This is a genomic window from Kitasatospora sp. NPDC094028 (assembly GCF_049543595.1).
Lineage (GTDB): Bacteria > Actinomycetota > Actinomycetes > Streptomycetales > Streptomycetaceae > Kitasatospora.
Genome location: NZ_JBMVFA010000013.1, coordinates 114,317 through 171,987 on the forward strand (window position 1 = coordinate 114,317; position 57,671 = coordinate 171,987).

General features: G+C 74.6%; 28 protein-coding genes and 1 pseudogene (1 of these 29 cut by a window edge). 21 read left to right on the plus strand and 8 right to left on the minus strand.

Translation table 11 applies throughout. The features are described from left to right. The first annotated feature begins 81 nt into the window (after nt 1-81). The 4 genes from ACPC54_RS21070 (at nt 82) to ACPC54_RS21085 (ending at nt 4,265) form a co-directional block, all read left to right on the plus strand. Nucleotides 82-1,611 (plus strand): MFS transporter, encoded by a 1,530-nt coding sequence (locus ACPC54_RS21070; RefSeq protein WP_498966696.1) that lies wholly within the window; start codon nt 82-84, stop codon nt 1,609-1,611. Nucleotides 1,612-1,780: 169 nt separating this feature from the next. Next, entirely contained in the window at nt 1,781-2,170 is a 390-nt protein-coding gene (locus ACPC54_RS21075) for an SCO5389 family protein (protein WP_498966698.1), read from the plus strand. A gap of 171 nt (nt 2,171-2,341) precedes the next feature. Beyond that, nucleotides 2,342-3,391 (plus strand): LLM class flavin-dependent oxidoreductase, encoded by a 1,050-nt coding sequence (locus ACPC54_RS21080; RefSeq protein ID WP_498966699.1) that lies wholly within the window; start codon nt 2,342-2,344, stop codon nt 3,389-3,391. 130 nt (nt 3,392-3,521) lie between these two features. Next, a complete protein-coding gene (locus ACPC54_RS21085; RefSeq protein ID WP_498966701.1) occupies nt 3,522-4,265 on the plus strand; it encodes a hypothetical protein in 744 nt (247 codons plus the stop codon). 60 nt (nt 4,266-4,325) lie between these two features. Here ACPC54_RS21085 and ACPC54_RS21090 read toward each other — a convergent pair whose 3' ends face one another. The 3 genes from ACPC54_RS21090 to ACPC54_RS21100 form a co-directional block, all read right to left on the minus strand. After that, nucleotides 4,326-5,075 carry an FAD:protein FMN transferase gene (locus tag ACPC54_RS21090; RefSeq protein ID WP_498966703.1) on the minus strand — a complete coding sequence of 250 codons (750 nt, stop codon included), beginning with the start codon at nt 5,073-5,075 and terminating at the stop codon, nt 4,326-4,328. Next, entirely contained in the window at nt 5,072-5,566 is a 495-nt protein-coding gene (locus ACPC54_RS21095) for an FMN-binding protein (protein WP_498966704.1), read from the minus strand. The genes ACPC54_RS21090 and ACPC54_RS21095 overlap by 4 nt, the downstream gene beginning before the upstream one ends. 90 nt (nt 5,567-5,656) lie before the next feature. After that, nucleotides 5,657-7,033 (minus strand): ferredoxin reductase family protein, encoded by a 1,377-nt coding sequence (locus ACPC54_RS21100; protein WP_498966706.1) that lies wholly within the window; start codon nt 7,031-7,033, stop codon nt 5,657-5,659. A gap of 218 nt (nt 7,034-7,251) precedes the next feature. Here ACPC54_RS21100 and ACPC54_RS21105 point away from each other — a divergent pair, with 218 nt between their 5' ends. The 4 genes from ACPC54_RS21105 to ACPC54_RS21120 all read left to right on the plus strand — a co-directional run bounded on the left by ACPC54_RS21105 (nt 7,252) and on the right by ACPC54_RS21120 (nt 13,530). Further along, on the plus strand, nt 7,252-7,965 hold the full coding sequence (locus tag ACPC54_RS21105; protein ID WP_498966708.1) for a response regulator transcription factor: 714 nt from the start codon (nt 7,252-7,254) through the stop codon (nt 7,963-7,965). Further along, nucleotides 7,962-9,494 carry a sensor histidine kinase gene (locus ACPC54_RS21110; RefSeq protein WP_498966710.1) on the plus strand — a complete coding sequence of 511 codons (1,533 nt, stop codon included), beginning with the start codon at nt 7,962-7,964 and terminating at the stop codon, nt 9,492-9,494. The genes ACPC54_RS21105 and ACPC54_RS21110 overlap by 4 nt, the downstream gene beginning before the upstream one ends. A 125-nt stretch (nt 9,495-9,619) precedes the next feature. Beyond that, complete coding sequence (locus ACPC54_RS21115) at nt 9,620-10,138, plus strand: hypothetical protein (RefSeq protein ID WP_498966712.1); 519 nt, start codon at nt 9,620-9,622, stop codon at nt 10,136-10,138. A 146-nt stretch (nt 10,139-10,284) separates the two neighbouring features. Continuing rightward, on the plus strand, nt 10,285-13,530 hold the full coding sequence (locus ACPC54_RS21120; protein WP_498966714.1) for a tetratricopeptide repeat protein: 3,246 nt from the start codon (nt 10,285-10,287) through the stop codon (nt 13,528-13,530). A 63-nt stretch (nt 13,531-13,593) separates the two neighbouring features. Here ACPC54_RS21120 and ACPC54_RS21125 read toward each other — a convergent pair whose 3' ends face one another. Together ACPC54_RS21125 and ACPC54_RS21130 are read right to left on the minus strand one after the other, a co-directional pair. Further along, nucleotides 13,594-14,133 carry a GNAT family N-acetyltransferase gene (locus ACPC54_RS21125; protein WP_498966715.1) on the minus strand — a complete coding sequence of 180 codons (540 nt, stop codon included), beginning with the start codon at nt 14,131-14,133 and terminating at the stop codon, nt 13,594-13,596. A gap of 146 nt (nt 14,134-14,279) precedes the next feature. Continuing rightward, a complete protein-coding gene (locus ACPC54_RS21130) occupies nt 14,280-15,542 on the minus strand; it encodes an alpha/beta hydrolase family protein (protein WP_498966717.1) in 1,263 nt (420 codons plus the stop codon). Between the two features lie 876 nt (nt 15,543-16,418). Between ACPC54_RS21130 and ACPC54_RS21135 the strand changes: the two genes are divergently transcribed. The 6 genes from ACPC54_RS21135 to mce all read left to right on the plus strand — a co-directional run bounded on the left by ACPC54_RS21135 (nt 16,419) and on the right by mce (nt 47,399). After that, nucleotides 16,419-25,199: an SDR family NAD(P)-dependent oxidoreductase gene (locus ACPC54_RS21135; RefSeq protein WP_498966719.1), complete on the plus strand. Its 8,781-nt coding sequence runs from the start codon at nt 16,419-16,421 to the stop codon at nt 25,197-25,199. Then, entirely contained in the window at nt 25,196-29,974 is a 4,779-nt protein-coding gene (locus tag ACPC54_RS21140) for a type I polyketide synthase (protein ID WP_498966721.1), read from the plus strand. The genes ACPC54_RS21135 and ACPC54_RS21140 overlap by 4 nt, the downstream gene beginning before the upstream one ends. Before the next feature lie 79 nt (nt 29,975-30,053). Continuing rightward, a complete protein-coding gene (locus ACPC54_RS21145) occupies nt 30,054-33,380 on the plus strand; it encodes an amino acid adenylation domain-containing protein (protein ID WP_498966723.1) in 3,327 nt (1,108 codons plus the stop codon). A gap of 5 nt (nt 33,381-33,385) precedes the next feature. Then, complete coding sequence (locus ACPC54_RS21150) at nt 33,386-39,019, plus strand: type I polyketide synthase (RefSeq protein WP_498966788.1); 5,634 nt, start codon at nt 33,386-33,388, stop codon at nt 39,017-39,019. Next, nucleotides 39,016-46,902, plus strand: a complete 7,887-nt coding sequence (locus ACPC54_RS21155; protein WP_498966725.1) for an amino acid adenylation domain-containing protein — start codon at nt 39,016-39,018, stop codon at nt 46,900-46,902. Before ACPC54_RS21150 ends, ACPC54_RS21155 begins: the two co-directional genes overlap by 4 nt. Continuing rightward, entirely contained in the window at nt 46,899-47,399 is a 501-nt protein-coding gene (gene mce / locus ACPC54_RS21160) for a methylmalonyl-CoA epimerase (RefSeq protein WP_498966727.1), read from the plus strand. The genes ACPC54_RS21155 and mce overlap by 4 nt, the downstream gene beginning before the upstream one ends. Here the strand turns inward: mce and ACPC54_RS21165 are convergent. Further along, complete coding sequence (locus ACPC54_RS21165) at nt 47,353-48,987, minus strand: serine/threonine protein kinase (RefSeq protein ID WP_498966729.1); 1,635 nt, start codon at nt 48,985-48,987, stop codon at nt 47,353-47,355. The genes mce and ACPC54_RS21165 overlap by 47 nt on opposite strands. A 145-nt stretch (nt 48,988-49,132) precedes the next feature. Between ACPC54_RS21165 and ACPC54_RS21170 the strand changes: the two genes are divergently transcribed. Together ACPC54_RS21170 and ACPC54_RS21175 are read left to right on the plus strand one after the other, a co-directional pair. After that, nucleotides 49,133-49,777, plus strand: a complete 645-nt coding sequence (locus ACPC54_RS21170) for a hypothetical protein (RefSeq protein ID WP_498966731.1) — start codon at nt 49,133-49,135, stop codon at nt 49,775-49,777. A gap of 109 nt (nt 49,778-49,886) precedes the next feature. Then, the gene (locus ACPC54_RS21175; RefSeq protein ID WP_498966733.1) at nt 49,887-50,894 is read left to right on the plus strand and encodes an NADP-dependent oxidoreductase; all 1,008 of its coding nucleotides are present in this window, start codon (nt 49,887-49,889) and stop codon (nt 50,892-50,894) included. A gap of 70 nt (nt 50,895-50,964) precedes the next feature. On the opposite strand, the gene ACPC54_RS21180 is transcribed toward ACPC54_RS21175, so the two are convergent. Then, nucleotides 50,965-53,085: a hypothetical protein gene (locus tag ACPC54_RS21180; RefSeq protein WP_498966735.1), complete on the minus strand. Its 2,121-nt coding sequence runs from the start codon at nt 53,083-53,085 to the stop codon at nt 50,965-50,967. Between the two features lie 34 nt (nt 53,086-53,119). Further along, nucleotides 53,120-53,350, minus strand: a pseudogene (locus ACPC54_RS21185) (AAA family ATPase); the annotation flags it as partial. 571 nt (nt 53,351-53,921) lie between these two features. On the opposite strand from ACPC54_RS21185, the gene ACPC54_RS21190 reads away from it, so the two are divergent. The 5 genes from ACPC54_RS21190 to ACPC54_RS21210 form a co-directional block, all read left to right on the plus strand. Further along, nucleotides 53,922-55,529 (plus strand): ATP-binding protein, encoded by a 1,608-nt coding sequence (locus tag ACPC54_RS21190; RefSeq protein WP_498966737.1) that lies wholly within the window; start codon nt 53,922-53,924, stop codon nt 55,527-55,529. A 17-nt stretch (nt 55,530-55,546) separates the two neighbouring features. Continuing rightward, nucleotides 55,547-55,933, plus strand: a complete 387-nt coding sequence (locus tag ACPC54_RS21195) for a roadblock/LC7 domain-containing protein (RefSeq protein WP_208615517.1) — start codon at nt 55,547-55,549, stop codon at nt 55,931-55,933. A gap of 71 nt (nt 55,934-56,004) precedes the next feature. Then, entirely contained in the window at nt 56,005-56,367 is a 363-nt protein-coding gene (locus ACPC54_RS21200) for a DUF742 domain-containing protein (RefSeq protein ID WP_498966739.1), read from the plus strand. Beyond that, nucleotides 56,348-56,965 carry a GTP-binding protein gene (locus ACPC54_RS21205; protein WP_498966741.1) on the plus strand — a complete coding sequence of 206 codons (618 nt, stop codon included), beginning with the start codon at nt 56,348-56,350 and terminating at the stop codon, nt 56,963-56,965. Before ACPC54_RS21200 ends, ACPC54_RS21205 begins: the two co-directional genes overlap by 20 nt. A gap of 28 nt (nt 56,966-56,993) precedes the next feature. Next, nucleotides 56,994-57,671 carry the 5' end (the start) of a cytochrome P450 gene (locus tag ACPC54_RS21210; protein WP_498966743.1) on the plus strand. 819 nt of this gene lie beyond the right edge of the window, so 678 of the gene's 1,497 nt are visible here — the first part of the coding sequence; it begins with the start codon at nt 56,994-56,996; its stop codon lies beyond the right edge, outside the window.

The window sequence follows — 57,671 nt, forward strand, 5'->3', positions numbered from 1 at the left end:
CTATTCCCCGGAGATACCGTCTGTAGTGGTGAACGAATCCCTCCCTCGTTCCCTTCAGCCCCGAACCATTGGGGACCTGCCATGGCCTCTTCGCGCGCCCTGGCCGAGGCTCCGCCCGCGACCGCACGTCGGGGCCAGCACCCGGGGATAGCACTCACAGTCATCGCGGCCACCCAGCTCATGATCGTCCTCGACATCACGATCGTGAACATCGCGCTGCCGCACATCCAGCAGGCGCTGAGTTTCTCGACGACCAACCTGTCCTGGGTCATCAACGCCTACACCCTGACCTTCGGCGGGCTGCTGCTGCTGGGCGGGCGCGCGGGCGACATCCTGGGCCGGCGGCGGGTGTTCATCGTCGGCGTGCTGGTCTTCAGCCTCGCCTCGCTGCTCGGCGGCGTCGCGCAGTCCTCGGCCTGGCTGCTGGCGGCCCGCGCCCTGCAGGGCCTCGGCGGGGCGATCGCCTCGCCGACCGCGCTGGCGCTGATCGCCACGAACTTCAAGGAGGGCCCGGAGCGCAACCGGGCCTTCGGCGTGTTCTCCGCCGTCGCCGGCGCGGGCGGCGCCATCGGGCTGCTGCTCGGCGGCATGCTCACCTCCTGGCTGTCCTGGCGGTGGGTGCTGTTCGTCAACGTGCCGATCGGCATCGCGATCGCGCTGCTGGCGCCGCTGTACATCAACGAGTCCGAGCGGCACCCCGGCCGGTTCGACCTCACCGGCGCGTTCGCCGCGACGGCGGGCATGGTCTCGCTGGTCTACGGCTTCATCCGGGCCTCCGAGCACGGCTGGTCGGACTCCGTCACCCTGCTCGCCTTCAGCCTCGCGACCGTCCTGCTGGCCGCGTTCCTCGTCAACGAGCGGCGGGTGGCGCAGCCGATCACGCCGCTGCACCTGTTCCGCGACCGCAACCGCTCCGGCGCGTACGCGCTGATGCTCTGCGTGGCCGCGGCGATGTTCAGCATCTTCTTCTTCATCACCCTGTTCGTGCAGGAGATCCTCGGCTTCAGCCCGCTGCGGGCCGGCTTCGCCTTCCTGCCGATCAGCGTCGCGATCATCGCCGCCGCGCAGTTCGCCGCCCGCAACCAACTGCGGTGGGGCCCGAAGCCGTTCCTGGTCACCGGCTCGCTGCTGGTGGCCGGCGGGGTGTTCTGGGCGACCCGGATCGACCTGGGCACCAGCTACGCCGGGGGGATCCTCGGCCCGACCCTGCTGTTCGGCTTCGGCATGGGCTCGATCTTCGTCCCGGTGATGCTCACCGCCGTCTCGCACGTCGCCCCGCACGAGACCGGCGCGGCCACCGGCATGCTCAACACCACCCAGCAGGTGGGCGGTTCGCTGGGCCTGTCGATCCTGGTCACGGTCTACGGCACGGCCAGCCGCGACGAGGCGCGCCGCCAGGTCGGCGCCTTCCTGCGCCAGGCGACGCCGCAGCAGGCCGCCGAGTTCAGGGCGAGCGGGAAGCTGCCGGCCCCGTACTCCTCCGAGGTCCTGGTGCACGGCATCGCCAGCGCCTTCCAGCTGGGCCTGGTGTTCGCGGCCCTGGCGGTGGTGATCGCGGTCTTCGTCATCAAGGTGAGGAAGGTGGCCGGCCTTCCGGAGCAGGCGGACTGACGGCCGGGGCGACGACCGGCACGACGACCGGCGCGGCGGCGGAGCTTGACAAGGGGTCAGGGGGTTGGGGAGAGTCTTTCTTGCAATGGTTTTCATCTTCGATAGCCGGGCGGCGCCGCGTGCGCCCCGGGATTCGACCGCGCTTCCGCACCCCCGAAAGAGGACACCCATGTCGCTCGACGTCTCCCCCGCCCTGCTCGCCCAGGCCGCCGAGGGGCAGGTCGACCAGGCCGACTTCGTCGGCACCGTCCGGGCCTCGCTCCCGTACGCCTACCGGGTCGTCGCCGGGCTCAGGACCGAACTGGACGCCACCGACGCCGAGTTCGTCACCGACAACACCACGCCCGACGACGAGCAGCGCGGCCAGCTGCTGCGGGCGCTGGCGAGCAACGCGATCCGGGGCAGCCTGGAGGAGCACTTCGACGTGAAGCTCGCCTTCGTCAACTGCCACCGGGTCGGTGCCTTCCGCCCGGGCACCGAGGACGGGGCGGCGTACCGCGAGTTCACCTCCCTGCACAACCAGATCCGCAACCAGAGCCCGGAGCTGCGCAGCTGCTGATCCGGCCGCCCGGTGCGGCGGTTTCGTGACGCCCAATTGCACCGTGTTGCGCGGGGGTGTCCGGATCGCGCGCCGATCTTGTGGCGGCGCCGTGCGGCTGCGTACGTTCGACGGGCACCCCCCGGCCCGGGCCGTCCGGGCCCGGGCCACACCCCTGCGGAGCCGCCCACCATGCCGCCTTCCCCCCGCCCGCTGCGCCAGCTGGGCTTCCTCACCATCGGGACCTTCGACCCGGCCGACCCGCGCCGGGGCCACGAGGCCACCCTCGACCTCATCGCGCTCGGCGAGCAGCTCGGCTTCGACAGCGCCTGGCTGCGCCACCGCCACCTGCAGCACGGCATCTCCTCCCCGGTCGCCGTCCTGGCCGCCGCCTCCCAGCGCACCAGCCGCATCCAGCTCGGCACCGCCGTCACCCCGCTCGGCTGGGAGAACCCGCTGCGGCTCGCCGAGGACCTCGCCACCGTCGACGTGCTCTCCGGCGGCCGGCTCGACCCCGGCTTCAGCGTCGGCCCGCCCGTGCACTGGGAGCAGGTGCGCGGCGCGCTCTACCCGGACAGCGCCGAGCGGGAGGACTTCGGCCAGACCCGGGCCGAGCGCTTCCTGGCGCTGGTGCGCGGCGAGGACGCCTCGTCCTTCGAGGGCACCGAGGGCATCGAGGTGTACTCGCGCCGCGTCCAGCCGCACTCCCCCGGGCTCGCCGACCGGCTCTGGTACGGCGCCGGCAGCCGGCGCTCCGCGACGTGGGCCGGCGCGCAGGGGCTGAACCTGCTCACCAGCAGTGTGATCAAGGCGGTGGAGGGCGAGCCGCTGGACTTCGCCGCGCTCCAGGCCGAGCTGATCCGCACCTTCCGCCGCCACCACCCGGACGGCGCGCGGGCCCGGGTCTCGCAGGGCCTGGTCGTCATCCCGACCGACAGCGCCACGCCCGAACAGCGCGCCCGCTACGAGGCGTACGCGCTCTCCCGCACCCCGCGCACCCTCGCCCCGCAGGGCCCCAACCGGCTGCTGTTCGCACCGGACCTGGTCGGCACCTCGGAGGAGCTGGCCGAGCGGCTGCGGGCGCACGCGGGCTTCCGGGAGGTGGACGAGGTGGCGATCGCGCTGCCGTTCACCTTCGAGCACCGGGACTACGTGCAGATCCTCACCGACCTGGCGACGCGGCTCGGGCCGGCGCTCGGCTGGGAGCCGAAGTCCGATCCGACCGGTTCTGACCAGGCTTGATCCGCCCGTTGCGGAATCCGGGCAACTCCGTGACGCTCTCTCCTCGTTGAGCCGCAACCGGAGGGCACCCCGCCGCGTCCACCCGGATACGAACGGCCGTCCGGCCGTCCACATGGGGGGACAACACGACATGGCGATCCACGACGCCGTACCCGTACCACCACGGCCCAGCGTTCAGCCCTGCCCGAGCTGCGGGCTCGTCGACCGGGTCCGCAGCGTTCCGGCCGTCCACCTCGCCGAACGGCACGACGTGACCGTCCGGACCAGCGGCGAGAACGGCCGCACCGAGACCCGCGAGGTCTCCTCCGCCCTCGGCCGGGCGCTCGCGTTCGCGCCGCCGCGCGGCACCGTCCTCGGCCAGGCACTCGGCGTCCTGGGCGTGCTGACGACGATGGGGGCCGCCTTCACCTTCATCGAGCGGGCGATCACGCGCGGCGAGTCCGGCCAGGCAACGGTGGACTTCTCGCCACCCGCCTGGGCCACCCACCAGAACCAGCTCCCGACCGGCAACGTCATCATCGGGCCGGACGGGAAACTGGAGTTCCCCGACTCCGCCCCGGCCCCGACGACCGTCCACCTCGGCGAGACCCACGACGGGCTCGTGCCGGTGTGGGTGTCCGTGCTGCTCGTGGTCGCGGCGGTAGCCCTCATCGCGGCCGCCGTCGCGCTCCACGTGGGCCGCCGCCGGCGGCTGGCCGGGCAGCCGGCGGCCGAGCGGCTGTGGCGCCAGGCCTGGTACTGCGACCGCTGCGGCACCGCGCACTTCCCGCCCACCGCCGGGCAGGGCGCCGGCCCGCTCGACCTGGTGGCGTTCCGCAGGGCGGTCTGGACGGCCGGCGGGTACGGGGACCTGGCGGACCGCTACCGGCTGTGATCCGTACGTGGGTCGACATCCGCGCCGACGCTGCCCGGCAGCGTCGGCGCGGACGTGTTCTCAGCCGGCGGCCCGGCCGGGGAAGCCCGGGGTGGCGCGGTGCTCGCCGGTGGGGAGGATCGCGAGGGCCTCCAGGCCGGGGCGGGCCGCGGCCCAGGCGAGGGCGCGGTCGGGGCCCATCGCGAAGGCGGCCGTCGCATAGGCGTCGGTGTCCGCGATCCCGGGGCCGACCAGGGTGAGCGAGGCCAGGCCGGTGGCCGGGCGGCCGGTGCGCGGGTCGTGGATGTGGGCACCTCGCTCGGCGGTGCCGGAGGTGGCGACCGCGAGGTCGTGGCCGGTGACGACGGTGGCCAGGGCGCCCGGGCGCAGCGGGTCCGCGACACCGATCCGCCACGGGCCGCCGGCGGTCTGGACGTCCCCGCCGCCGCTGACGCAGTGCGCGGCCGAACCCGCCGCCCGCAGCTCCCGGGAGGCCTCCTCCACCGCCCAGCCCTTCACCCAGCCGCTCGGGTCGAGGCAGCCGGCGGGGTGGTCGGTGAAGTGGCCCTCGGTCTCCTCGGCCACCCGGCGGCACTGCCGCAGCACCTCGGCGACCTCGGGATCGCAGGCGTCGAGCGCGAGTTCGCCGCGCCCGAGCCGGCTGATCTGGCTGTCGGGCCGGTAGGTGGAGAAGACCGCGTCGACGCGGTGCAGCCGGGCGACGGTCCGCTCCAGCGCGGCGGCCGTGCCGGGGCCCGGGTCGCGCACGGTGAAGGAGAACACCGTGCCCATCACGTGCTCGGCGTGCCGCAGCGGCTGCGCGCCGCTCATCCGCGCGCCTTGTCGAGGGCGCTCTGCAGCGAGCGGGTGTAGCCGTCGCTGGTGTAGCTGGCGCCCGAGACGACGTCGATGTCGGCGCTCTGGGCGGCGATCGCCTCCTGGTTGAGCTCCGGCAGGGCGTAGCCGCTGATCGAGCGGTCCCGGCCGCTGTCGTTCGGGTAGCGCAGCACGTCGATCCGGGTGATCCGGGTGCCGGCCAGGGTGACCTTGACCTGCACCGGGCCGTACCGGGTGTCCTCGCTGTCCCCGGTGATGCTGCGGGTGGCGCCGGCGGCCGCACTCGGGCTGGCGCCGGCGCTCGGGCTCGCGCCGCCGCTCGGCGCGGCGGTGCTTCCCGTCGACGGGGTTTCGGCGGCGGCCGCGCCCGGGTCGGAACTGATCGGACGGGTGGCCGCGCCGGCCGCGCCCGAGTGGGGCTTCAGCGACAGCAACAGCACCACGCCGGCTGTGGTGGCCGCTGCGGTGACGACGGCTCTGCGCACTTTCGTACTCCTCGACACGGATGAACAGGCGGACGGACAGGGTGGGTTCGGCAGGGGCGGGTTCAGCAGGGCGGGTTCAGCAGGGCGGGCTCAGAACGCGAACGACTCGTGGTGGATCCGGGAGCGCGGCACCCCCGCCGCGCGCAGCGCCCGGACGGCCTCGGTGGTCATCGACTCCGACCCGCACAGGTACACCTCGTGCCGCGCGAGGTCCGGTACCAGCCGGGCCAGCGCCGCCCCCAGGTCGCCGACCTGCGCCCGGGAGCCGACCAGGGCGTGCACCCGGGCGCCCCGCTCGGCCGCCACCTGCGCCAACTCCCGCTCGAACAGCAGGTCCTGGGGCCGGCGGACGCGCTGGACCAGGGTCAGCTCGCCGGGCAGCGTCTCGAACAGCGCCCGCAGCGGGGTGATCCCGACGCCGCCGGCCAGCAGCAGCACCTTCCGCTTGCGCTGCAGCCGTCCGGTGAACGCCCCGTACGGGCCCTCGGCGCGCACCCGGGTGCCGGGCCGCAGCCGGGCGACGGCGGCGCTGTGCCCGCCCACGGCCTGGACGGTGAACCGGAGGAAGCGCGGGTGCGGCGGCGCGGAGAGCGAGTACGGGTGGGCGGCCCAGCGCAGGCCGGGCGCCTGGAACTGGAGGCGGAAGAACTGCCCGGCCCGCGCGCCGAGTTCGTCCAGCCGCTCGCCGGTGAGGTAGACGGAGACCACGCCGGGCGCCTCCTCGCGCACCTCGGCGACCCGCAGCCGGTGCCGCCGGTCGCGCAGCGCGGGCAGCGCCAACCGGAACCAGCCGATCAGCAGGGCCGTGCCGCCGTACAGCAGGTACCAGAGCGCGAGTCCGGGGCCGTCGCCGAGGTCGGCGCCGGTGCTCAGCTGGTGGCCGAAGGCGAGCGCGACGGCCAGGTAGGTGGCCAGGTGCAGGTGGTACCAGGTCTCGTAGCTCAGCCGGCGGCGGGCGGCCCGGGCGGAGACCGCGCCGGTGCCGAGCAGGAGCAGGGTGCCGGCCGTCGCCTTGAGCATGTCCGGGTAGTGGAAGACGATCTCCACGCCCTCGCCGACCACTCCGCGCCCGTCGGTCAGCGCGTAGCCCCAGATGATGGTCAGCACGTGCGCCGTCACCAGGCCGACCAGCCAGCGGCCGCCGAAGGCGTGCCAGCGGGCCAGCCGGTCGGCGCCGACCTCGCGCTCCAGCAGCGGGATCCGGGCCATCAGGAGCAGCAGCACGGGCGCCGCGTACCCGGCCAGCAGGCCGCTGATCCGGCCCGCGCCGGTCAGCCAGCCGGCCGCGCCGGCGATCCCGGCGGTGTCGCGCCACCACGGCAGCAGCGCCCCGAGCGCCCCGGCGGCGATCAGCACGAGCACCGCGGCGGGCACCAGGCCCACCGGCAGCCCGCGCCCGGCCCCGCCGGCGCCCCGGCCGGGTCGACCGGGCCGGGTGGCGCGGTGGTCCTCGGTGGCGGTGGTCACGTGGCGGCTCCCCTCGTTCGAACGGTGTGCGATCACCCTGTCACCGGAAGCTCTGAGTTCCCTCTGAACCGGAGCCCGCCGGAACCGCCCGTACCGCCGTCCGCCCAGGTCAGACCCGATCTCGCGGGCCTTGGGCCCGCCGCACATCTCACCGCTTTCTCATCGCGGGCTGCCAGAATCGATGTCGGCACGACCGCTCTCACCGTCTTCGGAGCCGCATGGACCACAGCACCGACCGGCAGCCCTGGCGCATCCTCGTCGTCGACGACGAGCCCGACCTCGTCGAGGTGCTCTGCAGCACCCTGCGCTACGAGGGCTGGCAGGCCCGAGCCGCCACCGCCGGGCTCGCCGCCGTCGAGGCCGCCGCCGAGTGGCACCCGCACGCGGTGGTCCTCGACATGATGCTGCCGGACATCGACGGCATGGAGGTGCTGCGCCGCATCCACCGCGACCGGCCCGAGGTCCGGGTGCTGTTCCTCACCGCGCGGGACGCGGTGGAGGACCGGATCGCCGGCCTCGCCGCCGGGGGCGACGACTACGTCACCAAACCGTTCAGCCTGGCCGAGGTCGCCGTCCGGCTGCGCAGCCTGCTGCGCCGCACCCCCGCCGCCGGGCCCGCCGAGCCGCCGCCCGGCGCGCTGGCGCTCGGCGACCTCGTGCTGGACGAGCAGGCCCGCGAGGTCACCCGGGGCGGCGAGGTCATCGAGCTGAGCCCGACCGAGTACGCGCTGCTGAACTACCTGCTGCGGCACCCGCGGCAGGTGCTCAGCAAGGCGCAGATCCTGGACGCGGTCTGGTCGTACGACTTCGGCGGGCAGGCGCACGTGGTCGAGCTGTACATCAGCTACCTGCGCCGGAAGCTGGACGCCGGGCGGGCGCCGATGATCCACACCGTGCGCGGCGCCGGGTACCTGATCAAGGCAGCGCCGTGAGAGGGCTCGGGCCGCTGGGCAGGCGGGTGCCCCGGACGCTGCGCGCCCGGCTGATCGCGGGGGTGCTGGCGCTGCTGCTGCTCACCTGCGGCGGGGTCAGCCTGGCCACCGGCGAGCTGCTGCGGCACTTCCTGGTCGGGCAGCTGGACCAGCAGCTCACCCAGGCGGGCGCCCGGTACGCGGCCAGCCTGGAGCACACCGCGGGTGCGGGCGGCCCCGCTCCCGGACGGGCCGACGCGGGCACGGACACCCGCGCCCAGGCCCCCGGCACCTTCGGCGCCCGACTGCTCGACGGCCAGGTCACCGCCGCGGGCGTGGTCGACGGCGACGCCGACGACGCCGAGGTGGCCTCCGGCGACCGGCCCGCGGACACCGACGACAAGGTCGCCCTGACGGCCACCGACCGGCGGCACCTGGCCGCGCTGCCCCCGGACGGCTCCGCCCACGGCATCCGGCTCGCCGGCCTCGGCGGCTACCGGGTCCGCGCGGCGGCCGGCCGGGACGGCGACGTCCTGGTCACCGGCCTGCCCACCGGCCCGGTGGACGCGACCGTGCACAAGCTGGTGATGGTCGAACTGCTGGTGTTCGGGGTGGCGCTGGCCGCCACCGGCATCGCCGGCACGCTGTGGGTACGGCTCTCGCTGCGCCCGCTGGAGCGCGTCGCCGGAACCGCCGAGCGGGTCAGTGCGCTCTCGCTGGCCAGCGGCGCGGTGGCGCTCTCCGAGCGGGTGCCGGACGAGGACCCGCGCACCGAGGTCGGCCGGGTCGGCTCGGCGTTCAACCGGATGCTCGGGCACGTCGAGGACGCCCTGGCGCAGCGCCATCGCGTCGAGGAGCGGCTGCGCGCCTTCGCCGCCGACGCGGGCCACGAACTGCGCACCCCGCTGGCCACCGTGCGCGGCCACGCCGAACTGGCGCTGCGCCACCCCGGCCCGGTGCCGCCGGAGGTCCGGCACTCGCTCGGCCGGATCGAGGCGGAGTCCCGCCGGATGGGCGCGATCGTCGAGGACCTGCTGCTGCTCGCCCGCCTGGACGCCGGGCGTCCGCTCGCCGACGACGAGGTCGACCTCACCAGGCTCGCCCTGGACGGCGCCGCCGACGCCCGGGCGTCCGCCCCCGGCCACCGCTGGCGGCTCGACCTGCCCGCCGAGCCCGTCCTGGTGCGCGGCGACGCCGACCGGCTGCGCCAGGTGGTGGCCAACCTGCTGGCCAACGCCGCCGCGCACACCCCCGAAGGCACCGAGGTGACGCTCCGGCTGGCTCCGGACGGGCCCTCGGTCACGCTGGGCGTCACCGACACCGGGCCCGGCATCGAGCCGCGGCTCGCCGAGCGGGTCTTCGAACGCTTCGTCCGCGGCGATCCGGCCCGCTCCCGTACCCGCTCCGCCGGGAGCACCGGGCTCGGCCTGGCCATCGTGCGGGCCGTCATCGAGGCGCACGGCGGCTCGGTCCGACTGGCCAGCCGCCCGGGGCGGACGGAGTTCACCGTGCTACTGCCCGCCGGGACCGTCCAAGGCGTGTCTCCTTGACGGGCCGGGCAGTTGATCGGATGTGCATGTCCGGTCGGTGACCGGTGAGGCGACGCGGGACCGGATCGAGCCGCTGCCTTCACGGATGAACCGCCCTCTTCCCAGGCGGGCAGGAGTACAGTCTGATGTCCAGTCAGGAGATGCGCGTGCGGGGGGTACGAATGACGGGCGTGGAGATCGCCGTCGGGTACGTGTTGGCCTGGATGGTCCGTAAGGCGAACCGGGTGGCCGGGCGGGCCGACGAAGAAGTCGACCGTACGCTCGACGCCGCGATGGACGAGCTCCACGACCTGGTCAGCCGAAGACTCGGTGAGGACCCGGCACTGCGCCGGCTGGCCGAGGAAGCGGAACGGGACGAGGTCGGTGACCGTACCCGGCAGCGGGTACGGCTCGCGCTGGAGGACGCCGTCGACGAGGATCCCGGCTTCGGTGAAGCGCTGAGCCGTGCGGTCGAGCAGGTACAGACCCTTGACCAGGCCTCTCGCCCGTCCCAGGGGCCCGGTGGCGTGTCGGCGGCGGGCAGCGGGCTGGCCATCAGTGGGAACCTGCATGTCGAGGCCGACCACGGGTCGTTCGCAGCCGGAACGGTTCAGGGGAACGTGACGCTGGGAAACCCTTCCCAGCCGGGTCCACAGCGCCACTGAGTGAACCCGGGGACAGCACGACCACGTCACCGCACCGCATCACCGGCGTCTTCGCCGACCGGGGCGGCGTCGCCTTCGGCCACGTCGGGCAGGTCCACCACCACGCCGCGCCCCGCACAGCGGCCACCTGGCCACACCAGATCGGCGTGATCCCGCCCCGCGCCCTGTCCTTCCAGAACCGGGCCGAAGCCGACCGGCTGCGCGCAGCGGTCGACTCCGGGGGCACCGCGGTACTCGGTCAGGTGCTGGCCGGGACCGGCGGCGTGGGCAAGACCCAGCTGGCCGCCGACTACGCCCGCACCACCTGGGAGAGCGGCAGCGTGGACGTGCTGGTGTGGATCAGCGCGAGCAGCCGTCAGGCGATCACCGCCGGATACGCCCAGGCCGGCATCGAGGTCCTCGCAGCCGACCCGAGTGACCCGGAGCAGGCCGCACGCGCGTTCCTGGCCTGGCTGGAGCCCAAGCGCGGGCAGGCACCGTGCCGTTGGCTCGTGGTCCTCGACGACCTCGCCGACCCGGCCGACCTGCGTGGCCTGTGGCCGCCCAGCGGGCACGGCCGCACCCTGGTCACCACCCGCCGTCGTGACGCCGCCCTCAACGGGCAGAGCCGACACCTCCTCCACGTCGGCGTGTTCACGCCCGGGGAGGCGTGCGCCTACCTCACCGCCGTACTCACCGCCCACGGCCGCACCGAGCCGGCACAGCAGATCGAAGCCCTGGCCGACGACCTCGGACACCTGCCCCTGGCCCTCGCCCAGGCCGCCGCCTACATCATCGACACCGCCGTCACCTGCGCCCGCTACCGCCATCTGCTGGCCGACCGGCTCAGGAATCTGGCCGACATGCTCCCCGAACCCGGCTCCCTGCCCGACGACCAGAGCGCCACCGTGGCGGCCACCTGGTCCCTGTCCATCGAACACGCCGACCGGCTGCGCCCGGCCGGCCTGGCCCGCCCGATGCTCCAACTCGCCGCGATGCTCGACCCCAACGGCATCCCCACCGAAGTCCTGACCAGCCGATCCGCCCTCACCCACCTCACCCGTCACCGCACCCCCGGCGCCGGGCTACCAGGCCCTGCGACACCCGAGGACGCCGCGGGCGCCCTGCAGGCCCTGCACCGGCTCAGCCTGGTCACCCACACACCGGGCCGGCCCGTCCAGGTCCACGGGCTGGTGCAGCGCAGCGTGCGCGAGCAGCTTGCGCCGCAACTGCTGGCCGGGATCGTCGGGGCGGCGGCCGACGCCCTGCTCCAGGCATGGCCGGACACGGAACGTGACTTCGCGACCGGCCAACGGTTCCGCGCCAACAGCGAGGCGCTGCGGTCCCATGACGAGCAGCTGCTGTGGTCCGAGCACGATGTGCACGAGGTCCTGCTCCGGACCGGCCAGAGCCTCGCCCACGCGCAGCTCATCCAGGCATCGGCGGACCACTACCGGCAACTCGCGGTCACCTCCGCGCAGAAGTACGGCGCGGGCTCCCCCCGCACCCTCGCCTGCCGCAGCAACTCCCTCCGTTTCCTGTGGCTCACCGACCCCGCAGACGCCGTGGTGGCGTACCAGGAGCTGGCCGCGGACTGCGCCCGCCTGCTCGGACCGGACCATTACCTCACTCTCGACGCGCGCCGCGAACTCGCCGTGGCCCGTGCCAGCGGGGGCGACCTGTCCGGTGCGCTGGCCGACTACGAACACCTGCTCGCCGACCAGCAACGCGTCCAGGGACCGCACCACCGCCAGACCCTCTCGGTCCGCTCGAGGATCGCCTCCCTGCACGTCACGAGGGGAGACGCGCCACGTGCCGCCACCCTGTACGAGCAGCTGCTCACCGACTGCCGGACGCATCTGGGGCGCTTCGCCGACATGACCCTGGAGATCCGCGGAAAGCTCGCGCAGCTGCGGGGCACGGCGGGCGATCCGGCCGGAGCCCGCGCGCTGTACGAGGAGCTACTCGCCGACCACCTGGCGGCGTTCGGTCGCAACGACCTCCGCACCCTGGTGGTGCGGCACGAGCTCGCGATCTGGCGGGCCGCCGCCGGAGACCCGATCGGAGCCGCCGCCGACCTGGAGGAGATGATCGACGACGCCGTGCCGATTCTGGGCCGCAACCACGCCGACCTCTCCGCCGCCCGTTACACCCTGGGACTGCTGCGCGATCAGGCGGGCGACACCACGGCGGCAACGGCCGGCATGGCCGAGTCCGCCCGCGCGTTCGAGGAACTCCTCGGGCCCGACCATCCACTCGTCGTTCAAGGCCGCGCCGTACGCCTGGGGTGGCAGCACGCCCTGCTGGAGAGCGATCCGGTCACCGCCCTCGACGCCGTGAAGGAGGGGGCCGCCGCCCTGCGCGCGCAACTGGGCCCTGACGACCCGCAAGTGCTGATGTTCCGGCGTCTCGTCCTGGACATCGAGGGCGTGATCGTCGACCCGGTCCGGGCAGCCGGGGAGTTCGCCCTCCTGGCGGCCGACTACAGGCGGGCCCTGGGCCCCGAACACCCCGAGACCCTGGTGACCCGCGCCATGCTGGCCGACTGGCGAGGAGAGGCGGGCGACCGTTCCCAAGCGGTCGCCGAGCTCCGAGACCTGCTGGGGGACATGGTCCGGGTGCTGGGGCCCCACCATCCGAAGACCCTGAGCACCCGCGGGCTACTCGCCCGGAAGCTGCACGCGACAGGCGACACCACGGCGGCCGTCGCGATCTACGAGGACCTGATCGTCGTGCACCGCCAAGTGCTGGGCGCGGACCACCCGGACACCCTCGCGACACGTGTCGCCCTCGCCGACCTCCGTGCCGAGGACGCCGAGGCCGACGAGATGCTCCCCGTCTACCAGGAGCTGATCACGGACTGCACGCGCATCCTGGGCCCCGACCATCCGCGCACCCTGGACCTGCGTCGCAGCCTGCTCAGCTGCCGGACGGAAGCAGGCGACCCGGCAGGGGCGGCCGAGGAGTGCCGCGAGCTGCTCCGCGACTACCAGCGGCTCATGCCGCCCGGCCACATCAAGGCCCTGCCCATCCGCGCCATCTACGCCAAATTGCTCGCGGACAGCGAGGACTTCGCCGGGTCGGTTGCCGCGTACGAGGACCTGCTGCCGGTGGCCCTGCAGATCGTGGGCCCCGACCATCTCCTGTCCCTGATGGTCCGCGGCTGCCTGGCCGAGGCACTGGCCCGGCGCGACCGCGCCCCGGCAGACGGCCTCGCCGCCTTCGGCACGCTCCTCGACGACTGCACGCGTGTGCTGGGCCCCGCCCACTACCTCACCGAGGCCACCCGAGCCTTCCGGGAGGCCCTGCGCCGAAGCGGCTCGGCACTCCCGTCCACCACCTACGACAAGCTGCTGGCTCAGTACGCGAAAGCCGAGCGCTCCGGCCGCGCCGTGCCCCCCACCGCCGGGTGATCCCGGGCGCAGAGCCAAGCTGCCGCGTTCTCGCCGCGTGATCGGGCGACCGAGCGCGGAGCGTCACATCTTCGTACCCCGGGCGATCCGATAGAGCACATTCCGACGCAACGGCCCCTCGGGCTCGGCGGGGTCGTCGAAGTCGTCAACGGGATCCCGGGTCATGCCGATCCGGCGCATGACCGCCTGGGAACGGAGGTTGGTGGCTGTCGTCACCGCCAGGATTTCGGGAAGTCCAAGGGTCTCGAAGCCGAAGGACAGGACCGCCACGGCGGCCTCGGTGGCGTAGCCCTGGCCCCAGGCCGAACGAGCGAGCCGCCAACCGATCTCCACCCCCGCGAACGGCATGCCGTCATCCACCCGGTCCAAGCCTGCGAAGCCGATGAACTCGCCGGTCGCCGGTACTTCGACCGCCCACCACCCGTAGCCTCGCTCGTCGAACTCGGTCCGGAACCGTGCCACGGAGGCGTCGCTCTGTTCACGGGTCAGCAGGTCACCCAAGTGCTCCCGGACCTCGGGATCGGCATTCATCGCCGCCCACGGTTCAAGGTCGGAGTCCTGCCATCGACGGAGGATGAGGCGATCGGTACGCAGTTCAGTCATTCTGGCAAGCCAACAGTGGACCGCGGTCCCAAGGCAATCCATTTTCCGTGGACGGCAGCGTGTATGTCGAAGCCTCGACGGGGCGCACCGGCATCAGCCGGTGCGCCCCGTCAGCGCAGGGCGGGCCGGTGCGGGCCGGTGGGCTCTCAGCGCAGTCGGCTGAACCAGCGGACGACAGCGGCTGTGCCCGCGACGTTGGAGCCAAGATGCCGGGACCTGGCGAAGTCCGGACTGCCGAGATTGACGACCGGCGCGTTCACGCCGTGTGATTGCAAGGCGCCCTCGCAGTGGTCCGTGTTGGCATTGGCTGCCTGCTCGTCCGCGCTGGCGACGTACAGGCGGATCGGCACGCGAGGGCTCCAGGCGCAGGAGTCGTCGGCCACCCGCAGCGCCGCCGCCAGCTGGCCAGTCGGGTGGCGCAGCATGTCGAAGCCGTGCGGGGTGAGCAGCGCGCTGAGGGTGTCGGGCGTGCCGGCGAAGAGCTGTTGACCGGTGTGTGAACCGTCGAACAGGGCCTCAATCGTGCTGTCGTACGGCGCCTGGAAGACCTCGCCCGGCGAGTCGTACAGATGGTGCAGCCGATTCCACGCGACGAGAAGGTACGCCGTGTACAGCACACTGGACTTCGCATCGAGGGAGCCGTCGAGCAGCGCGGGCACCTCGGCGTTCTGGAAGTCGTACGCGCCGCTGATCGGCGCGACGGCTTCGAGCCGGAACCATCGATCGCCGCCGGCCTGGAGTGTTCGCGCGAGTGCCATCGCCGCCGAGGCTCCCTGGGAGAACCCGGTGACCAGCACGTCGTGTCCGAGCGCCCGGTCAGTGTGCGGAACAAAGGCGCGGGCTGCCCGCAGCATGTCCAACGAGGCGGTCGTCTCAGAGGGCACGTCCATCCAGGGGTGGAGCCCCGGACCAGCGCCGAGGCCGAGGTAGTCCGGGGCGACAGCGGCAAACCCGGCGGACGCGTACGTAATGGCGGGGGAGGACACGAAGCCGACCTTGACCATGGAGGACGGTGCGTCGGACCGGTAGCTGGCGGTGCCGTGAGTGAACGAGACCGTCCGCAGCTCGTGTTCGCGGCTACGGGGCAGCACCAGCAGTCCGCTGGCGGTGGTAGGCCGACCCTGGGTGTCCACGGTGCGGTACACGAGTCGGTAGGCGTCCACCCCGAACCGGACCGTACCCGCGTCGAATCCGGCAGCGGTCAGTGCCGCTGCGACGTCCTGCTTCGTGGCCAGCGTGCTCACCTGCTGAGCGGACACCAACTGTCCGCGATCGCTTGGGGTCACAGCGCCCGCCGAGGCGGCTCCGGTCGTCACCGTTGCGGCTGACACCAGGCCGACCAGGACTGTCGCGGCGCTGCGCCGACGGAACACGGAGCGCGGATTGCCTGTTGAATAAGCGGATTTCATGTCGCAGACGCTAGGTGAGACCGCGCTCGCCAACTACCCGGCCAGCCGGTGTGTCCGCCCTGGGGCTAGCCCTACCGCGGCCCAGGTTCAGGCGCCAGGCTCGACCGGCACACCGCCGATCACCAGGAAGAATCCTCGTTCCGCCTCACCACATGATCAACCCCCGAAGGACTTCCGGAACGGACCACTTGGGCCGCGTCTCTTTCGACGAGCGGTTCGATCGATCTGACTGACGGATTGTCAATTTCCTTTTCCCGGAATGCTTCCACTCACAGTTCCCGACACGAACGGGAGCGTCGTTCTCGCGGCTTTCGACCGGCGATCGAGATCCTCCGACCGCGAATCACCCGACCTGATCGCCTGCGCCCAACTCCGGCCCGAGCGAGCCGAGTTGCCCGGCGCCGCCCGCCGGCGGGCGGCCGCCCCGAGTCGATCACGGGCAGAACCGCCGGGCGACCACCACCCCGGGGCGCACGCCGGGAGATGCTCCGGTCAACCCGCGGGAAGTGCCGCCCGACCTGCGAGAGTTCACCGTTCAGACGACAGTGCGAGAACCTGCGACCGCTGAACTTCCGGCTCCGAACGGACGTCAGTTCACCGTGAAGACACTCAGACGTCATGTGTCATTCACCTGAATGTAACCTGAATGTCAGCTTCGGCTGATTGCTTCTACCCGCACCGCGACAGGCATTGATGGGGAAACTTCGATTTCCGAGGCAGGCAATGCACTTCAGTGATCGCGATACACCTCAGGCATCAGGTTCTACGGGCCGCTTTCCGGCGGTGAAATCCCCGGAGAGTGGGACCGAGACGCTCGTCGACCATTTTCGCACGGTTTTCCAGGAGCGCCCCGACGACCGGCTCTACCGGTTCCTCGTGGACGGCGAGGGAGAACCGGTCGGCCCGACCAACGCCGAAATCGACCGGCGGGTGCGCGCCATCGCCGCGGCACTTCGCGAGCGGGCCGCCGCCGGGGACCGCGCACTGATCGTCTGTCCGCCCGGCCTCGACTACCTGGCCTCCTTCCTCGGCTGCCTGTACGCGGGGGTCATCGCCGTCCCGGTGTATCCGCCGGACCCGGTCTTCATGAAACGCACGCTGCCCCGGCTGCTCAGCGTCATCTCCGACGCCCGCCCGACGGTGGTGCTGGCGAACCGCGCGGTCGCCGCGGTGGCCGACGAAATGGTCCGGCGCGCACCGGACTTGGCGGACCTCACCTGGCTGCTGGTCGACGAGGTCGAGCCGGACGCGGCGGACGGGTGGCGCAGACCGGCGACCACCGGGGACGACCTCGCGTTCCTGCAGTACACCTCGGGATCCACCGGTACGCCCAAGGGCGTGATGGTCAGCCACGCGAACCTGATCCACAACGTCGGCGCCATCAACGACCGGGTCTTCGCCGACCACCCGGGCCGACACCTGGTCAGCTGGCTGCCGCCCTTCCACGACATGGGGCTCATCGCCGGCCTGCTGGCGCCCGGCCTGGGCTCGTACCCGCTGACCTTCATGGAACCGATGGCGTTCCTGAAACGCCCGCTGCGCTGGCTGCGGGCCGTCTCCGAGTTCAAGGGGACCCTGACCGGCGCACCCAACTTCGCCTACGACCTCTGCGTCGCGAAGATCTCCGAGGAGGAGCGCCGCACGCTCGATCTGAGCGGCGTCCGGGTGGCGTTCAGCGGCGCCGAGCCGGTCCGGATCGACACCATCGACCGCTTCGCCCGGGCCTTCGAGTCCAGCGGCTTCGACCGCAACGCCTTCTACCCGTGCTACGGGCTGGCCGAGGGAACGCTCTTCGTCAGCGGCGGACGGCAGTTGACCGGACCGGTGACCCGCGGCGTCGACGCCGCCGCCCTCGCCGAGAAGGCCGTCGTGGACGCCGTGCCCGGCCGGGAGGCCAGGACCCAGATCGGCTGCGGATCCTCGATCCCCGATCAGGAAGTCGCCATCGTCGACCCGGAGACGCGCATCCGCCTGCCCGAGGGCAGGATCGGCGAGATCTGGGTCCGTGGGCCCAGCGTCGCGCACGGCTACTGGCAGCGCCCCGAGGAGAGCCCCGCCGTCTTCCGGGCCCGCATCCGCGAGAGCGCGGAGCCGGACGCGAGCGGCGGCGTTGGCGGCGCCGGCGGCGAACCGGGCGACGGCGCCGGGGAGTTCCTGCGCACCGGGGACCTCGGTTTCCTCAGCGGCACCGAACTGCACGTCTCGGGCCGGATGAAGGACGTCGTCATCATCGACGGCAAGAACCACTACCCGCAGGACATCGAGCTGACGGCCGAGACGAGCCATTCCGCGCTGTATCCCGGCTGCGGCGTGGCGTGTTCGGTGGAGGTGGACGGCGAGGAGCGGCTCCTGGTCGTCCACGAGGTCGCCGGGCGCCCGCCGGCGCTCGACACCGAGGGCGTGATCGCCGCGATCCGCGGCGCGGTGGCGCAGGAGCACGGGATCGCGGTGCACCACGTGGCGCTGCTCAGACGCGGCGGCATTCCGAAGACGTCCAGCGGCAAGCTGCAGCGCGGGGCGGCCAGACAGGCCTTCCTGGCCGGCGAGCTCAACGCGCTGGCCTCCTGGAGCGCGCCGTCCACGGCCGCGGACCGCCGTGAGCCGCCCGCGGCCGCCGTCGCCACCGGGCCGGTCCGCCCGGCACCCGCAGTCCCCGCAGTCCCCGCGGCCGAGATCGAGCGGCGGCTCGTCCGCGAGCTGGCCGAACTCCTCGGCCTGGCGCCGGAGTCCGTGGACCCCACCAGGCCGTTCGTCGACTACGGGATGAGCTCGGCGCAGCTGGTCGCCACCATCGGCACCGTCGAGCAGTGGCTCGAGCGCCCGCTGCCCGCGACGCTCGCCTACGAGTACCCGACGATCGAGGCGCTCGCCCGGCACCTGGGCGCGGACGCCGGGGGCGGGCGGACCGAGCGCCCCGTGGCCGCCCTGCCGGAGGGTTCCGGTGCGGCGCGGAGCGCCGCCGGGGAAGCGGCCGCCGAGGCCGTACCGGCGGACGGTCGACACCCGCACGAGCCGGTCGCCATCGTCGGCATCGGCTGCCGCTTCCCCGGCGGCGCCGACGACCCCGAGTCGTTCTGGCAGCTGCTCGTCGAGGGCCGGGACGCGGTGGGCGAGGTGCCCGCCGACCGGTGGGACGTGGCCGAGTTCACCTCCGAGGACCCGTCGGTCCCCGGCCGGACCAACAGCCGCTGGGGCGGCTTCCTGGACGGCGTCGACCGCTTCGACCCGCACTTCTTCGGGATCTCCCCGCATGAGGCCGAGCGGATGGACCCGCAGCAGCGGCTGCTCGCCGAGGTCGCCTGGGAGGCCCTGGAGGACGCCGGTCTGGTGGCCGAGAGCCTGGCCGGCTCCGCCACGGGCGTCTTCGTCGGCATCGCGACCAACGATTACGGGCACCGGCAGTTCCGCGACCTGACCACGGTCGACGCCTACTCCGGCACCGGCAACGCGCTGAGCATCGCGGCGAACCGCCTCTCCTACCTGTTCGACCTGCGCGGACCGAGCATGGCGGTGGACAGCGCGTGCTCCTCCTCGCTGGTGGCCGTGCTGCAGGCGTGCGCCAGCCTGGCGCGCGGCGAGTGCTCGCTGGCGCTGGCCGGCGGCGTCAACGTCATCCTGTCGCCGGCCCTGGCCGTCAACTTCACCAAGGCGGGCGTGCTGTCCCCGGACGGGCGGTGCAAGCCGTTCGACGCGAGCGCCAACGGCTACGTCCGCTCCGAGGGCGCGTCGGTGGTGGTCCTCAAGCCGCTGAGCCGGGCGCTGGCCGACGGCGACCGGGTGTACGCCGTCATCCGGGGCGGCGCGGTGAACCAGGACGGGCGCAGCAACGGCATCATGGCGCCCAACCCGCAGGCCCAGGAGGAGGTCCTGCGCGCCGCGTACGCCCGGGCCGGGGTGCGCCCCGAGCAGGTGCACTACGTCGAGGCGCACGGCACCGGCACGCTGCTCGGCGACCCCATCGAGGCCCGGGCGCTGGCCGCGGTCACCGGTGCCGGCCGCGAGCCGGGCGCGCCCCTGCTGATCGGATCGGTGAAGAGCAACATCGGCCACCTGGAGGCCGCGGCGGGCGCCGCCGGACTGGTCAAGGCGGCGCTGATGGTCCGTCACCGGGCCGTCCCGGCGAGCCTGCACTATCGCACGCCGAACCCGCACATCCCGTTCGGGGAGCTGTCGTTGCGGGTGGCCGACGGGCTGACGCCCTGGCCCTCGCAGGAGCGGGCGCTGGTCGGCGTGAGCTCGTTCGGCTTCGGCGGCACCAACGCCCACCTGGTGCTGGAGCAGGCGCCCGAGCGGGCGGCGCTCTCGCCGCGCACCCCGGCGGGCAGCGCCCAGTTGCTGGCCGTCTCGGCCCGCAGCGAGCAGGCGCTGCGCGAGCTCGCCGCCCGGTACGAGGCGCAGCTCGCCGAGCCGGACGAGGGGGTTCGGCTGCACGAGATCTGCACGGCGGCGGCGGTGCGCCGGGTGCACCACGAGTTCCGGCTCGCCTGCGTGGGGCGCTCGTTCGCCGGCCTGCGGGAGGCGCTCGGCGCCTTCGGCCGGGGCGAGGAGCGCAAGGGCCTGTCCTGGGGCGGGCGCACCGTCGGCCGGCGGCCGCGGACGGCGTTCGTCTTCTCCGGGCAGGGTCCGCGGTGGTGGCCGCTGGCGGGTGATCTGCTGGACGCGGAGCCGGTGTTCCGCGAGTCGCTGGAGCGCAGCGACGCGATCCTGTACCGGCTGGCCGGCTGGTCGCTGATCGAGCGGCTCGCCGCGGACGCCGAGGACGGCGTGCTCGCCGACCCCGCCGTCGGACAGCCCGCACTGTGCGCCGCGCAGATCGCGCTGGCGGCGCTGTGGCGGTCCTGGGGCGTCGAGCCCGAGGCGGTGGTCGGCCACAGTGTCGGCGAGATCGCCGCCGCGCACGTCGCCGGCGCCCTGGACCTCGAAGCGGCGCTCACGGCGGCCCTGCACCGCGGCCGGGTGATCCGCGCCGCGATCGGCCGGGGCCGGATGGCCGTGGTCGGCGTCGGCTACCAGGAGGCGCGACGGATCCTCGCCGAGCGGGCGCCGGGCGCGGTCTGGGTGGCCGCGAGCAACGGCCCCACCTCGACGGTGCTGTCCGGCGACGGCGACGCGCTGGAGGCGCTGGCCGCCGGCCTCGACGCCGAGGGCGTCTTCTGCCGCCTGCTGGAGTCGGTCGCCTTCGCCTCGCACAGCCCCCGGATGGACCCGCTGAGCGAGGAGTTGAAGGGCCTGCTCGGCGATCTGGTCGCCGGCCCGCCCGCGCTGGACATGGTGTCGACCGTCACGGGCGAGCGCGTCGGCGACGGCCTGCGGCTGGACGCGGAGTACTGGGCGGCCAACCTGCGCCGGCCGGTCCTGTTCGACCAGGCGGTCACCGGCCTGGTCGACGCGGGCTACGACGTGTTCGTCGAGATCTCCCCCCATCCGATGCTGGGCGACGCCGTCGCGCAGCGGATGGCGCAGCGCGAGGCGGACGGCGCGGTGGTGGCCTCGCTGCGGCGCGACGAGCGCGGCCGGGAGTCGATGCTCGCCGAGCTCGGCCGGCTGCACACCGCCGGCTTCCCCGTCGACTGGGCCGCGGTGCACGGCGGTGGCGCGCCGATGGTGCGCCTGCCCAGGTACCCGTGGCAGCGGCAGCGCTGCTGGCTGGACGACGTACCGGCGCGGACCGCGCGCCCCTCGGACGGCGGGCACCCGGTGCTCGGGACGCGGCTGCCGTCGGCCGTGGCGCCGGGCACGGTCCACTTCGGTGCCCGGGTCGACCTGGCCGGCCTGCCGTACCTGCGGGACCACCGGGTCGCCGGGGCCGCCGTGCTGCCCGCGAGCCTCATCCTGGACGCGGCCCTGACGGCGGCGCGCCGCACGCTCGGCGGGGGGCACGCGGTCGTCGAGGACGTCCGCTTCACCCGGCTGACGGTGGTCCCGGAGTCGGCCGAGGACGCCACCGTACAGCTGGTGCTGCACGAGGAGGCGGCCGGTACCGGCACGCTGCGCCTCTACACCCGCGAGCCGGCCGCGCGCGGCGACTGGACCGAGGTGGCGAGCGGACGCTACCGCGACGCGCCTCCCCCGGCCGCCCACAGCACGCTGCCCGCGCTGCGCGAGCGCTGCGCGGAGGTGCTCGACACCGCCGGGCACTATGCCGGACTGGGCCGCGCGGGGCTGGAGTACGGGCCCGCGTTCCAGGGCGTCGAGCGGCTCTGGGGCGGTGCGCACGAAGCCCTCGCCCGGCTGCGCGAACCGGCCGGGGTGTCCGGGGACCGCGACCCGTACCTGATCCACCCCGCGCTGCTCGACAGCTGCCTGCAGGCGCTGGCGGCGGCCCTGGGCGGGGCGGACGCCGCGACCTTCCTCCCGGTGGGCGTCGGCGCGTTCACCCTCACCGGCGACGGCCGGGCGGTGCGCTGGGCGCACGCCACCGTGCCCGACGCCGCCGGCGACGGCGCCGAGATCAGTGGCGGCCGGGTGGAGCTCTTCGACGAGGCCGGCCACCCGGTCGGCGTGCTCGACCGGATCACGCTGCGGCGCCTGGAGCCGGCCGGTGACCAGGACCCGGTCGCCGAGGCCCTGTTCGACCTCGCCTGGCAGCCGGCCGCGGCCGCCGGTGCGGCGGTGGACCCGGGCAGCGGCTGGTGGCTGCTGCTCGCCGACCGGCAGGGCGTCGCCGACGGCGTGCGCTCCTCGCTCGAAGCCCGCGGCGCGGACTGCGTGTCGGTGACCACCGGGAGCGGATTCCGGCGCGTCGACGAGGGCGGCTACGAGGTCGATCCGCTGCGCCGGGCGGACATCGAGGCGCTGCTGGCGGACCTCGCCGCCACCCGGGCGGCGCCGTGCGCCGGGGTGCTGCACGCCTGGGGCCTGGACGCCGAGCCGTTCGAGCACTTCGAGCCTTCCGGGTCCTCCGGGTCCTCCGAGTTCTTCGAGCCCTCCGATTCCGATGGCCACGGGCAGGCCCGGGACCCGCTGGTGGAGCCGGTCGACCGGATCTGCGTCCCCGTGCTGCACCTGGTGCAGGCGCTCGCCGACGACGGCCCGCTGGGCGCGCCGCGCCTGCTGCTGGCGACCCGCGGTGCCCAGCGCGTCGGCGGCGAGCAGGCGCTGCCGGCCGTCGCGCAGGCGGCGCTGTGGGGCCTGGCCCGGGTGATCATGCTCGAACACGGCGAGCTGCGGCCCGTCGTCGTCGACCTCGACCCGGACCGCCCGGCCGACAGCGCGGCCGCCCTGCTCGGGGAGGTGTTGCGGCCCGCCGGCGAGGCCCAGCTCGCGCTGCGCGGCGACCAGCGGCTGGCCCCCCGGCTGGAGCGGCACAGCCCGCCGCAGCAGCCGGCGGCCATCGGCTGGCGGCGGCAGCCGTTCGATCCCGCCGTCCACGCCAACCACCGGATCCTGGCCACGGAGCCGGGTGTCCTGGACAGCCTGACCGCGACCCCGTGGCAGCGCACCGCGCCCGGCCCCGGGCAGGTCGAGATCGAGGTGGCCGCCACCGGCCTCAACTTCAACGACGTCCTCAAGGCGATGGACATCTGCCCCGGGGTGTCCGGCGTGGTCCCGCTCGGCGGCGAGTGCGCCGGCCGGGTGACGGCGATCGGCGACGGCGTCGAGGACGTTCGGGTCGGGCAGCGGGTGATGGCCGTCGCGCCGTCCGGCATGGCGGCGTACGCCACCACCGAGGCCCGCCTGGTCGCCCCGGCCCCGGAGCGGCTCACCGACGTGGAGGCGGCGGCCACCCCGATCGCCTTCCTGACCGCCGTCTACGGCCTGGAGTACCTGGCGCGCCTGCGCGCGGGCGAGACGCTGCTGATCCACTCGGCGGCCGGCGGCGTGGGCCTCGCCGCCCTGCAGGTCGCCCGCCGCAACGGCGTGCGGGTGCTGGCCACCGCGGGCAGCGAGGCCAAGCGCGAACTGCTGCGCTCGCTGGGCGTCGAGCAGGTGATGGACTCGCGCTCGCTCGCCTTCGCCGACGAGGTCATGGCGCTGACCGGCGGGCGCGGCGTGGACGTGGTGCTCAACTCGCTCGCCGGCGAGGCGCTCACCCGCAGCGTGCGGCTGCTCGCCCCGGGCGGGCGGTTCGTCGAGATCGGCAAGCGGGACGTCTACGACGACAACCCCCTCCCGCTGGGCGCGCTCAAGCACAACCGGGCGTTCCTGGCGGTCGACCTGGAGCGCTCCTTCGCCGAGCAGCACGAGCTGGTGGCCGAGCTGTTCGCCGAGGTCGCGCGCGGCTTCACCGAGGGCGACTTCACCGCCCTGCCGGTGACCGACTTCGCGTTCTCGCAGGCACCGGCGGCCTTCGCGCTGATGGCGCAGGCCCGGCACACCGGCAAGGTGGTGCTGCGACCGGACACCCCCGCGGCGGTCGCCGTACCGCCGCAGGACGGTCCGGTCCGGGCGGCCGCGACGTACCTGATCACCGGCGGCCTGGGCGCGCTCGGTCTGGAGACCGCGCGCCACCTGGTCGACCGGGGCGCCCGGCACCTGGTGCTGGTCGGCCGCCAAAAACCCTCGGCCGAGGCGGAGTCGGTGATCGCCGACCTGCGCGAACGGCAGGTGGCCGTCCTGGTGCGCAGCGCCGACGTCTCCCGCCGCGAGGACGTCGCCGGCGTGCTCGCCGACCTGGACGCCGCGATGCCGCCGCTGGCCGGCATCGTGCACGCCGCCGGTTTCCTGGACGACGCCCTGCTGCTCGGGCTCGACCGGGACCGGATGCGCTCGGTGGCCGAACCCAAGGCCGCCGGCGCCTGGCACCTGCACCGGGCCACCGCGGGGCGGGAGTTGGACTTCTTCGTGCTGTTCTCCTCGGCCGCCGCGCTGCTCGGCTCGCCGAGCCAGGGCAACTACGCCGCCGCCAACGGCTACCTGGACGCCCTGGCGCAGTACCGGCGGGCCCGGGGCCTGCCCGCGCTGAGCATCGACTGGGGTCCGTGGGCGCGGATCGGCCTGGCGGCCGGGCCCGAACGGGCCGGCGCACTGGCCGCCCAGGGCGTCCTGGCGCTGGAACCGCGGCAGGGCATCGAGGCCCTCGACCGGCTGCTGCGCACCGGATCGGCGCAGGCGTGCGTCCTGCCGCTGGACCACGGCCGACTGCGCGAGGCCGCCGGCGCGGGGCTGCTGCCCGCACTGCTCACCGGCCTGCTGGCCGCCGGGCCGGGCGCGGCGGCGCCGGGCGGGCCGCAGCCGGAGATCCGCGGGCGGCTGCTCGCGGTCGAGCCGGGGCGCCGGCGCCGGGCGCTCCTCGCCGAGCACTGCCGCGCGGTGGTCGCCAAGGTACTCAAGACCGACGCGGCGCGGATCGACCCGAGCGAGCCGCTGGCCGCGATGGGCTTCGACTCGCTGATGTCGCTCGAACTGCGCAAACGGCTGGAGGCCTCGCTGCACACCGACCTGCCCGCCACCATCGGCTGGCGCTTCCCGACCGTCGACGCGCTCGTGCCGTTCCTGGCCGAGCGGATGGGAATCGCCCTGCAGGCCGACCAGGCCCACCAGGCCCACCAGGCCGAGCGGGCCGGCGCGGAGCACCCGGACGGTCCGGGCCAGGATCCGGCGGCCGACGACATCGAGACGGACATCGAGACGGACATCGACGGGCTTGACGACAGCGACGTCGAAGCACTGCTGCTGGCCAGGATGACGCAGATCGACGAGGGGCGTGACCGATGACTCCGCAGGACGGGCAACAGACCTCGACGTCCACGCTCAAGCGCGCGTACGTCACCATCGAGCGGCTGCAGCGCCGCATCGAGGCCTACGAGCGCGCGGCCTCGGAACCCATCGCCGTGGTGGGGCTGGGCTGCCGCTTCCCCGGCGGGGTGGTCGACGCGGACAGCTACTGGCGGATCCTCACCGAGGGGATCGACGCGGTGAGCGAGATTCCCGCCGACCGGTGGGACGTCGACGACTTCTACTCCGCCGAGCCGCGCCGGCCGGGCCGGATGAGCACCCGGTGGGGCGGGTTCCTCGACCGCATCGACCGGTTCGACCACGAGTTCTTCGGCATCTCCCGCCGCGAGGCCCTGGTGATGGACCCGCAGCAGCGGCTGACGCTGGAGGTGGTCTGGGAGGCGCTGGAGAACGCGGGCCAGGCGCCGGCCGAACTGGCCGGCAGCAGCACGGGCGTGTTCCTGGGCGTGTGCAGCAACGACTTCGCCACCGAGTACCTGACCGGCCCCGCGGCGGCCACCGCCTACGCCAGCACCGGCTCCGCCCACAGCATCGTCACCGGCCGGGTGTCGTACGTGCTGGACCTGCGTGGCCCGAGCGTGGCGACCGACACCGCGTGCTCCTCCTCGCTGGTCGCCGTGGACCAGGCGTGCCGCAGCCTGCGGTCGGGGGACTGCGACCTGGCGATCAGCGGCGGCGTGAACGCGATCGTCTCGCCGCTGCCGAGCATCTCCTTCTCCCAGTTCCCCGGCATGGTCGCCCCGGACGGCCGGTGCAAGACCTTCGACGCCTCGGCCAACGGCTACGTGCGCGGCGAGGGCTGCGGCATCGTCGTGCTCAAGCGGCTGTCCGACGCCGAGCGCGACGGCGACCAGGTGCTCGCCGTCATCCGCGGCGGCGCGGTCAACCAGGACGGCCGCAGCTCGGGCATCACCGCGCCCAACGGCGCGGCGCAGCGCGACGTGCTGCGCCGCGCGCTGCGGACCGCCGGGGTGGCCGCCGAGGAGGTCTCGTACGTCGAGGCGCACGGCACCGGCACCACGCTCGGCGACCCGATCGAGGTGGAGGCGCTCGCCGAGGTGTACGGCCGGCCGCAGGGCGCGCCGGTCTACCTCGGGTCCTCGAAGACCAACCTCGGCCACCTCGAAGCCGCCTCCGGCGTCGCCGGGCTGATCAAGGTCGTGCTGTCGCTCAGCCGGGGCGCGATCCCCGGCAACGTGCACTTCACGCGGCTCAACCCGCACATCTCCTTCGACGGCACCACGTTCGCGGTGCCGACCGGGCTCACGCCCTGGCCGGCGCCGGAGGGCCGGCGGGCCGCGGGCGTCAGCAGTTTCGGCTTCAGCGGCACCAACGCCCACCTGATCGTGGCGCAGGCGCCCGCCCGCACCGCGCCGGAGGCCGACACCGTCCGCCCGGCCTCGGTGCTGGCGCTGTCCGCCCGCAGCGGGACGGCGCTGGCCGCGCTCGCCGACCGGTACCGGGAGCGGCTGACCACCGATGCCGCCACCCCGCCGGCCGACCTGTGCTACTCCGCCAACACCGGCCGCTCCCACTTCCGCCACCGGCTCGCGGTGACCGGCGCGACGCGGCACGAACTCGCCGAGGCCCTGGGCGACTTCGCCGCCGGCCGGGCGGGCGAGCGGCTCGCCCACGGGCAGGCGGGCGGCGGCGAGGCGGTGTTCCTGTTCACCGGGCAGGGGCCGCAGCGGCCGGGCATGGCCCGCGCCCTGTACGAGACCCAGCCGACCTTCCGGCGGGTGCTGGACACCTGTGACGAGCTGCTGCGGCCGGTGCTGGAGCGTCCGCTGCTGTCCGTCATCCACCCCGAGGACCCCGGGTCGGGGACCGTCGACGAGAACACCTACTCCCAGCCGGCCCTGTTCGCCGTCGAGTACGCGCTGGCGCAGCTGTGGCGGTCCTGGGGGGTGGAGCCGGCGGCGGTGCTCGGGCACAGTTTCGGCGAGTACGTCGCGGCCTGCGTGGCGGGCATGATGTCGCTGGAGGACGGGCTGCGGCTGGTCGCCGAGCGCGGGCGGCTGATGCAGGCGCTGGCGGCGAACGGCTCGATGGCGGTGGTCTTCGCGCCCGAGATGGACGTCGCCATGGCGGTCGCCGACCACCCGGACACGGTCTCGATCGCCGCCGTCAACGGCCCGGCGAACGTCGCGATCTCCGGCGTGCGGGCCGACGTGGAGGCGATCTGCGCGGGCTTCGCGCGCTACGGCGTGGAGAGCCGGCAGCTGCGCATCACCACCGCCTCGCACTCCCCCCTGATCGAGCCCGTCATCGGCGCGCTGCGGGCTGCGGTGGAGAAGGTGGCGTTCAGCGCGCCGCGCATCCCGCTGGTCGCCAACCTGACCGGCGAGCTGTGGCCGTGGGAGCGGGTGCCCGACGCCGACTACTGGGCCGAACACGCCCGCCAGCCGGTCCGGTTCGCGGCCGGCATCTCCACGCTGCGCGCCCTGGGGCACGACACCTTCCTGGAGATGGGCCCCGCCCCGACCCTGCTCGGCCTGGTCGAGGACTGCCTGCCCGACGGGCACGACGCCCTGCTGCTGCCGAGCCTGCGGCGCGGGCAGGACGACTGGGAGGTGCTGCTGTCCTCGCTGGGCCGGCTCTACGCACGCGGCGCGGACATCGACTGGCGGGGTTTCGACCGCGACTACACCCGGGCCAAGGTGACCGTCCCCGGCTACGCCTTCGACCCGACGTCGCTGGGGCAGGAGCCGGTCGGACGCCGCCGCGACGGCTACCGGGCGAGCACGGTGACCGACGAGCAGGACGGGGCCGGCCCTGACGAGGACCTGCTCTACCGGCTCGACTGGCAGCCCGCCGAGGCCGCCGCGCCGCGGGCGGCCGCGGTGGACGGCCCGGCGCCGACCTGGCTCGTCCTCGCCGACGGCACCGGTGTCGGGGACGCACTCGCCGCGGCCGTCGAGGAACAGGGCGCCCGGTGCGTGCGCGTCGTGCCCGCGTCCGACTACCGCTACGACCGCGAGCAGGGCACCGCCGAGGTGCGCACCGGCACGGCCGCGGACCTCGGCCGGCTGCTGGCCGAACTCGCCCCGGGCGAGGAGGAACTGCGGGTCGTGCACCTGTGGAGCCTCGACGAGGCGGGCGGCGAGCCCGCGTCCGCGGACCGGCTGCTGGCCGGGCAGGAACGATCCTGCATGAGCGCGGTACGGGCGGTGCAGGCCCTCGCCGAGGCCCGCAGCACCCGGTCGACCCGGCTGTGGCTCGTCACCCGCGGCGCCGCCGGCCCGGACACCCAGGCCTCGGCACTCGGCCAGTCCACGCTCTGGGGCCTGGGCAGGTCGCTGCAGCAGGAGCACGCCGGGCTGTGGGGCGGCCTGGTCGACCTCGACCCGCAGGCCGAACCGAAGGCACTGGCCCACCGGTTGCTGGCGGAGCTGGCCGGCGGTGACGGCGAGGACCAGATCGCGCTGCGCGGCGAGGTGCGGCACGTCGCCCGGCTGACCCGCGCCCCGCTCGCCGCCCCCACCGCCCGGGGCTTCGGCTGGCGCACGGACGCGAGCTACCTGGTCACCGGCGGCCTGAGCGGCGTGGGCCTGGCCCTGGCCCGCGCCATGGTGCTCGACGGCGCCCGCCACCTGGTGCTGGTCGGCCGCACACCGCTGCCGCCGCGGCACGCGTGGGCCGCCCGGACCGGTGACTCGCCGGTCGCGCAACGCGTCGCGGCCGTCCGGGAGTTGGAGTCGCTCGGCGCCTCGGTCACGGTGGCGCCCTGCGACGTCTCCGACGAGGACGCGGTGCGCGAGCTGCTCGCCCGCCACGACGCGGAGGGCCGCCCCCCGATCCGCGGCGTACTGCACGCCGCCGGCATCGGCGCGGTCACACCGCTGCGCGAGCTCCAACTCGACGACCTGGAAGCACAGTTCAAGCCGAAGGCGGCCGGCGCCTGGATCCTGGACCGGCTGCTGGCCGACCGACCGCTGGACTTCTTCGTGCTCTGCTCCTCGGCCAGCTCCCTGCTCAGCTCACCGTTCGTCGCCGGCTACGCCGCCGCCAACGCCTTCCTGGACTCCCTCGCCCAGCGGCGCCGGGCCCAGGGCCGGCCGGCCCTCAGCATCAACTGGGGCATCTGGGCGCAGACCGGCATGGCGCTGCGCGGACCGGAGGCCAGCGGCGGGCTCGGCGGCGGCATGGGCACCCTCCGGCCCGAGCAGGCCGCCCGGATCTTCCTGACCCTGCTGCGCCAGGAGACGGCGCAGGTCGCCGTCCTGCCGACCGACTGGGCCACGTGGGGACACCGCTACCAGCAGGCCTCCGGATCCGCGCTGCTGTCCGAACTGACGCAGCAGCCCGACCGGCCCGCGTCCGCGCGAGCCGCCGCCGCCCGCACCGCCGCCGTCCGGGCCAGCGCGCTGCCCACCCGCGACGAGCTGCTCGCCCTGGCACCCGCCGAGCGCGTCGCCGCGCTGACCGCCCAGCTGTCCCTGAGCGCCACCGCGACCCTGCGGGCCCAGGGCGACGGCGTCGTGGCCGACCGGCCCCTGATCGACCTGGGGCTGGACTCCCTGATGGCCGTGGAACTGCGCAACGAGATCGAGGGCCGGCTCGGCACCTCGCTGCCGATCTCCGTCTTCCTCGAAGGCGCCACGGTGCGCGCGCTGGCGCAACGCATCGTCGACCAACTGGCGGACGGCGACGGCGAAACGGCCGCCGCCGCCGCGCCGATCCAGCGCGTCAGGCGCCGCGGGGACGTGGCGGCCGACCTGCTCGCGCAGATCACCGGGGGGCAGGAGCAGTGAGCGAGCGAGTCGGACAAGAGCGAGTCGGACGACAGGTGCGCGTGCGCGAAGCGCTCGCCGAGTCCTGCGAGGCGGGCGCATGAGCGAGATCGACGAGCGCCTCGCGGCCCTCACCCCCGAGCAGCGGACCCTGTTCGAGAAGCTGCTGGCCGACAGCGGGCAGGCGGACGACACCTTCCCGCTCTCGGTGACGCAGCAGGGCATCTGGTTCCAGGAGCAGCTGCACCCCAACAACCCGGCCTACGTCATCCCGGCCGCGGCCCGGTTGCAGGGCCCGCTCGACGCCGCGGTCCTGCGCGCCGCGGTGCACGAGATCGTGCGCCGCCACGAATCGCTGCGCACCACCTTCGAGCTGCGCGACGGCCGGCCCGTCCAGGTCGTCCGGGCCGAACTGCCGCCCGACCTGGCCGAGGAGGACCTCGGCGCCGGCGGCCTGAGCGAGGAGCGGTTCCACCGGCGGATGTCCGAGCTGCGCGCCGAACCGTTCGACCTGGCGGCCGGGCCGCTGCTGCGCCTGCGGCTGCTGCACGTCGGCCCGCAGGAGTCGGTGCTCCTGGTGGCGATGCACCACCTGATCTCCGACGGCTGGTCGGTGGGGGTCCTGGTCTCCGAACTCGTCGCGCTGTACGCGGCGTTCAGCGCCGGGCGGCCCTCGCCGCTGCCGGAGCCGGAGATCCACTACGGCGACTTCGCCGACTGGCAGCAGCAGTGGCTGCGGGACACCGACCTGACCGCGGACCTGGCGTACTGGCGCGAGCACCTGGCCGGCGCGCCCGCCGCACTCGCCCTGCCGACCGACCGGCCGCGCCCGGCCGTCCAGGGGTTCAACGGCGCCTCGGTGCCGTTCGCCCTGCCCGAGCCGCTGATGCGCGAGCTGGGCGCGCTGGCCAAGCGGCACGGCGCGACGACCTACATGGCGCTGCTGGCGGCCTTCCAGGTGCTGCTGCACCGCCACGCCCACCAGGACGACGTCGTGGTCGGCGTGCCCACGGCGGGCCGCGGACGGGCCGAGGTGGAGCCGCTGATCGGCTTCTTCGTCAACACCCTGCCGGTGCGCACCGACCTGTCGGGCGATCCCGCCTTCACCCGGGTCCTCACCCGCACCCGGGACGCCTGCCTGGGCCTGTACGCGCACCAGGACGTCCCGTTCGAGCGGATCGTGGCGGACCTGCGGCCGGCCCGCGACCTGAGCCGGCCGCCGCTCTTCCAGACCTGCCTGACCTACCAGAGCGACCCGCTGCCCGACCAGGAGAGCGCCGGCCTGCGGCTGCGCCGGCTGCCGGTGCGGGCCGAGGGCGCGCGGTTCGACCTGGAACTGCAGTGCTTCGACGACAACGGCGGCGTGCACGGCTGGTTCGAGTACGACCGCGACCTGTTCGACGAGCGGACCATCGCGCGGATGGCCGACCAGCTGCGCCGGATCGTCGAGGACGTGGTGGCCGACCCGGAGACACCGGTCGGCCATCTGCGGCTGCTCGACGACGCCGAGCACGCGGGTGCGCTGGCCGCCGGCACCGGAGCCGGCACCGAGTGGCCCGGCCGGGGCTGGATCCACCAGTGCGTCGAGGAGGCCGCGCGCCGCACGCCCGCGGCCGAAGCCGTCCGCTTCGACGGCGAGACGCTCGACTACGCGGAGCTGAACCGGCGGGCGAACCGGCTCGCCCACCGGCTGCGGCGCTCGGGCGTCGGCCGCGACGTGCTGGTCGGCGTGGCCATGGAGCGCTCCCTGGACCTGGTGGTGAGCCTGCTCGCGGTCCTCAAGGCCGGCGGCGCCTACCTGCCGCTGGACCCGGGCCACCCCCGGGACCGGCTGGCGTACCTCGTCGAGGACGCGCGGGCGCCCGTCCTGCTCACCCACACCCGGATGCTCCCGCTGCTGCCCGCCACCGACGCGGAGATCCTCTGCGTGGACGGGCTCGCCGCGCAGCTGGCGGCCGAGTCCGCCGACGATCCCGGGCTCGCCGTGGACGGTGAGGACCTCGCCTACGTCATCCACACCTCCGGCTCCACCGGGCGGCCCAAGGGCGTCATGAACGTCCACGCGGCCGTCCGCAACCGGCTGCTGTGGATGCAGGACACCTACCGGCTCGGCCCCGGGGACCGGGTGCTGCAGAAGACGCCGTTCTCCTTCGACGTCTCGGTGTGGGAGTTCTTCTGGCCGCTGATGACCGGCGCCACCCTGGTGGTGGCCCGGCCCGAGGGGCACCGGGACAGCCGCTACCTGATCGACACCATCCGCGCGGAAGCCGTCACCACCGTGCACTTCGTCCCGTCGATGCTGCAGGTCTTCCTGCGCGAGCCGGACGTGGAGGAGTGCACCACGCTGCGGCACGTGGTCTGCAGCGGCGAGGCGCTGCCGCGGCAGCTGGCCCGGGCCTTCCTCGACCGCAGCGGGGCGCAGCTGCACAACCTGTACGGCCCGACCGAGGCGGCGATCGACGTCACCGCCTGGACCTGCCGCCGGGACGAGGACCTGCGCCCGCTGCCGATCGGGCTGCCGATCGCCAACACCAGCGTGCACGTGCTCGACCGCCACCTGCGGCCCGTTCCGCCCGGGGTGCCCGGCGAGGTCCACCTCGGCGGGCGCGGCCTGGCCCGCGGCTACCTCAACCGGCCGCGGCTCACCGCCGAGCGCTTCGTCCCGGATCCGTTCGCGCCGGGCGAAGGCGCCCGGCTGTACCGCACCGGCGACCTGGCACGGCGCCGCGAGGACGGCGCGCTGGAGTACCTCGGGCGGCTGGACCACCAGGTCAAGCTGCGCGGCCTGCGGGTCGAGCCCGGGGAGATCGAGTCGGTGCTGACCGCGCACGAGCAGGTGCGCGAGGCGCTCGTGCTCACCCACGAGCGCGCCGCGGACGACGTGCGGCTGGTCGCGTACGTGACCGGCGAGGACGTGCCGCCCGCCGCCCAGCTGGCCGCCTTCCTGCGGCAGCGACTGCCCGCCTCCATGGTGCCCTCGCACTTCACCGTGCTGCCGGCGCTCCCGCTGACCACCAACGGCAAGGTCGACCGGGCGGCCCTGCCCGCGCCCGGTGCGGACCGGCCCGGGCCGCGCGGCGCGTTCGCCGAGCCGCGCGACGAGCTGGAGCGCTCGATCGCCGCGCTCTGGTGCGAGCTGCTGGGGGTCGAACGGGTCGGCGTCCAGGACAACTTCTTCGACCTCGGCGGCCACTCCCTGCTGCTGGCCCGGCTGCGGGTCGAACTCGCCGCGACCCTGCGGCGCGAGGTGTCGATGGTCGAGCTCTTCCAGCACCCGACGGTCGCCTCGCTCGCCGGCTTCCTCAACCGGCCCGGGACCGCCCCGCCCGCGACCGCCGCGCGGGAGCGGGCCGCGGCCCGCCGTCAGTCGCAGGACCAACGTCGGCGCGCCGCCGCCCGGCGCACGCACTCACGGGAAGGCAGTTGACCGACGTGTCGGAGATCTCCGAGGACCACAACCGGATCGCGGTCATCGGCATGGCCGGGCGCTTCCCCGGCGCCGGCGACGTCGACACCCTGTGGCAGAACCTGATCGAAGGACGCGAGGGCGTCTCGGCGCTCACCGAGGACGAGCTGCTCGCCTCGGGGGCCGACGCGCGGCTGCTCGGCCACCCGGACTACGTCAGGGCCAAGGGCGTGCTGGCCGACGCCGACCGCTTCGACGCCGCGTTCTTCGGCTACAGCCCGCGCGAGGCCGAACTGCTCGACCCGCAGCACCGGGTGTTCCTGGAATGCGCCTGGCAGGCGCTGGAGTCGGCCGGCTGCAACCCGCGGACCTTCCGCGGCCGGATCGGGGTGTTCGCCGGATCCAGCCTCAACTCCTACCTGCTGTTCAACGTCATGGCCGACCCGCGCACCGTCGAGTCGGCCGGCGGCCACCAGGTCCAGATCGCCTCCGACAAGGACTTCCTGGCCACCCGCACCGCCTACAAGCTCGGCCTGACCGGCGCCGCGATCACCGTGCAGAGCGCCTGCTCGACCTCGCTGACCGCGGTGCACCTGGCCTGCCAGAGCCTGCTGAACGGCGAGTGCGACATCGCGCTGGCCGGCGGGGTGTCGGTCAGCGTCCCGCTCCGGGACGGCTACCTGTACCAGCCCGGCGGCATCATGTCGCCGGACGGGCACTGCCGCGCCTTCGACGCCGAGGCCGCCGGCACCGTGGCAGGCAACGGGGTCGGCGTCGTGGTGCTGCGCCGGCTGGCCGACGCCCGCGACACGGGCGACCCGGTAGACGCGGTCATCCTCGGCAGCGCCGTCAACAACGACGGCTCCCTCAAGGCCGGTTACACCGCCCCGAGCGTCGACGGCCAGGCCGAGGTGATCGCCGAGGCGCTCGCGGTGGCCGAGGTCGACGCCGCCGGCATCGGCTACGTCGAGACCCACGGCACCGGCACCGTGCTCGGCGACCCGATCGAGATCGCCGCCCTGACCCGCGCCTTCCGCGAGCACACCGAGAAGACCGGCTACTGCGCGATCGGCTCGGTCAAGAGCAACGTCGGCCACCTGGACGCCGCCGCCGGCGTCACCGCCCTGATCAAGGCCGTGCTGGCGCTGCGGCACGAGGCGATCCCGGCCACCCTGCACCACACCACGGCGAACCCCGCACTCGCCCTGGAGAGCAGCCCGTTCTTCGTCGCCACCGAGCCGCTCCCCTGGCCCCGGCAGCGGGAGCCGCGCCGCGCCGGCGTCAGCTCCTTCGGCATCGGCGGCACCAACGTGCACGTCGTGCTGCAGGAGGGGCCGCCCGCCGTACCGGGCGGCCCCGGCAAGCCCGTGCGGCTGCTGGCGCTGTCCGCGAAGTCCGCCCCGGCGCTGGTGGAGAACGCCCGGCGGCTGGCCGACCACCTGGAGAGCCACCCGCAGGACGGCCTCGACGACGCGGCGTACACCCTGGCGCTGCGCCGCGAGGCCTTCGAGCACCGGGCCGCCGTGGTCGCCGAGGACCGCGCCGGCGCCGTGGCGGCGCTGCGCCGCATCGCCGGGCCGAGCGCCACCGCGGCGGCCGGGCACCGGCCGCCGGTGGTCTTCCTGTTCCCCGGCCAGGGCGCCCAGTACGTCGGCATGGCCCACGACCTGTACCGGCACGAGCCGCTGTTCGCGGCCGAACTCGACCGCTGCGCCGAGCTGTTCGCGCCGCACCTCGGCGAGGACCTGCGGGCCCTGCTGTTCCCGCCGCCCGGGGCGGAACGGCAGGCCGCGCAGCGGCTGGAGCAGACCGCGCTCACCCAGCCGGTGCTGTTCGGCGTCGAGTACGCGCTGGCACAGCTGTGGCGCGCCTGGGGGGTGGAGCCGCGCGCGATGGCCGGGCACAGCATCGGCGAGTACGTCGCGGCCTGCCTGGCGGGCGTGTTCTCGCTCCCGGACGCGGTGCGGCTGGTCGCGGCCCGCGGGCGGCTCGTGCAGTCGATGCCGACCGGCGCGATGCTCGCGGTCTTCCTCCCGGAGGCCGAGACCGCCGCCCTGCTCACCGGCGCCCTGCTCACCGGCGAGCTGTCCGTGGCCGCGGTCAACTCCACGGCGCTCAGCGTGGTGTCCGGTGACCTGCCGGCGATCGAGGAGCTGGAGCGGCGGCTGCGGGCCGCGGGCACCGGCTGCCGCAGGCTGCACACCTCGCACGCCTTCCACTCGCCGAGCATGGCGGCCGCGGTCGCGCCCTTCGTGGCGGAGGTCCGCACCGTCACCCTCAACCCGCCGACGATCCCCTTCTGCTCGAACGTGACCGGCACCTGGATCACCGACGAGCAGGCGACCAGCCCCGAGTACTGGGGCCGGCACCTGCGCGAGCCGGTGCGGTTCGACGGGGCGCTGGACGAACTGCTCGCCGACCCGGCCGCGCTGCTGCTCGAAGTCGGCCCCGGCCGGGTCCTGACCACCTTCGCCCGCGAGCACGCGGCCTGGGGCACCGCGCGCACCGCGCTGGCCTCGCTGCGGCACCCGAACGAGCGGCGGGACGACCGCGCGTTCCTGCTGGAGAACCTCGGCGGGCTGTGGGCTGCGGGCTCGGCCGTCGACTGGTCGCGCCTGTTCGAGGGCGAGGAGCGCCGCCTGCTGCGGCTGCCCGGCTACGCCTTCGAGCGCCACCGCTACTGGATCGAGGCGGACCGCACCCCGGCCGTCGAGGAGCCGGCCGCCGTCCGGGCCGAGTCGGCGGACGCGATGTGCTACACCCCCGGCTGGCGGCGGCTGCCCCCGTTCGCCGCCACCGCGGCGCCCGGTCCGGGGCGCGTGTGGGTGGTCCTCGGCGCGGAGCTGGGCCTCGGCGGGGCCCTGGCCCAGCGCCTGACGGACGGCGGCGCCAGGGTGGTGCGCGTCAGCGCCGGCACCCGGGTGCGGGACCACGGCGCGGACACCTGGACCCTCGACCCGCTCCGGCGCGAGCACCACGCCGAGCTGCTGCGTGCCGTGGCGGCCGGCCCGTCGACGCAGGTGCGGGTGCTGCACCTGTGGAGCCTGGGCGGTACGAGCACCGGCCCGCTCGACGAGCGGCGGCTCGCCGAGGCGCGGCGGTGCGGCTTCGACAGCCTGCTGGCGCTGGTCCAGGGCATCGGCGATGCGCGCCCGGGCGTCCCGGTCGCCGTCGACGTGCTCTGCCACGGCGTCCACAGCGTGACCGGCGAGGAGCGGTTGAGGCCCGAGAACGCCCTGCTGCTCGGCATCACCACCGTCCTCCCGCAGGAGCTCCCCGACGCCGCCTGCCGCAGCCTCGACCTCTCCGGCGTGGACCCCGAGCACCCCGCCGACCACTCGGTGCGGGACATCCACGCGCTCCTCGACGCGGCCGTCGACGAACCGGAGCTGGCGCTGCGCGGCCGGCACTGGTGGGCCCGCGGCTTCGACGCCGTCCCGCTGGAGCCCTCCGCCCAGGCGCCCGCCCGGGTGCGCGACGGCGGCGTCTACCTGATCACCGGCGGCCTCGGCGGCGTGGGCCTGGCGCTCGCCGAGCACCTCGCCCGCTCCGCCAAGGGCCCGGTGCTGGCCCTGCTGAGCCGGTCGGAGCTGCCCGCCGAGGCCGACTGGGACGGCTGGCCGGCGGCGCACGGGGAGCAGGATGCCACCAGCGGGCGGATCCGTCGCCTGCTGCGGCTGCGCGAGCTGGGAGCCGAGCCGCTCGTGCTGACCGCCGACGTCACCGATCTCGCCCAACTGTCCAGAGCCGTTGATGAGTTGCGCGCCCGCTACGGCGCGATCCACGGCGTGGTGCACGCCGCCGGAGCGCCCTCGCGCGGCATGATCGCGGGCAAGTCCCGCCAGGACGTGGACGAGGTGACGGCGGCCAAGACCCTCGGCACGCTGGCACTCGACGAGGTACTCGGCCACGACGAGCCGGACTTCGTCCTGCTCTGCTCGTCGCTGACCTCGCTGCTGGGCGGGCCCGGCCAGAGCGACTACAGCGCGGCCAACGCCTTCCTCGACGCCTTCGCGCAAGCCAAGCGGCAGTCGGGCGCGCCGGTGACGGCCATCGCCTGGGACACCTGGCGCGGGGTGGGCATGGCCGCGGGACTGGCGGCGCGACTCGGCGGCGGGCACACCGCCGAGGGTGAACCGACCGGCCACCCGCTGCTGCGCCTGCTGCACGCCGAGGAGGGGACGCGGACGTACGTCACCACCCTCGGCACCGAGCACTGGATCCTCGACGACCACCGGATCATGGGCAACGGCCTGGTGCCCGGCACCACCTACCTCGAACTGGTCAACGCCGCGGTGGCCCTCCAGTCCGGCGGGCGCGTCGTCGAACTGCAGGACGTGCTGTTCCCGACACCCGTCATCGTGCCGGACGGCCGCACCAGCCGGCTCCACACCACCGTCGAACTGCGCGACGGCCAGGGCCGGTTCACCGTCCGCAGCCGCTCCGGCGACGCCTGGCGGGAACACGCGACCGGCACCGTCACCCTGCACGAGCGCGGCACACCGGCCCGGTACGACCTGGCCGAGGTGCTGCGCGACTGCCGGGCCACCGAGGTCATCGAGACGCCGGAGGACATCAAGCGCCGCTTCAAGCTCGACCAGGTGGAGCGGGGCGGCCGCCTGGAGTTCGCGTTCGGCCCGCGCTGGCAGTGCCTGCGCAGGATCCAGGCCGGCCCGGAACGGCTGCTGGTCACCCTGGAACTCGACGAGGCGTTCGCCGCGGACCTGGACGACCACGCCCTGCACCCCGCCCTGCTGGACGTGGCCGGCGCGTCCGCCCGGATCCACGCCCAGGACGTGTTCTACCTGCCGTTCACCTACCGCAGCCTGCGGGTGCACGGCCGGCTGACCCGCACCGTGCACTGCGCGGTCGAACTGAAGCAGACCCGGGACGGCTCGGGCGAGACCCTCACCTGCGACACCAGGATCCTCGACCCCGAGGGCCGGCTGCTCGCCGAGATCACCGACTTCACCATCAAGCGCATCAACGACATCGACGGCCTGCTGGCCCAGATCGACCAGGCCGCGGCGCCGCCCCGGCCGGCACCCGACCCGTCCGGCGGGGCGCTGGCCCGCCTCGGCGAGGGCATGACCGAGCAGGAGGCCGTGGCCGCGTTCGCCCGGATCCTGGGCACCGACGCGCCGCCCGCGCAACTCGCGGTCTGCGCCCGGGACCTGGCCGCCCTGCGCCGCCTCGCCCGCTCGCTCACCCCCGCCCTGCTGGCCCGCGAGATCGAAGGCCTCGCCCCGCTCGGCGCCACCCACCCGCGCCCCGACCTGAGCACGCCCTACGTGGCGCCCGCCACCGAGCGGGAGCAGGCCGTCGCCACCGTGTGGCAGGAGGTGCTGGGCGTCGAACAGGTCGGCGTGCACGACGACTTCTTCGCCCTCGGCGGCCACTCGCTGGCCGCCGTGCAGATCGGCACGAAGATCCGGAACAGGTTCGGCACCGAACTCGACCTCCGGGACTTCTTCGACGACCCCACGGTGGCCCACACCGTCGCCCTGCTGGACGCCGTCGGCGACCCGGCCGCCGACGAGGGCATCCGGGCGCTGGACCGCGAGGAGCCCGCGGAGCTGCTCGACGACCTGTCCGACGACGAGGTGGAAGCCCGGCTGCGCGAACTGCTCGCCGCGGACGGCGAGGAGGACACGCTGTGAACGACATCGACCTGAGCCGGCTGTCGGCCGCCGAGAAACGCGCGCTGCTGGCGGCCCGGCTCGCGAAGCGCAAGCCCGCACGGCGCCGCTTCGCCACCTCGCTCTCGCAGCAACGCCTCTGGTTCCTCGAACAGTTGACGCCCGGCAACGCGGCCTACAACATCCCCGGCGCGATGCGCCTGCACGGCGCCCTGGACCTCGCGGTGTGGCGGCGCAGCCTGCGGGAGATCGCCCGGCGCCACGAGATCCTGCGCACCACCTTCGAGGAGGTCGACGGCGAGCCCGTGCAGATCGTCCACGAGGCGGCCGAGGTGGACTTCACCGTCGTCGAGTGCGGCCACCTGCGCGGGCCGCAGGGCGAGGCGCAGATCAGGGCGCTGGCCGCCGAGGAGTTCGCCCGCCCCTTCGACCTGCGCACCGGCCCGCTGCTGCGGGTGCGGTTCCTGCGGCTGGCCGAGGACGAGCACATCCTGCTGCTCACCATGCACCACATCGCCGGCGACCTGTGGTCCACCTCCGTCGCCTTCGGCGAACTGGTGGCGCTCTGCACGGCGTTCACCGCGGGCGGCGAGGCGGCGCTGCCCGCGCTGCCGATCCAGTACGCGGACTACGCCGCCTGGCAGCGCCGGCGCGCCGACGACGACAGCCTGACCGCCCACCTGGAGTACTGGAAGCGAGCCCTGGCGGGCGCGCCCGAGGCGCTGGAGCTGCCCACCGACCGCCCGCGCCCCGCGGTGCAGGGCACGGCGGGCGGCTCCTGCTCCTTCGAGCTGTCCGCATCGGCCAGTGCGGCGCTGCGCGAGCTCGGGCGGAGTTCCGGCGCCACCGCGTTCATGGCGATGCTCGCCGCCTTCCTGGTGCTGCTGCACCGCTACAGCCGCGAGGAGGACCTGGTCGTCGGCGTGCCGGTCGCCAACCGCACGCGGCGCGAACTGGAGCCGCTGATCGGCCTGTTCGTCAACATGCTGGCGCTGCGCACCGACCTGTCGGGCGCGCCTGGCTTCCGGGAGCTGCTGGGCCGGGTCCGCCAGGTGTGCCTGGACGGCTTCGCCCACCAGGAGCTGTCCTTCGAGCGGCTGGTGGAGGAGCTGCACCCGCGCCGCGACCTGTCGCGCTCGCCGGTCTTCCAGGTGTCGTTCATCTTCCAGAACATCCCCGTCCCCGAGTTCGAGGGGCTCGGGCTGCGGATGGAGCCGGTCGAGGTGGAGAGCGCCACCTCGCGCTTCGACCTCACCCTGGAGGTCTTCGACCGGCCCGAGGGCATGACCGGCCTGTTCGAGTACAACAGCGACCTGTTCGACGTGGACACCGTGCGGCGGATGTCACGGCACCTGACGCGGCTGGTGGAGAACCTGGTCGCCGACCCGGACCGCCCCGTCACCCAGGTGTCGATGCTCCCGGCGGAGGAGGAGCAGCGGCTGCGCACCGCCTGGCAGCGGCCCCGCCGCGACTGGCCCGCCCCGCTCGCGGCCCACCGCCGGTTCGAGGAGCAGGCCCGGCGCACGCCGGACGCACCGGCCGTCCAGGCCGCCGACGGCACCCTCGGCTACCGCGAACTCGACCTTCGCGCCAACCGCCTGGCCCACCACCTGAGGGAGCTCGGGGTCGGCCGGGAGACCCTGGTCGGCATCTGCCTGGAACGCTCCACCGAGCTGGTGGTGGCGATGCTCGCGGTGCTCAAGGCCGGCGCCGCCTACGTGCCGCTGGACCCGGGCTTCCCGCCCGAGCGCCTCGCGTTCGTGATCGAGGACTCCGGGCTGCCCGTGCTGCTGACCCAGCACGGGCTGCCGGGCGACCTGCCGGCCGTCGCGGCCACCACCGTCCGCCTGGACGAGCTCCGCTGGGAGTCGGACGCGGCCCGCACCGAGCCGCCCGGCGGGGCCGTCGACCCGGGCGACCTCGCCTACGTCCTCTACACCTCCGGCTCCACCGGGCGCCCCAAGGGCGTGCAGATCCCGCACCGGGCCCTGGGCAACTTCCTGCACTCGATGCAGGAGCGACCGGGCCTGACGGCCGAGGACACCCTGCTCGCGGTCACCACCCTCTCCTTCGACATCTCGGTGCTGGAGATCCTGCTGCCGCTGGTGACCGGCGCGCGGGTGGTGCTGGCCGAGCGCGAGGTCGCCGCGGACGGCAAGCGCCTGGCGGACGCCCTGGACAGCTGCGGCGCCACCGTCATGCAGGCGACGCCCGCCACCTGGCGGATGCTGCTGGACGCCGGCTGGACGCCCCGCGCCGGACTGCGGGCGCTGGTCGGCGGCGAGGCCCTGCCGCCCGAACTGGCCCGGCGCCTGCGGGCCGGCGGCATGCCGGTGTGGAACATGTACGGCCCCACCGAGACCACCGTCTGGTCGTCGGCGGCCCTCGTCGGCGACGGCCCGGTCACCATCGGCGAGCCGATCGCCAACACCGACCTGCACGTCCTGGACGACGCCGGCGCGCTGGTGCCCCTCGGCGTGCCCGGCGAACTGTGCATCGGCGGCGACGGACTGGCCCGCGGCTACCTCGGCCGCCCCGAACTGACCGAACAGCGCTTCGTCCCGCACCCGTTCCCCGCCGCCGCGGGCGATCGGCTGTACCGCACCGGCGACCTGGTGCGCCGACGGCCCGGCGGGGAGATCGAGTTCCTCGGCCGGCTGGACAACCAGGTCAAGCTGCGCGGCTTCCGGATCGAACTCGGCGAGATCGAGTCCGTGCTGACGGGCGTGCCGCAGGTGCGGCAGGCCGTCGTGGTGATCCGGGAGGACACGGCGGGCGACCAGCGGCTGGTGGCCTACCTGTGCGGGGAGGAGACGGCCGCCGGCCGCGGCGAGCCCGAACGGGAGGCCGCACTGCGCGCCGCGCTGCGCGAGCGGCTGCCCGCCTACATGGTCCCGTCCGCCTTCGTCTTCCTCGACGCGCTGCCCCTGACACCCAACGGCAAGATCGACCGCCGCGCGCTGCCCGCGCCCGAGGGCGGCCGCGCGGCGCTGCGAGCCCCGTACGTCGCCCCGCGCACCGAGGCGGAACGAACGCTCTGCGAGCTGTTCGCCCAGGTCCTCCAGGTGACCGAGGTCGGCGTCGAGGACGACTTCTTCGACCTCGGCGGCCACTCCCTGCTGGCCACCCGGCTGATCGCGCGGATCCGCGAGGCGCTCGGCACCGAGCTGCAGGTGCGCGCGCTGTTCCACCACCCCACCCCCGCGGGGCTGGCCGGCCGGCTCGCCGCCGGCGGTGCCGCCCGGCCGGCGCTGCGTCCCGTCGAGCGGCCGGACCGGCTGCCGCTGTCCTTCGCCCAGCAGCGCCTGTGGTTCCTGCACGGCCTGGAGGGGCCCTCCGCCACCTACAACATCCCCGTGGCGATGCGGCTGTCCGGCCCGCTGGACGTCGACGCCATGCGCGCGGCGCTCGCCGACGTGGTGGCCCGCCACGAGGTGCTGCGCACGGTGTTCACCGACACCGCCGGAGTGCCGCACCAGCAGGTGCTGGATCCCGGGTGGGCGCGGCCCGAGCTGCCGGTGGTCGAGGTCACCCGGGACGGGCTGGCCCACGCCCTGGACGAGGCGGTGCGCCACCCGTTCGACCTGGCCGTCGAACCGCCCACGCACGCCCGGCTGCTCGCCGTCGGCCCGCGCGACCACGTCCTGGTGCTGGTGGTGCACCACATCGCCGCCGACGAGTGGTCGCTGGCCCCGCTCGGCCGGGACCTCGCCCTCGCCTACCGGGCCCGCAGCGCCGGCCGCGCCCCCGACTGGGCGCCGCTGCCCGTGCAGTACGCCGACTACGCGCTCTGGCAGCGCGACCTGCTCGGCGACCCGGACGACGAGCAGAGCCGCTGGGCGGGCCAGCTCGCCCACTGGCGGAAGGCCCTGGACGGCCTGCCGGAGCGCATCGCGCTGCCCACGGACCGCCCGCACCCGCCGCGCTTCGGCTACCGGGGCGCCCGGGCGGAGTTCGGCTGGGACGCCGAACTGCACGACGGGCTGGCCCGGTTGGCCCGCGACTGCGGGGCCACCGTGTTCATGGTGGTGCACGCCGCGCTGTCCGCGCTGCTGAGCCGGCTCGGTGGGGGACACGACATCCCGGTCGGCGCCGCCATCGCGGGACGCACCGACCAGGCGACCGAGGAACTCGTCGGCTTCTTCGTCAACACCCTGGTGCTGCGGGTGGACACCTCCGGGCGTCCGAGCATGCGCGAGCTGGTCCGCCGGGTCCGCGACGTCAGCCTGGAGGCCTACGCGAACCAGGACATCCCCTTCGAGTGCCTGGTCGACGCGATCAACCCCACCCGCTCGCTCGCCCACCACCCGCTCTTCCAGACCGTCCTGGCCTGGCAGAACACCCCCGAAGCGGGCCTGGAGCTGCCCGGCCTCGCGGCGCGGGTGCTGCCGACGGCCACCGGCACGGCCCGGATGGACCTGGCCTTCACACTGGCCGAGCGCCGGCCCGCCGTGCGCGGCGAGGCGGCGGGCGTCGACGGCACCGTCGAGTACAACACCGAGGTCTTCGACGCCGGCACGATCGACGCCGTCCTGGCACGACTGGAGCTGATCCTGCGCGCCGCCGTCGAGACGCCGCAGCTGCCCGTCGACGCCGTCGACCTGCTGACCGCCGAGGAGCACCGCCTGCTCGTCGAGGAGGTCAACGACACCGCGCACGAGGTGCCGGAGGCCGTACTCCCGCGGCTGTTCGAGGCCCAGGCCGCGCGCACACCGCACGAGGTGGCGGTGGTCTGCGGGAGCGAGCAGCTGACCTACGCCCAGCTGGAGGCCGCCGCCAACCGGCTGGCCCACCACCTGGTGGCGCAGGGGGTCGGCCCGCGGAGCGCGGTGGCCGTGCTGCTGCGGCGCTCCGTGCACCGCGTGGTCGCGATCCTGGCCGTCGCCAAGGCCGGTGGCAGCTACGTGCCGCTGGACGACCGCTCGCCGCTGTCGCGGATGGAGCTGATCATGTCCGCGACGGGCGCCCGGCTGCTGCTGGTCGACCGGGCCGTGGGGACCCACCCCGCGGGCGAGGGCGTGGACGTCCTCGCGGTGGACGACTTCGCGGGGGACGACTTCGCGGTGAGCCTCCTCTCGGTGGACGGCGAACCGCGCGGCGCGGACCCGGACCCCGGCCCGCCCCGGGTCGAGATCCACCCCGACCAGCTCGCCTACGTGATGTACACCTCGGGCTCCACCGGCACCCCCAAGGGCGTCGCCGTCACCCACCGCAACGTGGCGAGCTTCGCGCACGACGGCCGCTGGCCGGGCGGCGACCACGCCCGGGTCCTGATGCACTCCCCGCTGGCCTTCGACGCCTCCACCTACGAGCTGTGGGTGCCGCTGCTGACCGGCGGACGGATCGTGGCCGCCCCGCCCGGCGACCTCGACCCCGCCACCATCGAGGCCGTGATCACCGAACACGGCGTCACCGCGGCCTTCTTCACCACCGCCCTGTTCAACCTGCTCGCCGACCGGCGCCCCACGGCGCTCGACCGGCTGCGCCAGGTGTGGACCGGCGGCGAGGCGGTCTCGCCGCCGGCGTTCGCCCGCATCCGCGAGCTGAGCCCCGGCACGCGGCTGGTCCACGTCTACGGCCCCACCGAGAGCACCACCTTCGCCACCTGCCACCCGGGCTGGGAGCCGGCGGCCGGCACGGTGCCGATCGGCCGGCCGATGGACAACACCCGGGCGTACGTGCTCGACCAGGCCCTGCGGCCGGTGCCGCCGGGCGTGCCCGGCGAGCTGTACATCGCGGGCGACGGGCTCGCCCGCGGCTACCTGGGACGGCCCGACCTGACCGCGCAGCGCTTCGTCGCCGACCCCTTCCGGGCCGCCGGCGGCCGGATGTACCGCACCGGAGACGTGGTGCGGTGGACCACCGGGGGCCACATCGAGTTCCTGGACCGGGCCGACGACCAGGTGAAGATCCGCGGCTTCCGCATCGAACTCGCCGAGGTCGAGGGCGCGCTGCGGGCGCACCCCGACGTCGCCCGGGCCGTGGTGACGGTGCGCGAGGACCGGCCCGGGGACAAGCGCCTGGTGGGCTACGCGGTGCCCGTCCAGGGCGCGCGGCTCGATGCCGCCGCCGTCCGGGAGTTCGTCGTCGGGCGGCTGCCGCACTACATGGTCCCGGCGGCGGTGCTGGCGCTGACCGCCCTGCCGCTGACCGCCAACGGCAAGCTGGACCGCCGCGCCCTGCCGGCCCCCGACTTCGCCGCCGCCGCGGTCGGAGCGGACCCGCGCACCCCGCTGGAGGAGTCGCTGTGCGCGGCGTTCGCCGACGTGCTCGGCGTGGCCCGGGTCGGCATCCACGGCAACTTCTTCGAACTCGGCGGCCACTCCCTGATGGCCACCCAACTGGTCTCGCAGCTGTCGGCGCAGCACGGGGTCACGGTGCCGATCCGGGAGCTGTTCGAGCACCCGACCGTCGCCGCGATGGCCGCCCGGCTCTCCGGACGCCTCGCCGAGGGCGCCCCGGCGGACGCCATCGCGACGGTGGACCGCACCGGCGGCGTCCCGCTGTCCTTCGCCCAGGACTGGATGTGCCGCCACCACCGCGTCCCCGCCGGCGACCCGTACCACAGCGTGCTCACCGCCGTGGTCCTCAAGGGCGCACTCGACGAGGCGGCACTGCGCGGCAGCCTCGACGAGATCGTCCGGCGGCACGAGGCCCTGCGCACCAACGTGGTGCACGGCCCCTCGGGCTGGCGGCAGCTCGTCCACCCGCACGGCCACTGGCCGATGGCCCTGCTCGACCTGCGGGAGCGCGACGAGGAGAGCCGGCAGCGCGAGTTGTCCGACCTGCTGGAGAGCGAGCAGCGGCGCCCCTTCCGGCTGGCGGAGGAGCCCCTGGTCCGCGGCACGCTGGTCAGGCTCGCGCCCGAGGAGACCGTCCTGGTGTGGGTGATGCACCACCTGGTCACCGACAACTGGTCGTACGGAGTGCTGCTGCGCGAACTGTGCGAGCTGTACACGGCCACGGTGACCGGGCGGGCGCCGCGGCTGGCCGAACTGGAGGTGCAGTACCCGGACTTCGCGGCCTGGCAGCAGCGGCAACTGGCCTCCGGCGCGCTGGAGAGCCAGGCGGCCTACTGGCGCGAGCAGTTGGCCGGTCCCCCGGCCGGGCCGGGCGTCGACCTGCCCGAACACCAGCGGATCGGCGCGGCGGTCGGCCCCACCCACGGCTTCACGCTGGACCAGGCGGCCACCGAGGCGCTCACCGGCATCGCCCAGCGGCAGAACGCGACGCTGTTCATGGTGCTGATGGCCGCCTTCCACCTGATGCTGTCCGCCTACAGCGGCAGCGAGGACATCACGGTGGCCTTCCCGGTCGCCGGGCGCGGCCGGCCCGAGAGCGAGCCGATGATGGGCTTCTTCGTCAACCACCTGCTGGTGCGCAGCGACCTGACGGACGACCCGAGCTTCCGTGCCCTGGTCGGCCAGGTCCGGGAACGCACGCTCGGCGCCTACGCCCACCAGGACGTCCCCGTCTGGGCGCTGCCGGAGGCCGGCGCCGACGGCCGCGACCCGTTCGCCATCTCCTTCAACCTGCTCAACGCCGCGATCCCCACCTTCGACCTGCCCGGCCTGGAGGCCGCGCCGCTGGCGACGGACCTCGGGGACGACTACGTGTTCTCCGAGGTCATCATCACCATGGACCCGGCCGCCGTGGACCTGACGCTGATCATGCGGGAGGACGGCGGCACACTGCGCGGCATGTGGCTGTTCTCGCCGGAGCGCTTCGACGCCGAGGTCATGGCGGTGGTGATGCACCAGTGGGCGCCGATGATCGACCTGATCACGGCCTCGCCCGACCTCGGCGTGACGGAACTGAAGCGCCGGATCCGGGCGGCCGACCTCACCACCAGCCCTGGCACACCATCGCTCGACAACCCCACCGAGACAAGGGACTTGCCATGACTGAGAGCACCATCGGCCTGGCGGACGGCATCGGCCTGCGGCGCATCGACCACGTCGGGGTCGCCGTCGCCGACCTCGACGAGGCGATCGAGTTCTACCAGCGGGTGTTCGGCATGCGCTGCCTGAACGTGGAGGAGAACGCCGAGCAGGGCGTGCGCGAGGCCATGATGGCGGTCGGCCCCGACGCCTCCGGCGGCTGCGTCCAGCTGCTCGCCCCGCTGTCCCCGGGCTCGGCCATCGCACGCTTCCTCGACCAGTCGGGCCCCGGCCTGCAGCAGGTCGCCTACACCGTCGACGACGTCGAAGCCGCCTGCGAGGCGCTGCGCGCCCGGGGCGTCCGGCTGCTCTACAACACCCCCCGACGCGGCACCGCCGGCTCGCGGGTCAACTTCCTGTTCCCCAAGGACACCGGCGGCATCCTGGTCGAACTCGTCGAACCGGCCGCCGGGGCTACCTCGGGCCCAGGACTCCGTCCGGGCGCTCCGGCCCGTGCATGATCAGGCGGCGGAACGCGTCCGCCGCCAGGAGATTCGCCAGGAGCAGCAACCAGCCTCCGGCGAGCAGGACTCCGCGGACCTTGTAGGCGGGATTGTCGTCCGTGACCTGCACGCCGAACGTCATCACCACCAGGAACGCACCGATGATCGCGACGAACACGAGCCACAGCCCACCGAGCAGGGCCGCGCCCGCGCCCACCACGCTCCCGGCAGTGCCCTTCCCGAGGTGCAACGCGGACAGCGCGGCGAGCACGATCACCACGGCCGTACCGATGACACCGATCGGAATCAACTGCCAGTCCGACGAGACATCCGGCAGTCCGCTCGGCACCGCGTCCCACAGGTGGTCGAGGTGGACTCGGTAGGTCACCCGCGAGGCCTCGTCGCCGGAGGACTTCGACGTCCAGAGGTCATAGACGACCGGCAGGTGGGTCGCCCAGACGAGCGCCCCGGCCCCTGCCAGGGCCTCCAGGACGATGGCGACGGCGACCCGGGCCCGCCCCGACCGTTCCGGATCGTCCGGAGCGACCGGGGAGGTCTCGTCCGGGTCGCCGGCCGCCGGCGGCTCGGGAGCGCGTCTGGTCCTCGGCACCTTGCGGACGGTGTCGTCCTCGCTCCCGGGGGCGGGATCGGGGGCGGGATCGGGCGCGGCGCCCCGGCCGCCACCCGTCGTCGCGAGGGCGTGCAGTGCCCCCGTGCGCGCCTGGATCGCCGCCCGTGCGCCGGTGATGCCCATCCACGCGCCCGGCCCGAGCGTGTCGCCGAGCGCCTCCTCGCACCACTCCCGCACGACCGCCGCGCTGGGCCGCTGCGCCGGGTCCTTGCGCAGGCAGGTGGCGATCAGCGGGCCGAGCGGGTCGGCGAGGGCGGTGAGGTCCGGTTCGTCGGCGACGATGCGGTGGGCGACGGCCCACTCGTTGTCGGCGCCGAAGGCCTCCCGGCCGGTGGCGAGGTAGTAGAGCGTCGAGCCGAGCGCGAAGACGTCGGAGGCCTCGCCGACCGGCCGGCCCATGGCCTGCTCGGGCGACATGTACAGCGGCGTGCCGACCCGGGTCGACTGGCTTCGGTACGTCACCGACTGGGTCAGGGACTTGACGATGCCGAAGTCGATGACCTTCGGGCCGCTCTCGTCCAGCATGATGTTGCCGGGTTTGAGGTCGCGGTGCACGACCCGCGCGGCGTGGATGTCGGCGAGCGCGTGGGCGATGCCCCAGGCGAGCAGCAGCACCTGCGCGGGCGGCAGCGCTCCGTGGTCGACCACCAGGTCGCGCAGCGAGGGCCCGGCGACGTACGCCGTGGCCAGCCACGGGCGTTCGGCCCGCGGGTCGGCGTCCAGCAGCGGTGCGAGGTGGGCGCCGCGGACGCGCTGCGCGGCGGCGACCTCGCGGGCGAAGCGGTGCCCGAACTCCGCGTCCCGGGCGAACTCGTCGCGGATCACCTTCACGGCGGCGGGCTGCCCGCCAGGCGAGAAGGCGAGGAACACCTGCCCCATGCCGCCCTCACCGAGCCGCGCGACCAGCCGGAAGCCGCCGAGGTCGTCCGGGTCGTTCGTCCGCAGCCCGGGAAAACGGAACACCTCACTGGACACGCGTCCTCCCCCCTGATCCGCATGCTGGTCCACGCTCCTTGTCCCGCAGGCTACTTCGCCGGAAGCGCGGTCGGACAGCCCTGGCCGGGGTCGTGGTTGTCGGTGCGACTCGGCATGATGGCGGCGGCACTGGGAAGGGATACGAATGATCAAGCTCTCGGCGTGGCTCCGGCGGTACGTGCAGCCCTTCACGGCGGACGAGGGGCTGACCCGCAACGGCCCGGTGTTCCGGCTGACGGCGGAGAACGGGGACTGCGCGGTCCTGGAGTTCAAGGAGTTCCGGGTCGATCCCGTGCGGACGGTGTTCGAGGTGCGGGTGGCCGTCGTGCCCACGACCGCCATGGCGTGGTCGTACCGGGGGCCGGGCTGGGAGGAGGCGCGCAAGCGGCCGCCGAGCCCGGCGGCGGCGCTGCTCGACTGGCGCGTGCTGCCGCCCGAGCACGTCGCCTGGGCGCCGGGCCGGCCGGCGTGCGAGGCGATGTGGGCGTACGGCGGGCCGGTGCACCTCCACCACACGGGCCAGGAGCTGGTGGAGCTGCTGCGGGCGGAGACCGTCCCGGCGATGCGGCGGCTGCTGGACCGCCGGGCGCTGGAGGCGGAGTTCGAGGAGCCGACGTCCGCGTTCCGCCGCGGTCGCCCGCCGGGCTGGGCGCGGGTGCTGCTGCGGGTCGACGACGCCTCGCCGGCCGAGCTGGCGGGCCTGCTGGCGGAGGTGGAGACGCACTACCCGGTGGTGGACGAGTTCGTCGCCTGGGCCCGGGAGCGGGCGGGCAGCGGTTCGGCCGGATGAGCGGCTGGCCAGATGACTGAGCGCTTGCTTAGAATCGGCGGCGTCCGGCTCGGGCCCGTACGCCCGTAGGGCGACCACCGTCAGTGCGACCACCGTCTGGAGACGCCACATGACCTCCGTCAACCGCCAGATCCGCCTCGCCCGCCGGCCGGTCGGGGAGGTGCGGCCCGAGGACTGGGCGCACGTCACCGAGCCCGTCCCGGCGCCCGGGGACGGGGAGTTCCTGGGCCGCACCCGCTACCTGTCGCTGGACCCGGCGATGCGCGGCTGGCTCGACGACCGGCCCTCCTACCTGCCGCCGGTCGCGCTCGGCGAGGTGATGCGGGCCGGCTCGGTGGTCGAGGTCGTCGAGTCCAACCACCCCGAATTCCAGGTCGGCGACCTCGTGTCGGGCGGCTTCGGCACGCAGGAGTACGCGGTCTCGGACGGGCGCGGCGTGATCAAGGTCGACCCGGCACTGGCCGCCCCCTCCACCTACCTCGGCGCGCTCGGCATGCCCGGGCTGACGGCCTACTTCGGGCTGCTGGAGGTCGGTGCGCTCAAGGAGGGCGACACGGTGGTCGTCTCCGGAGCCGCCGGGGCGGTCGGCACCATCGTCGGGCAGATCGCCAAGCTGAAGGGCTGCCGGGTCGTCGGCATCGCGGGCGGGCCGGAGAAGTGCGCGCTGCTCACCGAGGAGCTGGGCTTCGACGCGGCGATCGACTACCGCGCCGAGGACGTCCGCAAGGCGCTGCACACGCACGTACCCGGCGGCATCGACGTGTACTTCGACAACGTCGGCGGCGAGATCCTGGACGCCGCGCTGACCAAGCTGGCGATGCGCGCCCGGGTCGTGGTGTGCGGCGCGATCAGCCAGTACAACAACGAGACCGCCGTGCAGGGCCCGTCCAACTACCTGTCGCTGCTGGTGCGCCGGGCCCGGATGGAGGGCTTCATCGTCTTCGACTACGCGCGCCGCTACCCCGAGGCCACCCGGGAGCTCGCGGGCTGGATAGGCGAAGGCCTGATCAAGGTCAAGGAGCACGTGGTCGACGGCGGCGTGGACGACTTCCCGGCGACCCTCGGGATGCTGTTCCGCGGCGAGAACACCGGCAAGCTCGTCCTGCGCGTCAACTGACCCGCTCGGGGTCCGGCCCGAGGCTCCGGGGTCCGTACGGGCCCCGGAGCCTTCGGCGGCCTCAGCGGCCTCAGCGGAGGACGGACGCCAGCACGGCGCGCAGTTCCTCGTCCCCGCGGATCATCCCGCTGTCGAGCCCGAAGACGACCAGCCGACGATCCCCGTCTGCGAGCTCGGCCACCCGGCCGCGCTGCTCCGGCGTCAGGGCGGCGCCGCCGAGCGCCCGCAGCGCGTCGCCGGCGCCCTTGAGGTCGGCCTCGGTCTCGGCCGAGTGCAGCGCCGCCTCGGCGAGCCGGGCCCGGTCGAGGCCTGCCGGGTCGGCGACGGCGAGCAGCCCCAGCACCGCCGAGGGCGCCTGCCCCGGGTCGTCGAGCAGGGCTTCGAGCCGGCCGGTCAGCGGGCGCCCGGCCGGGCCGAGGACGACGATGTCGCGGGCGGCGCGGCCGGCCGTCCAGCGGAACCACTCCCGACCCTCGCAGCGGTCGAACACCGCGGCCAGCACCGGGACCACCTCGGCCGCGTCCCCGGCGAGCCGCCACAGCGCCAGCGCCACCGCGAGATCCGCCTCGACCTCCGGCGTGGTGTCGCGCTCGATGGCGCGGGTGAGCACCGCCCGCAGCGCCGGGGCCAGGTGGGCGGCCGCCGGGCCGAGGTCGGCGACGGCGCGGGCGGCCTCGGCGACGGCGCGCGGGCCGGCGGCGAGTTCCGTCCCGGCGGCGGCGAACAGCGGGCCGGTCTCGCCGGTCAGCTCGTGCAGCGCCTGTGCCACGAGCAGCTTCCCGGCGCCGGCCCGCAGCGCGGCGGCGGCCTGCTCGCGCCGCTCCGGCCCGGCCCCGGCGGCGACGGCGGTGATCGCGGTGGCTGCGTAGTGGAACCGGGGCAGGACGGCGGCCAGTTCGGGCAGCGCCTCGGCGGCGGCCGGGCCCCAGCGCTGCAGCAGGTGGACCAGCCCGGCGATGTCGTTGTGCTCCTCGGTGGTCGAGCAGCCGCACGCCTTCCCGTCCTCGGAACGCTCCGGCGCCTTGGCGGCCAGCCGCGCGCGCACGGCGGCGAACAGCTCCGGGTCGAACGGGACGGTCACCTCGGAGGCGCGCCGCATGGCGCCCGGGCGCCGGCCGAGGGCGCGGGCCAGCAGCGGGGCGGCGGCCCCGGGAGCCATCAGCATCAGCGCGGCGAGCGCCTGGTCGGCCGCCTCCTCGTCCGGCTGCGCGGCGAGCTCGGCGAGCAGGGGTACGGCCTCGGCGGCGGCCGGGCCGAACTTGCCCAGCAGTTCGGCGGCCTGCCGCTCGGCGGCGAGCGGGGCGATCGCGGGGATCAGCCGCTGGGCGGCGCTGCGGGACAGGGTGCAGGCCCGGTCGGCCGCCCACAGCGCCTCGGCCCGCACCTCGGAGCGGTCGTCGCGCAGGGCGGCGTCGATCAGGGCCAGGGCGCTCTCCCGGTCGGTGTCGGTGCCGCGCCGCAGCAGGGTGCCGACGATCGTGCGCAGCGGCTCCCGCTGCTCGTGCGCGTGGCTCGCCCGGGCCGTCTCACGCGCGGGCAGCAGGCCGAGGACGGCGTCGTGGTGGGCGGCGCGCCATGGCTCCCCGGCGTCCAGGGCCGCGAACACGGCGGCCAGGCGCACCGGCGCGGGCGTGTCCGGGCCGAGCAGGGCGCGGGCCTCGGCGGCGGCGCCCGCACGGTCCAGCCGGCCGTGGGCGGTGAGGAGTTCGGCCCGGACGGCGGGCTCGGTCTCGACCGCCGAGCGGGCACGGAGCGCGGGCAGCGCGGTGCCGGTGTCCCGGGTGTGGCCGACCGTCCAGCCGGCCGTCTGCCGGACGCCGGCGTCCTCGTCGGCCAGCAGCGGTATCAGCAGCGGCAGTTGGGCCGCGACGGCGGCGCGGACGGCGCCCGGTGCGACGCCGCACTCGTCCTCGCTCTCGGCGAGGCAGCCGAGCAGCCGCAAGGCGTCGACGGTCTGCCGCCCGGCGGCGGCGATCCGCGCCAGGTACGGGGCGGCCTCGACGCTCGCCGTGTACACGGTGCCCTGGTGCACGATCGACCCGTACAGCTCGTCCAGCGCCTCCTCGGCATCCTCGCCGCCCTCGGCGAAGGCGCGCAGCAGCTCGGGCAGGTCCTCGGCGGGGCCGTAGGCGTGGTGGAGGGTGGCCCAGGGACGGGCGTCGAGGCCGGCGAGGGCTGCGGTGAGATCCATGGCCGCGATCCTGGCAGGCCGGTCGGACATTCCCTCAGTCGAGGTGCCGCAGGTACGCCTCGGGCCGTTCCAGGAACCGCCGCCAGTGGTCGACGAGCGCCAGGTCCCGCCAGCGGGCCGCGCGCACCCCGTGGTCGCCGACCTCCAGCACGGCCGAGCCGGGGGTGGCGGCCAGCGGCGGCGAATGGGTGGCGCACACCACCTGGGCGCCGGTGCGGCCGAGGTCGTGCAGCAGGCCGACCAGGGCCAGGGTGGAGGAGAAGGAGGCCGGGTGGCAGGCCAGGGCGACGAGGCGAGCGGCCGGGCCGAGGCGGTCGGCCGTGCTGACGGTGGTGCCCGGCCGGTACGGCGGGCGGCTGGCGGCGGGGCCGCTGCCGGGCGGCGGCTTCCGGGTGCGGGCGGTGCCGCCGGTGCCGGCGCCCACCGGTCGACCATGACAATGGTCAGCCCGCACGGAGCCCTCCCCCGCCCCCGGTCTCACCCGGACGGGTGATCATCCGCGTCGCAATTCCGGCCCGCTGGACCGGCAATAGCACGAACGGCCCGCGTCGCGCGGGGAATGAGGCCGAAAACCGTTCGCACGAGCGAATCCCGGGCCGCTTGCCGGTGCGCGCGCCGCCGGGGGAGAAGCCTTGGGGCGGGGCGTCGACCGCCCCGGCTGCGACAGGTGTGCGAGTGGTCCGACATTCCGGGCGAGCGGCCACAAGTCGGTTGCCTCGCAGGAATTTTGAGATCCGGTCAGGAGTGTCCGGAACTTGGCTATGCTGCGGCCCACGCTTCCGGAGCCGGTCGACGCCCCGTCCCCGTACTGTTCCGATCGTTTGAGGAATCGCCGCATGCATCGAGCTGGATCGTCACCCGACAGAGGGCGCACCACGCCCCTGCTCGGCTGGCTGCTGCCCACCGCCGTGATGACGGCGGCCGCCGCCGTGGCCGGCGTGGTGGTGGACGCCGGGGCCCGGGCCGAGGTGGTCGGCTGCGGGGCGACCGGCACCGTCCTGGTGGCCGTGGTGGCCGCCGAGTCGGCCCGCCGGGGCCGCGCGCTGAACGCCCTGCGCGAGCAGAACACCCGGCAGGTGGACGACCTGAAGCGCCAACTCGCCGGCCAGGAACGCGAGATCGAGCGGATGGCGTCCACCGGGCTCGACATCCTGGTGGCCGGCGCCCGCTACGGCTCGTCGATGGACGTCCTGCTCAAGCCCTTCGAGCAGGCCGACACCGCCGCCTCGCCGAAGTTCCGCAAGAACCTGCGCACCGTCGCCCGCGGCATCGCGATCGCCGTCGACGACGAGGTCAGCCGGCGCGACTCCGCCGAGCGCGCCTTCGTCAACATCGCCCGCCGGGTGCAGGCCATCATCCACCGCCAGGCCAAGGACCTCCGGGAGATGGAGGACCGGCACGGCAACGACCCGGCGGTCTTCGACGACCTGCTGCGGCTCGACCACGGCAACGCCCTGACCGGCCGCCTCGCCGACTCCATCGCCGTCCTCTCCGGCGCCCGGCCGGGCCGCCAGTGGACCAGGCCGATCGCCCTCTACAGCGTCCTGCGCGGCGGCATGTCCCGGATCCTGGAGTACCAGCGCGTCGACCTGCACCCGGTGCCGCAGCTGTCGGTCACCGGCCCGGCCGTCGAGCCGCTGATCCACGCCGTGGCCGAGATCCTCGACAACGCCACCCGCTACTCGCCGCCGCAGACCCACGTGCACCTGAGCGCCTCCGAGGTGCAGAGCGGCATCGCCATCGAGATCGAGGACGGCGGCCTGGGCCTGAGCGACGAGGCCCGCACCCGCGCCGAGCGGGCGATCCGCGACGGCATGGTGTCCAAGGACTTCGACGACCTCACCGAGTCCCCCCGGCTGGGCTTCGCCATCCTGGGCCGGCTCTGCCAGGCGTACGGCTTCCAGCTGTCGCTGCGCCGCTCCGCGTACGGCGGCGTCCGCGCGGTGCTGATCGTGCCCCAGGACATGTTCACCACCGCTCCCCCGACCGGCCGGGCGCACGGCATCGGCGCGGTCTCCGGGCCGCGCCCGCTCCCGCCGGAGCCGCCCCGCGGCGCCGGTCCGGCGCAGGCCTGGGGCACCCGGACGGCCTCGGCCGGCGTCGGCCCGTCCTACGGCTCGACCAGCCCGTGGGGCGGCCCCGGGGGCGGCGGGGACGACGAGGTGGTCGTCACCGAGCGGACCCCCAACGGCCTGCCGCAGCGCCGCCGCCACCTGCCGCCGGCCCGGGGCCTCACCACTCCCCCACGCGGCACCGCGCAGCCCACCGGCCCCACCGCCGGGCCCTCCGTCGGCGCGGCGCAGGCACCCCGCCCGCGGAAGGAGCCCGGCCTGTGGCTGGAGGCGTTCATGGACGGCTACAAGGGCACCGGCCCGTCCGCCGGTTCGTCCGGTCAGACCGGCACTCAGACCAGTGAAGAGACGGCAGGGAAAGGCGAGCAGTGATTCCGCACCGCAACAACATGGACTGGATCCTGAACGACCTCGCGCACAGCGTCCCGTACGTGCGGCACATCATCGTGCTGTCCTCGGACGGCCTGCGGATCGCCCAGTACGGCGCCGACCCGGACACCGCGGACCGGCTGGCCGCCGCCTGCGCCGGGTTGCAGAGCCTGGCGAGCGCGGTCGGGCAGCAGTTCCCGCACGGGAACGGCTCGATGCGGCTGGTGGTGATCGAGGTGGACGGCGGCTACTTCTACCTGATGTCCGCCGGGGACCGCGCCTACCTCGCGGTGCTCGCCGACGAGGGCGTCGACGCGGGCCTGGTCAGCCACCAGATGCGCGACCTGGTGGCCCGGATCGGCGAGCACCTGTCCGCGCCGCCGCGCAACCCCGAGGCGGTCGCGTGACCGCCCGCACCGCGGGAGCCGCCGGGTGCGGAACGGGCACCTGACATGAACGAGCACAGTGAGGCGAGCACATGACCGCAGCCGACCAGAGCGGCTGGGACGGCCCCGATCCCGATCGCCTCTACGTGATCACCCGCGGCCGCAGCGGCCCCTCCGGGCCGGGCGTCTTCGACCTGGTCACCCTGATCGTCTCCCTCGCGGAGCCGCCGCCCACCCTGCAGCCCGAGCACGCGGCCATCCTCCGGCTGTGCCGCTCCCCGCTGTCGGTGGCGGAGGTCTCCGCCTACCTCGAACTGCCGACGAGCGTGGTCACCGTCCTGCTGGCGGACCTGCTCGACGACGGGCGGATCGAGGCCCGCTCCGCCGTCCCCCGGGCGGAACTCCCCGACCGTGCCCTGTTGGAGGCGGTGATCCATGGACTTCAACGGCTCTGACACCGTGGTCGGCCCGGCGGCAGAGGACCGCCTGCCGGACACCGTCGCGATGGCGGTCAAGGTGGTGATCGTGGGCGGCTTCGGCGTCGGCAAGACGACGCTGGTCGGCTCGGTCAGCGAGATCCGCCCGCTGACCACCGAGGAGACCATGACCCAGGCCGGGATCGGCGTCGACGACCCGACCGGCGTGGAGCAGAAGACCGCCACCACCGTCGCCATGGACTTCGGCCGGATCAGCATCGACGACCGGCTCGTCCTGTACGTCTTCGGCACCCCCGGCCAGGAGCGCTTCTGGTTCCTCTGGAACGGCCTGTTCGAGGGCGCGCTCGGCGCCGTCGTCCTCGTCGACACCCGCCGGCTGGAGGTCAGCTTCGAGGTGATCGGGCGGCTGGAGGACCGCGGCGTGCCGTTCGTCGTCGCCGTCAACGGCTTCCCGGAGGCGCCCAGTTACGCCCTCGACGAGCTGCGCCAGGCCCTCGACCTGCCGCCCCACGTCCCGATCGTCCCGTGCGACGCGCGCAGCCGCGAATCCAGCCGGGACACCCTGATGACCCTGATGCGCTACCTGTACGACCTCGCCGTACCCGCCCCGCGCTGACCGACCCACCCCTGATTCCGGAGACCCTGTGACCACCCCGTTCCCCGGCGACGCCGCCCTCACCCCGCCGCCCGGCTGCCCGGCCCACGGGCGCCCCGCGGTCGACCCGATCGGCCCCGGCGGCCTGCGCCGCCTGTACGGGCCGGAGGCCGAGACCGACCCGGCGGGCCTCAACGAGAAGCTGCGCGCCGAGTACGGCGAGGTCGCCCCGGTGCTGCTGCACGGCGACCACCGGGCCTGGCTGGTCCTCGGCCACGCCGCCAACATCACCGTGATGCGCACCCCCTCGCTGTTCTCCCGCGACTCCCGGCGCTGGACGGCCTTCCGCAACGACGAGATCCCCCCGGACTCGCCGCTGATGCCGGTCGTCGCCTGGCAGCCGATCTGCGTGTTCGCGGACGGCGAGGAGCACCGGCGGCTGCGCGACGCCCTGCTGGACGGCCTGAACGGCTTCGACCGCCGCGGCATCCGCCGCCACGTGCGGCGCTTCACCACCGACCTGGTCCAGGTGGTCGGGCAGACCGGCCGGGCCGAGCTGATCACCCAGTTCGCCGAGCACCTGCCGATGCTGGTGATGACCAAGCTGCTCGGCATGCCCGACGAGTACGGCCCGCAACTGGTCGACGCCGCCCGGGACCTGATGAAGGGCACCGAGACGGCGGTGGCCAGCAACGAGTACGTGGTGGCCGGCCTGCGCCGCACCATC

Bases quoted from the DNA above. Each gene is read 5' to 3' on its own strand.
- ACPC54_RS21125 (WP_498966715.1), bottom strand. From the start codon at position 14,133: ATGACTGAACTGCGTACCGATCGCCTCATCCTCCGTCGATGGCAGGAC.
- ACPC54_RS21190 (WP_498966737.1), top strand. From the start codon at position 53,922: ATGCATCGAGCTGGATCGTCACCCGACAGAGGGCGCACCACGCCCCTG.
- ACPC54_RS21205 (WP_498966741.1), top strand. From the start codon at position 56,348: ATGGACTTCAACGGCTCTGACACCGTGGTCGGCCCGGCGGCAGAGGAC.
- ACPC54_RS21105 (WP_498966708.1), top strand. From the start codon at position 7,252: ATGGACCACAGCACCGACCGGCAGCCCTGGCGCATCCTCGTCGTCGAC.
- ACPC54_RS21085 (WP_498966701.1), top strand. From the start codon at position 3,522: ATGGCGATCCACGACGCCGTACCCGTACCACCACGGCCCAGCGTTCAG.
- ACPC54_RS21180 (WP_498966735.1), bottom strand. From the start codon at position 53,085: ATGGATCTCACCGCAGCCCTCGCCGGCCTCGACGCCCGTCCCTGGGCC.
- ACPC54_RS21080 (WP_498966699.1), top strand. From the start codon at position 2,342: ATGCCGCCTTCCCCCCGCCCGCTGCGCCAGCTGGGCTTCCTCACCATC.
- mce (WP_498966727.1), top strand. From the start codon at position 46,899: ATGACTGAGAGCACCATCGGCCTGGCGGACGGCATCGGCCTGCGGCGC.
- ACPC54_RS21145 (WP_498966723.1), top strand. From the start codon at position 30,054: ATGAGCGAGATCGACGAGCGCCTCGCGGCCCTCACCCCCGAGCAGCGG.
- ACPC54_RS21115 (WP_498966712.1), top strand. From the start codon at position 9,620: ATGTCCAGTCAGGAGATGCGCGTGCGGGGGGTACGAATGACGGGCGTG.
- ACPC54_RS21130 (WP_498966717.1), bottom strand. From the start codon at position 15,542: ATGAAATCCGCTTATTCAACAGGCAATCCGCGCTCCGTGTTCCGTCGG.
- ACPC54_RS21175 (WP_498966733.1), top strand. From the start codon at position 49,887: ATGACCTCCGTCAACCGCCAGATCCGCCTCGCCCGCCGGCCGGTCGGG.
- ACPC54_RS21200 (WP_498966739.1), top strand. From the start codon at position 56,005: ATGACCGCAGCCGACCAGAGCGGCTGGGACGGCCCCGATCCCGATCGC.
- ACPC54_RS21070 (WP_498966696.1), top strand. From the start codon at position 82: ATGGCCTCTTCGCGCGCCCTGGCCGAGGCTCCGCCCGCGACCGCACGT.
- ACPC54_RS21090 (WP_498966703.1), bottom strand. From the start codon at position 5,075: ATGAGCGGCGCGCAGCCGCTGCGGCACGCCGAGCACGTGATGGGCACG.
- ACPC54_RS21075 (WP_498966698.1), top strand. From the start codon at position 1,781: ATGTCGCTCGACGTCTCCCCCGCCCTGCTCGCCCAGGCCGCCGAGGGG.
- ACPC54_RS21170 (WP_498966731.1), top strand. From the start codon at position 49,133: ATGATCAAGCTCTCGGCGTGGCTCCGGCGGTACGTGCAGCCCTTCACG.
- ACPC54_RS21195 (WP_208615517.1), top strand. From the start codon at position 55,547: ATGGACTGGATCCTGAACGACCTCGCGCACAGCGTCCCGTACGTGCGG.
- ACPC54_RS21140 (WP_498966721.1), top strand. From the start codon at position 25,196: ATGACTCCGCAGGACGGGCAACAGACCTCGACGTCCACGCTCAAGCGC.